The sequence below is a fragment of the Vibrio sp. Vb1166 genome, assembly GCF_033338695.1.
Taxonomy (GTDB): domain Bacteria; phylum Pseudomonadota; class Gammaproteobacteria; order Enterobacterales; family Vibrionaceae; genus Vibrio; species Vibrio alginolyticus.
This window is the reverse complement of sequence record NZ_JAWOTE010000003.1, coordinates 83,620-141,290: the sequence shown is the minus strand read 5'-3', so window position 1 is coordinate 141,290 and position 57,671 is coordinate 83,620. Positions and strand designations below refer to the sequence as shown.

Genomic DNA, 57,671 nt, shown 5'->3' with positions numbered 1-57,671 from the left:
CGAATTCGGTTTAGGCTATAGTGATAAAACCTATCAAAACTATCGTGACGGCTTGCCTGGGCGCCCAAACGCTAAAACTAAATACAACGATTTTCGAGCTCCCAATGCACATTTGGAGTTCTATTTAAGAGCGACGCCAAGAACCTATTGGTTAGTCGGAACAAACCAAATCGTAACCGAGTATCAGCACCGAAATTCTGCGCAGCCATCGAAAGATAACAACACCAGTTTCTATTACACCGGTGCCGAATGGGAAGTCACAGGAAAAACCAAAGGCATCGCTCGACTCGGTTATCAAATCAAAGATTTTGACAGCGCTCAACGAGAGACATTTAAAGGCTTTAGTTGGGATATCGGCTTTGAATGGTTGCCTCAAGAACAAACTCTAGTCAGCGTGAAAACCACTCAAGCGGCGGTTAACCCCGATCAAGATGGCGATTACAACCTACAAACTCGTTACCGACTGAACCTGAAGCACGATTGGAATAGTTACCTTGCAACTCGCTTAGGTGCTGTTTATCAACAAGATGATTACACGGGAATCTCCAGAAACGACGATCGGTACACTCTATCTTTTGGTATCGATTATCAGATCAAACGTTGGATACAGCTGCAAGCCGATTGGCAATACCAAGATAAAAACTCTAGCCGATCGGATTATAGCTTCGAACAAAATATTTGGACTTTAAGCGCACAGTTTTCTCTGTAAAAAGGATTATTAATGAAGGCATTCATCAAATTCATGAGTGTAGCGTTGTTGCTATTTAGCACTTTGGTCAACGCTGACTCAAACGAGGAAGATTACTTACTCGATACTGGCGATACCATTTCCGTGCAGGTCTATGGTGAAGAAGATCTTACGATTAAAAATATTCTAATAACGTCAGATGGCTACTTTGATTACCCCTACCTTGGCCGAATTAAAGCAATCAAAAAAACACCAAAACAACTCAAGTACGAAATAGAAACGGGCTTAAAAGGCGATTATCTCATCAATCCAAAAGTGATGGTCACCATCAATAATTTTCGTCTGTTTTACGTTAATGGCGAAGTCAGGAAGCCTGGTGGATTTGAGTACCGTCCAGGATTAACCATAGAGAAGGCCATCGCTCTAGCAGGCGGCTTGACCGACAGAGCCTCACGCAAAGGCATTAACCTCACCAAGCATAAAACGGGTCAAACGATGGAAGGGGTCAGTATGCACCGCAACGTTGAACCTGGTGACATTGTATTTATTGACCAGAGCTTCTTTTAAGTGACAGGGAATCAAATGAACGGGACTCATCCAAATAATCTCCAGATGAACAAAGTAGAACTGATTCGTTTTGGCCATCACTTCAAAGCGATTAAAAAGAATTGGCTAAGCATCGCAGCATTCACGCTTCTGTTCTCATTAACTTGTACTTGGTATATCTACTCCAAAGCATCGATATACCAAGCTACAGCTACGCTACTCATCCAAGAGGAGCAAAAAAGCGCACTTTCAATTGAGGAAGTATATGGCGTCGACACGACAAAAAAAGAGTACTTTCAAACGCAAATCGCCATTTTAAAATCGAATCATATTGCAGATAAGGTCATTAGAGAGCTGAACCTCACCCAATTACCTGAATTCACAAGCTCAGGGGGGTTAAATAAAAAAATCGACCAAATAAAGTCGATTCCTTTTGTTCAAGACCTACTGAATGTGGCACCAAGTCCAAAAGAAACCGCCCAGTTTTCAGAGTCCTATTATCAGGCACTTCAAGCTTTCAGAAGTAAACTCGATATTGAGCCAGTACGTAACACCCAATTAGTCAGAATTCGCTTTCGTTCTACCGATCCTAAGCTTGCGACGACAATCGCCAACGCGGTCGGCCAAGCCTACATTGACGCAAATTTTGAAGCCAAATTGGTCGTTACACAAAATGCGGCTACTTGGTTGACAAATAACTCTCAAAAATTGGAGGAGCGATTACGTAACTCGGAGCAAGCGCTGCAAGAATTCTTGTTAAAAGAAGGGTTGATCGATATAAACGGTATTGATGAAATTTACGCAAATGAGCTAGAAGAACTCACTCGCAAGCTGAATATCGCTGTTAATAAGCGTATTGAAGCGCAGACGTTAATCCAATTGTTACGACGTAAATCTTCGCAAAGTTTAGACAGCTTGTTGTCAATTGATGAATTCGCTAATCAAGCGCAAATCCGCGATCTAAAATTGTCGGAAGCACAGGCAGCCAAAAATCTCTCTGAACTGGCACAGCGCTACGGACCTAAACATGATCGAATGATTCAGGCGAAAGCGCAGCTTGCTGAAATTCAATCTAGAACCCAGCAACTCATCCGTGACATTTCCTTCAGTAAGCAACAAGACCTTCTTGCTGCAAAAGCGCAAGAGGACATGCTTCGCGCAGAACTCGATAACAAAAAGTCAGACTTCCAATCGTTAGGGTCACAAAAAGCGCGTTACGAACAGTTAAAACGCGAGGTTGAATCCAATAAGGCACTCTATGAAGCGTTCTTAAATCGTGAGAAAGAGACCAACGCCACCAGCGACTACAAGAATGTCACTGCTCGCTTTACTGATAAAGCCATCATTCCTCTATTCCCGGTGGCACCACAACGAATCAAACTGGTACTAATTGCCACCTTTTTTGGCTTTGCCATTGCTTGCGCTCTAGTCATCATCTTAGAAACGATGCGAGAAGTTATCCGAAGCACAGCCGATGTGCAAGAAAAACTTGGTGTTACGTGTTTAGGTGTGATTCCTATGGTCAAAAAACGCAATTTGCGTAAAAACGGCGTCAGTTATACCGCGTATTTAGATGATGAAGAAAAGCTATTTAGTGAAGCTTGCCGCTCCGTCAGAACCTCGCTTCTGCTCAGATTAACCAACACGAAGCAAAAGATATTGCCCTTTACCTCTGCTATTCCAGAAGAAGGAAAAACATCAACCAGTATCAATATGGCGGTGTCGTTTTCAAAAATGGAAAAGGTATTGATCATCGACTGCGATTTACGTCGACCTTCCATCGCAAAGCGATTCGGTATTGCTGAATCAAGCCCTGGCTTAACGCATATCCTGACGATGGATACGCCAATCAAAGATTGTGTTACACATATAAAAGAAGCCAACTTAGATGTATTACCGGCCGGCCTAATTCCGCCAAACCCACAGGAATTATTGGCTTCTGATCGCTTTAAAAAGTTGCTCGAACATTTTCAAAATAAGTATGACCGGATCATTATCGATACACCGCCCCTACTGTCAGTGAGTGACGCACTTATTCTTGGTCAGTATGCCAATGGTCTGATCACCGTCATTCGCTCAGAATCGACAAAATCATCACTGGTTAACCTTGCGTTATCTAAACAAATACAACACTCAGTTCCATCTCTTGGCGTCTTAATCACACAAGCCAAGGCCAAGGAAGGAGAGACGCTTTATGTCCAGAAATACGCCTACTAACGTAAACCTATCTTGGTACCAAACGTTGAAAAGCCAAGAACAGCCGGTATTGATCTATCAAATGGGCAAAGTAGGTTCGAGTGCATTAGAGCATTCCATTCCTGACTCGATTCACTTGCACGACCTTATGACCGTCGATGCGCAAAAACAAATATCCCCCGTTAGAGCGCAATTGCATAAGCCTCAGATCAATGCGTTAAAGCGACGACTAAAGCGCATAACGATGAGCCGCATGTTAAAGCGTAAGAAAAAAGTTCGAATTATCTCGCTGGTGCGTGAACCGATCGGACGAAATGTCTCAATGTTCTTTCAAGCACTTCCTTTTTGGATGGCGGACAAATATCTAAAGGATGACAGCGCAATACGTACCGAACGACCGCAATTACTCCAAGAAGCATTTGATAAGCACATGAATCATCAATATGCGCTGCAGTGGTTTGACAACGAGATCAAACAACTAACAGGGATTGATGTGTTTAACGAGTCTTTTAATCACGAAGTAGGCTATCAAACATACCATAACAATAACTTCTCACTGTTGGTCATTCGAAGTGACAAGCTAACGAAGGCTAACTCCGCAGTTGAAGACTTTTTAGGTTACCCCGTGGATGTTGTTTATGAAAATCAATCAGACAACAAATGGTACTCGCCACTAATGAAAGAATTCAAAACGCAATTTCAACCTACACCCGAGTACGTTGAAGAAATGCTGAATTCTAAATTGACGAAGCACTTTTTCTCAAATACAGAAATCACCGACCTTAAACAGCAATATCTGACCAATTAATCATGAAAACCAAGATTCTACATATTATCAATGATCTTTCTCAGAACGGCGGTGCTCAGAAGTTCTTAGTCGACCTTGTTTTAGAACATAAGCCTGAATACGAAATCAAAATTTTGGTCTTGTGTGATGAAAATGATTACTTACCAATGCTATCCGCCCAAGGGGTAGAGTGTTTTAACTGGCGCACATTGTCATTGAGTGAGAAATTCTCTTTGCTGCGTTGGCCGGATGTCGTTCACGGGCACCTCTACCCTTCCATTTACCTAGCGCTATTGGCGGTAGGTAAAAAACGAATCCAGACTGAGCACTGTTCTTATAACCGTCGACGTGACTATCCGCTGTTTAAGTTCATGGAATACGTCTTATATTGGGGCCACGACTTGACGGTCAGTATTAGTGAAAAAGTACAAGATGAACTGGTGAAGTTCATGCCTCGCTATCAACATAAATATCACGTGGTGCACAATGGCGTTGATTTAAAAAGGTTTTCTATGACGCCAAGATTCGCCAGCCACCTAATCGACAAACCAGTTATCAAGATTGGCATGGTGGGCCGACTTCACCAACATAAAGACCATGAAACGCTTATCCAAGCACTTATCCATTTACCAAGACTATACGAACTCCACCTTGCGGGAGATGGAGAAAAAAAATCGTCACTGCAAGCATTGGCAACAAAAATCAACGTCGCGCAACGTGTTCACTTTCATGGCGTAGTTTCTGACGTTCCAGCCTTTTTGAACGACATGGATATTTACGTGCAATCGTCGCACGTCGAAGGCTTTGGTTTGGCGGCGGTTGAGGCGATGGCAGCAGGCTTACCCGTACTATCGTCGGACGTACCTGGTTTGGATGACGTCACCGGACGTGCCGAATATTTATTTCAAGTTGGTAACGCCACTGAACTGAGCCAAAAAGTTCTCCAACTGTGTGAAAGTGTTGAGCGGTATGACGCTGCAAGTCAATACTCAGTCAATAGGGCCTCTCTTTACACCATCGATAAATTTCGTGAAGGTTACTATGGAATCTACCAGCAGCTTTGCGCCAACAAATAGTTCCGCGCCATCGAGCCATCGCGCCTCATTGCTTGCAGCATGCCTATTAGTATTGTTCTTTATTCCAATGAAGTTTCGTGCTGGAGGAATAGCGCTAGCCCCATCTGACATCGCAAGCCTTTTGTCTATTGGTTTTACTGCATTAGTGGTATTGGAAGGAAAAGCTGAAAAACTCATACATCCCTGTATGGGGTTCCTCGTATTGTTCACTGGGTATGTGTTCATAAATGGTCTGCTAAATCGCGTCCCTTTAATGCCGCTAGTTATAGAAACTGTGCAATGGTTAGCGATTTTGTGCCTACTGAGCCTAATGTACGCCTATGGCGTGTTTGATGACGAACGGGTAATGGTTTATTTCACGTATCTGTTGTTTTTCATCTGTTCGCTCGTTGCCTTATGGCACTTTGCTCAGGGCTATCAAAGTGGGTTTAAGTTACTCGGGGTAAGTAAATACGGGTTCGGTGTACTGTGCTCACTACTGTACCTTTATCGAGATAAAATTCGCGCTTTCCACCTTTTGATGCTCGTAGCTTTAGTATTACTGGTGTTGTCACAAGAAAGAAAAGCGCTACTTGGTTTTTGTCTGCTTTTCTTCTTTGACCAACTGCTCGTAAAAAACTTAATGAGAAAATCGCTCAGCGAAACGTACACGTGGACAATTTTATTAGCCTTGAGCTTCATTGTGTTTACTGCCGTCACAACCACACTCTACGTTGGGTTTGAAACGCTAGCAGACACATTGGAAATAACCCAAGAAGACGTCTTATTTGCCAACCAAAGTGAAGCGCGCTGGGTATCGAATCTTCATAGAAAACTTTTACTTGCCAATGGGCTAGATATTTTACTTCAACACCCAGTGTTAGGTGTCGGCGCGAAAATGTTACCCAACTTTATGATCAGTTACTTTAATTATGATGAGCTGGCGATCTACACCCACAACTTTGTGTTAGATACCGCAATTGAATACGGATTGTTTGGTATCGGTCTGCTGTTTGGTGGTTATTTTCTTTTTATTCGCTTTTGCTTCCGTAGTCTTAATGAAAACAGAAAAAGCCTATTACTTGCGATATACGCCCTCATCATGGTGTTTTTCGTTGCGGTAAACACCACCATAATTTTAATACTCTTATTACCCGTCATGATCAGCATGAGCAACGACTCAAGGGCCATTGCTCATACTTTTCCGGTAAACCATCACCACGAATATGAATAATCAAGGATAGGATAGATGAAGTATTCAATCTCTCGACAATTTGAAAAGAACCGAGAACTCCAAGCTGATAATTTTGTTTTAGTTTACCAAATGGGCAAAGTTGGCTCCTCATCAATTGAGCACACGCTAGGGGAGAAAAATATCCCGAGCTATCACATCCACACCTTTGATGATCACGAAGAATTTCACATGTATCACAATAAAAAAGACGTGAGTAAATTCTTCGACTTCCGAAACCGCGCACTCTATCGCTTAGTGCTCAAGCAGCGAAAACGTATCTTACAAAAACGCGAGCAGATTAAAATCGTTACGCTGGTCCGCGATCCAATCGCAACTGTCTTTTCTCGTTTCTTTCAAGACCTCCATTTGCAATTTATCGAAGGCAAAAAGAATGATGCAATTCACCGAGATATGGAAGTCACGTATCAGCACCTCGAGCATTGCTTTGATAACTATATCAATCTCAACTATTTTGCGGACTGGTTCGACAACGAGTTAAAGCGTAATTTCAATATCGATGTGATGCGCCAAGAGCTGGACAACACTCAACCTTTCTTCACATTCCAGAACGATCAGGCCAACGTCATGCTAATCAAATGCGAACAGCTCAGTTCTCTTGATAAAGAAATCGGTGAGTTTCTTGAGTTGCAAGACTTCGTACTGAAAAACAGCAACGAAGCGAAAAACAAGTGGTACTCCAATATCCACCAACACTTTAAGAATCACTACGACTTCTCAAAACTGTTCTATATGTACGATCTTCCCTTGTATCGCCACGTTTATTCAGAGCAAGAGCGTGATGCTTTTAAACACAAATGGATGCAAACACCAGGGACAAAATCATCATGAAGAAAGTACTCCATGTTACAGAAGCGTTTGGAGGTGGCGTTCAAACCGCCCTCTATAGTTATGTTCACTCATCCAGAGACGAGCCTTATCAACATTTCTTGCTAGCCAGAGCCCGAGAAAACGACTTGACCAATGAGAACAACCACCACATTTTCGTACAGACAAAGTGGGTAGAAGGCGGCTTGCTTCAATTTATTCGCGATGCAAACCACATGATTGCATCACTTGCTCCCGACGTCGTGCATTTGCACTCGAGTAAAGCGGGATTTCTCGGCCGATTTCTAAAGATTGGCAAGGCACGCTTGGTTTACACACCGCACTGTTATGCCTTCGAACGTGAAGATATCTCAGAGCTTGCACGCCAGATCTATAAAGCACTAGAGAAAGTAAAACTGAGCAAAATTGATGTGGTTGCAGGCTGTAGCCAACGAGAGTGTGACCTAGCCATTAGCATTGGTGCGAAACGTGCCGAACTGCTCAACAACTACGTGTCTTATCAAAGTGAAGATCGTATAGAGCGAAACAAGCAAGAAGCGCTGAAGCTCGTTGTACTTGGTCGTGTCGCGCCCCAAAAAGATCCTCAGTTTCTTATCAGCACATTGCAGTTCCTTAATCGGTATGCGCTTAACCGCCCGATAGAAATCACATGGATAGGTGGCGGTGACCACGTACTCGAACAGAAATTACGCACTGAAAATGTGGATGTAACGGGCATGCTGCCTCGCGATGAGGTAGTTGAAAAGCTCAAGGGTTCAGACCTTTATCTACATACTGCAGCATGGGAAGGGATGCCGTTAACCATTCTAGAAGCATCCAAGTTACATCTTCCTATGGTTATTCGGACCATCGGCGCAACCAAAGATCTCAACTACCCGTTTTTAGCGCTCACACCTGAAGAAATGGCCAAGCAGATCGCGCATTGTGTCAATCATTATGAAGAGATTGATTTTCGCCAATATACAGCAGAATTAAACGATGCCTTCAGTGAAGAAAAACAGCGCCTCGCACTCAATAAACTTTACGGTTAAATGCCCCTATGTTTCACACTGTTCAACAAAAATTACTGTTGATGCCCAGCGGTAAAAAAAGCTTGTTATCTACTGGATTAAAAACCGCAATCACGCGTGTGTTGAGTGCGCTATTTGCTTTTTTACTGACTCTGATTGTATCGAAGACCAGTGACGCTTCGACGGCCGGTCAATTTTTCTTTTTATTCAACCTAGTCTCGCTACTCGCTATCGTTTCTCAGCTAGGTTTTGATGTCTCGTTAGTTCGTTACAATGCGATCGCTTTTAATAACAAAGAGAAGCTTGAACAAAGCCAAAACTATAAAACCGCACTTTATCGAAGTATGGCATTTTGCTTGCTCGCCATAGGCGTTTTGTTAGCAGGGTTTAATCTGTTTCCAGAACAGCTAAACCAGACTCAATCACCAATGTATGCGATTACTTTATGCTTGCTTTGCATACCTTTCTTGGTGCTTGCGCAAACCAACAGTCGGGTGCTTCAAGCATGTAGAAAAGTCGTATCATCTCTGTTTGCGTTGCAGCTTGGGGTAAGCATGTTGATGGTCATTTTTGTCTTTGCCCTAGACTATATCGGTCAGCAAAATATCAACAATCTAATGACCGCACTGCTTTTAGCGAGCATAGGTGTCGCGGTCATATCTAGTGCCAATTGGCTTGGCTCAGATCAATATCAAACATCGGCTTTCGTACCAAACAAAAAAATGGTCTCTTCTGCCAAGCAAGTCTGGGTTGGCAGTATCTTCACGAATGTTCTTCAATGGGGAAGCCTTGTTATTACGGGCTTTTTTATCTCAACAGCGGAACTCGGTTTGTTAGCCGCAGCCCAACGTACATCACTACTGATTGGCTTCGTGCTGATTACCATTAACTTTGTGGTCGCCCCGATGTTTGCCTCTCTCTACAAAGAGCGTCAAATGCGTAAACTGCAGAACCTGAGCCGCTTGGCGTGCCGAGCCAATGTTGGTTTAGCGATTGTACCCGTAATTATTTGCACCCTCTTCCCCGAGTTTGTAATGCAGTTTTTTGGTGAGGAGTTTCTCGCCGCGGCGCCACTATTAGTCGTCCTTTCTCTGGGGCAGTTAGTCAATGTTGCGACTGGTTCAGTAGGTTTTTTATTATTAATGAGTGGTCATGAGAGAACCATGAAATACATTACAATTTCCTCCGGTACGGTGTCCATCTGCCTACTTGTTACGCTTTGCCAAATGTTTGGGGTGATTGGTGCAGCGTGGGCAATGGCAATTGGCATGGCTATCCAGAATTTAGCTGCACTGTACTTTGTAAAACGTTACTTAGGCTTCTTTCCAATAGGTTAATTATGGCTTTAATACTGGCACGCACGAGTTTTGTTTTAGTCCTGATGTTAACCGCTTCACTTTCTTTGTGGAAAAGCTCTGACCTACACCATACCACTTACCTGCAAATGGAAACCTACTTAGGCGGATCGAGTACGCTTCACTTTACTTTCAGTTTATTGATCGGCTTTTTATCGGTCTTCACGTTCCCTTCTCTGGTGAGCTCGAATAAAACCGACTTTTTTGGGATTCGTCTTTTGCTACTGCTGCTAGCTATCGTTTCAATGGAAGAAATAAGCCAACTTTTTATTCCAAATCGATCATTTAGTTTTGATGATCTCAGCACCAACTGGATAGGCGTTATCTCAGGTTACTTTAGTGCCAAGTTAATTCGCCTCATCCGCGCTCGATCGTTCTAGTAAGACAGGAATCTCTGGGGTATTTGGGTATATAATTACGCCAAACAACCAGACTAACGAGTACATCATGCCATCTCATCCAACCAAGATTACTTTTTTTGAATTCTTAACCCCGTTGATCACGTCAGGCAAAAAGACGATAACGATTCGAGATGAATCAGAAAGCCATTACGTACCCAATACAGAAGTCGAAGTTTTTACCTTAGAAACGGATCGTAAAGTCTGCGATATCAAGATACGTTCTGTAGAACCACTTCACTTTGAAGATATTAATGAGTTTCATGCAGAACAAGAAGCCATCGAACTACCAAAACTCAAGCAGTTAATTCGAGAAATCTACCCAAATACCGACACGCTCTTTGTTATTGAGTATGAGCTGATTAAATAACCCACAACAAATACTAGACGACTGGTCTAATTCATTCTATAGTACACTTCATGAACGCAAAGACGAATGACACACGCCAACATATTCTCGACGTCGGATACGAGTTGATCGTAAACCGAGGGTTCACGAGTGTTGGTCTTTCAGAGCTATTAAAAAAGGCCGCAGTGCCAAAAGGCTCGTTTTATCATTACTTCAAATCCAAAGAACAATTTGGTGAAGCGATGATTCAAGACTACTTTACTAAGTATTTTGAGCGTTTAAACGCACGCTTTACCAATACTGAACTGAGTGGCTACCAACGCCTAATGAGCTATTTCGAAGAAATGGTCAAAGTAGAAGACGACGTGTGTAATGCGAACAAATGTTTATTGGTTAAGTTAAGTGCAGAAGTCTCCGATCTCTCTGAGTCAATGCGCTTGGCATTACGCCAAGGAGCAGACAAAACCATTCAAGCGATAGCGGATTGCATTGACATCGGCATTCAAGATGGCTCAATCCCCAATGGTGACAGTGCGTTATTAGCAAGGCAGATATACTACCTTTGGAATGGCGCTAGCTTGCTGAACAAACTTTATCAAGATCAGGCAGCATTGACGCAAAGTCTGACCTATACTCAACACTTACTGCAGAATACGCGCACTTGCCCATAACGGGCGGCGTGGAAGCAGAATGAACACCCTACACACGTTTCACTGTCAGAAAAAGCGTCAGTGTTAACACAGTAAACCTTCCCGCTTTACATAAGCGGGATATTTTGAAATAAATACTAGACGACCGGTCTAATCAACAAGTGAGATAGATATGACTAACGCAACAAATCGCAGAATAGTACTCGCGTCACGTCCCCATGGTGCACCGACACAAGAAAACTTTCGTTTAGAAGAGGTAACGAAACCGACTCCGAAAGAGGGTGAAATGCTATTGAGAACGGTTTATTTATCTCTAGATCCATACATGCGTGGTCGCATGAGTGATGCCGAATCATACGCTGACCCTGTTGCAATTGATGACGTAATGGTCGGTGGTACAGTTTGTCAGGTAGAAGCATCAAACCACCCAGATTACGAAGCAGGTGAATGGGTTCTTGCCTACACTGTTGGCTGGCAAGACTACGCTATCTCAACTGGTGAGATGGTCATTAAACTTGGTAAAGAACCGCAAAACCCTTCTTACGCGTTAGGCGTTGCAGGTATGCCAGGATTTACCGCGTACATGGGTTTACTCGACATTGGTCAGCCAAAACCAGGGGAAACCATCGTGGTAGCAGCTGCTACGGGGCCTGTAGGCGCAACAGTTGGTCAAATTGGTAAAATCAAAGGTTGCCGAGTTGTTGGTATAGCAGGCGGAGAAGAAAAATGCCGTTACGCTAAAGAGGTGCTTGGTTTCGATGAGTGTATTGATCACAGAGCTGAAGACTTTGCAGAACAACTGAAAAATGCCTGTGACAAAGGTATCGATGTTTACTTCGAAAACGTAGGTGGCAAAGTATTCGAGGCTGTAATGCCACTTCTGAATACAAATGCGCGTATCCCACTTTGTGGTTTGATTTCTCAGTACAACGCGACAGAGCTGCCTGAAGGTACCGACCATCTTCCATTACTAATGGGTAAGCTCCTGACCAAACGAATCAAGGTGCAAGGCTTCATCATTTTTGATGATTACGGACATCGTTACGGTGAATTTGCGCAAGATATTAATCAATGGTTGGCAGAAGGAAAGATCCAATACCGCGAACATCTAGTACAAGGACTGGATAATGCGCCAGAAGCATTCATCGGTCTGTTGGAAGGTAAGAATTTCGGCAAGCTTGTAGTACAGATTAACGACCCATTGTAAAAAGGGATATGTAAATGATTAAACTTCACCACCTCAATCAGTCTCGTTCAAAGCGCATCATTTGGTTACTTGAAGAGCTAGATGTAAATTACGAGATTGTACCCTATGTCCGTGATTCCGTGACCTTCATGGCACCGCCAGAACTAAAAAGTGTTCACCCATTAGGAAAGTCACCTGTTCTTGAAGATAACGGCGAGATTATCATTGAGTCAGGTGCAATGACCGAATATTTGATTGAGAAATACAGTGACGGAGCCTTTGCTCCTGAGCGCGGTACAAAAGCACACACAGAATATTTGCAATGGATGCACTTTGCAGAAAGCTCCGCAATTTTACCTATGCTGCTAAAAATCTTCGTAAGCAAAGAGCCAAATGAAACTCAGTTTTTATCAGGCTATGCCGACAAGGAAGCAATGAATGTACTAGGCTACTTCGAGCAATCCTTAGAAGGCAAAACTTACCTAGTAGAAGAGCGTCTGACTGGCGCTGACATCATGATGTCTTTCATTGTCGAATTGGTTCAAAAGTTTGGTTTAGTTAATCACTTCCCTAATATTGAACGTTATGGGAAACAGCTCGCGACACACCCAGCATTTGCAAAAGCTGAACAACTTGAAGTGAAGTACTCTTAATTACTTCGCCCCTTTGATGACACGTAAAACTTCATTTAAGGGGCGATATTACTAGCATCGCAGACACGCTAACTGGATAGCGCTCCCCCCAGTCAATCGCATTCGAGAACGTCGATTGTTATGTCAATCAAGCTAATGTAGTAAATTTCTGATTCTAATATAGTTTCGACCATAGTCACCATCTATTGAATTGATAAGCAATATCAGTTTTCTCCCCCAGCTTTTCCGTAATAACCTCCTCTACAGTTTCTAAGGTATTGAGCCCTGGAGGGGGAAGAAAAATGACAAACAAGAAATTGACTACAGCAGCAGGTTGCCCTGTCGCACATAACCAAAACGTTATGACTGCAGGTCCTCGTGGCCCTCAACTATTACAAGACGTTTGGTTCCTTGAAAAATTGGCACACTTTGACCGCGAAGTGATCCCTGAGCGTCGTATGCACGCAAAAGGTTCTGGTGCTTACGGTACGTTCACAGTAACGCACGACATCACAAAATACACTCGCGCTAAGATCTTCTCTGACATCGGCAAAAAAACAGAACTATTCGCTCGCTTCACTACTGTAGCTGGTGAGCGCGGTGCAGCAGACGCAGAACGCGACATCCGTGGTTTCGCACTAAAATTCTACACTGAAGAAGGTAACTGGGACTTGGTTGGTAACAACACACCAGTATTCTTCCTACGTGACCCACTAAAATTCCCAGACCTAAACCACGCAGTAAAACGCGACCCTCGCACTAACATGCGTAGCTCTACCAACAACTGGGATTTCTGGACATCACTACCAGAAGCATTCCACCAAGTGACTATCGTAATGAGTGACCGTGGTATCCCAGCTTCTTACCGTCATATGCATGGTTTTGGTAGCCACACATTCAGCTTCATCAACGCAGAAAACGAACGTTACTGGGTGAAATTCCACTTCAAAACTCAACAAGGCATCAAGAACCTGACTGACCAAGAAGCAGAAGCCATCGTAGGTAAAGACCGCGAAAGCCATCACCGTGACCTTTACGAAGCGATTGAGCGTCAAGACTTCCCTAAATGGAAGATGTACGTACAGATCATGCCTGAGTTAGAAGCGGATGAAGTCAACTTCAACCCATTCGACCTAACACGTGTATGGTCTCAAAAAGACTACCCACTGATCCCAGTTGGTGAGTTCGAACTGAACCGTAACCCAGAAAACTTCTACGCAGAAGTTGAGCAATCAGCGTTCAACCCAGCTGCAGTAGTACCTGGTATCGGCTTCTCTCCAGATAAAATGCTACAAGGTCGTCTGTTCGCTTACGGCGATGCTCAGCGTTACCGTCTAGGTGTGAACCACCATCAAATCCCAGTGAACGCACCTCGTTGCCCTGTTCACAGCTACCACCGCGATGGCGCAATGCGCGTTGATGGCAACTTTGGTTCAACACTGGGTTACGAGCCAAACTACAAACAAGAATGGGCAGAGCAACCAGATTACTCTGAGCCACCTCTACGCATCAATGGCAACGCTGATCACTACGATCATCGTGTAGACGAAGACTACTTCAGCCAAGCGGGTGACCTATTCCGTCTGATGAGCGAAGAGCAACGTCAAACTCTGTTCGACAACACAGCTCGCGCAATGGACGGTGTACCAGAGTTCATCCAACAGCGCCACGTTCAACACGCATACCAAGCGGACGAAGCGTACGGCAAAGGTCTTGAAATTGCACTAGGCTTAAACAAGTAAGCGAACGCTGCAATCATTACACTGTGTGATTTAAAGACGAAAAAAAAGAGGTGCTCTACAGCACCTCCTGATTTCAAATCACTAATCCTTAATCAAAAGTCATAAACCATGCTCAAGGAGGTTCATTATGATTAACTTAGATTTCTTTAAGCTCTTTGATACCAAAGAACTGTTTATCTATTACTGATTCATCAACTACTGATTTTTAGCTACCGCTTTGATCAGTACTGATGTATCCATGCGACCTAAACCATCACGTTGAAGGTCTGCGTATTGCTCATCCACTTTCTTAGTCAGTGGAAGTTCTAGACCCACTCGCTCAGCTTCTTGCAGACAGAAACCTAAGTCTTTGCGCATCCAATCAATAGCGAAGCCAAAATCGAACTTGTCTTCAGCCATCGTATTTGCGCGGTTTTCCATCTGCCAAGAACCTGCAGCGCCATGCTTAAGCGTTTCTACAACTTGAGCGATGTCCAAGCCTGATTTTTGTGCCAGCAACAAAGCTTCACTCAGCCCTTGTAAAACGCCACCAATACAGATTTGGTTTACCATCTTACAGCGTTGACCCTGACCGTTTTCACCCAGTAGCGTCATCTGCTTCGCGTACACATCCATCGCCGGAGACACACGGTCAAAAATGCTTTGTTCACCACCACACATGATGGTTAGAACACCATTTTCTGCGCCTGCTTGACCACCAGAAACTGGCGCATCAATGAAGTGATTACCATACTTAGCACACGCTTCAGCCAGCTCAACCGCTAGGTCTGCAGAAGTCGTTGTGTGGTCCACTAGCACTGCATCCGCTTTCAAGCCAACCAGAATGCCTTCTTCACCGTAAACAACGCTACGAACGTCATCATCATTACCCACACAGGTAAAAACGATGTCACAGCCTTCTGCCGCTTCACGTGGTGTTTCACAAGCTACGCCTTGGTATTCTTCAGCCCATTTGTCGGCTTTTGCTTTTGTGCGGTTGTATACTTTGGTTTCAAAACCCGCTTTACTTAGATAACCAGCCATTGGGTATCCCATCACACCCAGACCAATAAATGCTACTCGTTGTTTTTCCATTGCACGCTTCCCTTAGTTCACCTGACTGAAATGTTTCGTAACATGCTACTAAAGAATTGATATCATTACTCGTGATTTCTCTTTCCACGGTCTCGATGATCCAGTATTTCAGTTCGTTTATTGCGCCTTCTACCCCCCTTTACTTGACGATTAGCATAACAGTCAAAGCACTTAAAAAGGTTTACTACTGCTTAGCATGGAACATCGCTTGCCCACTCTTATCTTTGTTCGACCAGAAATTGATGTTGAACTGAGCATCATCGCTCATCTCAATACGGTGCCAGTACTGCGGTGGGCTTGTAGCAAACTGGCCTGCATTAATCACCACCACCACTTCTGCTTCTGTGGCATTTTCATCAGCAAAGCCGTAGTAAGTCACTTGCCCTTCCATGACGCACAGCTGTCCAAACACTCCCTCAGCGGTATTATGATGAGTCAGTAGCGCTGGTGGCACATTGTCTTTAGTGAAGAAAGGCGTTGAACGTTGAACAGTCCAGTCTTTAGGAATTCTTAGATGCGACATAATGATACCCTCTCTAATTACAATTCTTTTCGTTTAAATCGGTTAAGCCTGACCGGCTTGAGACAACTCTCGAAGCAATGGAAATGCTTGCGTAACTTGTTCTCCCGTCACGACGAAGCCCATGAGTCGGCTATTTTCATCTTCTGCTTTCGCGGCAATGCCAGTTTGAGAAATCTGCACGCTCCAGTTCGTCACCGAACTAAAATCGCCTGCCAATTGAATTGGGTAGCTCGGCGTTTTCACCTTTACCATCATAGGCGGTAGTTTCAGCTCTGCTTCTTGCCCTAGTAGCTGTTTGCCCAAAGCATTGGCACTTAGCACGATCGGTTGGAGATACGGCATCATTCGACCTTGGATCTCGGCACAATCGCCTAATGCGAACACATTGGCTGCTGATGTCTGTAATCGAGCATCCACCTCAATGCCTTTATTCACGCTCACCCCACAAGCTTTCGCTAACCAAGTGTTAGCACGTAAACCCGCCGCTGAAATCACTACATCGGCTTGGATTGCTTTACCTTGGCTCAAGCTTGCCACCAGCGAATCATCTGAGTGATTGATCGCGACAACTCCAGTCTCCAAGGCAAGTTGAATACCTTGCTGCTTAAGTTGGTTCTCCAGCGGCAATGCAACGAATTCAGGAATCAAGTTAGCGAGCAAACGGGGATTTGGCTCAACCACCGTAACTGCTTTACCACTGGTTGCGAGATCCATGGCGATCTCGACGCCGATCAAACCACCACCCATTACTAGAATTCGTTTCGCACGACTGATTTGCTCTTCCGCAAATTGATATTCTTGTAGCGAGTTTAGCGTTATCACCTCAGGTGCTACATCACCAGATATTGGCGGCACAAAGGCTTTCGCGCCTGTCGCAAACACCAGTTTAGAGTAAGGATAGGTTTGGCCGTTGGCGACCACTTGCTGAGCTTGCACGTCGACATGCTCAATCATGGTATGGGCGAACAGTTCGATGTTGTGTTCCTGTGCAAACTCCTCACCACTTTTAACTACCAAATCTTGGGCAGTTTGCTTGTTACTGAATACATGACTCAAATCAGGCTTGTTGTATTCCGCGCCATCATCAGCAGTAAACACTTGCAGCGGAATATGTGCGTCCATTCGACGCACTGTTTTCACCAATTGGTAAGCCGCAAAGCCGCTACCAATAATCACAATAGGTGCTTGCATATTCGCCCCCTTACCCGTTGTATTCGACAAAGACGTCTTTACCCAAGTGACATTCTGGGCACAAGAAGTAATCCGGCACTTCAGACCATGCCGTACCCGGTTCAACGCCTTGATTAGGCTCGCCTTTAGCTGGGTCGTATACCCAATTACAAACGGCGCAAACCATGCATTGACAATCTGCGGGATGCGCCTCAGTACTAGGGTTGCTAGGAACAGCATCTACTACAGCTTGTGTTGCTACTTGTGCAACGGGTTGTGATTGAACTTGTGGTGCAGACGCAGCAATCGCCGGAGAAATAACAGGACTTGTCAGGTCATGCTTCGCCCACAACTTCGCGATGTTTTGACCATGTTCGCGACATTCACGCATCGCTTTACCATCTGGTCGCCATTTGGTTTTCAAACTCACCGCGGTTTCAAAGCCTGCGTCAGTCAATCGAGCATGGATACGATCCACCGCACCACCGTTCCAACCGTAGCTACCGAACGCAGCGGCTTTCTTCGCCTTAAAGCGCAGACCGGTAATTTCTTCTAGCATGCCTGCGATCTTCGGCATCATGACGTTATTCATGGTAGAAGAACCAACCAAGATGCCTTTTGAGCGGAATACATTGGCGAGAATTTCATTCTTATCATGCTTAGAGACATTAAAGACTTTGACCGCCACGCCAGGATCGACATCGTGAATGCCTTGCGCGATTGCATCGGCCATCATTCGAGTGTTGTTTGACATTGAATCGTAGAAAATCGTAATGCGATCTTCTTGATAATTGTCTGCCCATGCTAAGTATTGCTCGATGATTTGAACCGGATTATCGCGCCATACAATACCGTGTGACGTTGCGATCATGTCGACAGGCAAATTAAAGCTCAGCACTTCTTTGATTTTAGCGGTTACCAAGCTGCTGAATGGCGTTAGGATGTTTGAGTAGTAACGCAAACACTGTTCCATCAACTCATTTTGATCCACTTCATCATTGAACAGACGTTCATCACAGTAGTGCTGACCAAATGCGTCATTACTGAATAACACTGCATCGCCCGTTAGGTAGGTCATCATGCTGTCTGGCCAATGCAGCATCGGCGCTTCCACGAACACTAGTTGCTTGCCATTACCGATATCGATGCTGTCGCCCGTTTTTACGGTTTTGAAGTTCCACTCAGGATGGTGGTGATGACCCACAATCGAATCAATCGCCGCTTCTGTACAGTAAATTGGTGTGTTCGGAATTTTCTCCATCAATGCAGACAATGCGCCCGAGTGATCTTCTTCTGCATGGTTTACCACGATAAAGTCGATAGACTTAAGGTCGATTTCCATCTCTAAATTTTGGATGAATTGTTGACTGAATCGATGATCGACCGTATCAATCAATACGGTTTTCTCTTCACGAATTAGATAACTGTTGTAGCTGGTACCTTTTGTCATTTTGTATTCTGTACCGTGGAAGTCTTGAACTTCCCAATCGCGTTGACCTACCCAGTGGATGTTGTTTTTTACGTGAATTGTCATAATTACTACCTTGAATGACGGGATAAACAAAAAATAATTTCTTCTTGTATTGCACTGGGCGTGCCAACTTTTAATTACTATATATTTCAACACCTTAATTAAAATCCAACTTTAAAAACTGTCATTTAGACACAGTTGAAAATTGTCATTAAGACACTACAATAGTCATATTGACACAATCGGTATTGGCTATGACTTCTTTAATCGCGCAATGGCTACACATCACGCAAGACCTTAACTCGGCCCTCACTCAACAGGCTCGCTTCGATACGTTGTTAACCACGATTCGAGACGTATTGAAGTGTGACTCTTCTGCCCTTCTTTTGTATGAAGACCAGCACTTTAAACCTTTAGCGATCAATGGATTGGCGAAAGAAGTGCTTGGACGCCGTTTCTCCATTGAGCAGCACCCAAGATTAGAAGCCATTGCCCGAGCAGGCGATATCGTGCGCTTTCCCTCTGACAGCGACTTACCTGATCCATACGATGGTTTGATCCCTAACCACGATGACAAACTGCATGTCCATTCCTGCATTGGTTTACCTCTGCTGATCGACGATCAACTGATTGGTGCCATTACGATTGACGCCTTCGACCCCAACCAATTTGATGGGCTACGCAACCAAGAGTTACGTTTTGTCAGCGCATTGGCAGCAGGTGGCTTGCACACTGCACTCCTACTAGAACAGCTAGAGACACAAGCGAGCCTGCCACGCGACTCTTACGCCGAGAAACGCACCTTAAGTAATGAAATCATTGGCAACTCTCAGGGCATGCAAAATCTTCAAGAGCAGATTGATGCAGTCGCCGATACGGAGTTGTCTGTATTGGTCATGGGAGAAACGGGCGTGGGTAAAGAGTTGGTTGCGAGCGCTATTCACCATCGCTCTAGCCGCTCGAACAATACTTTGGTTTACCTCAACTGTGCGGCGCTGCCAGAATCAGTCGCGGAAAGCGAGTTGTTCGGCCATATCAAAGGCGCATTCACAGGCGCAATCAGCAATCGTAAGGGTAAGTTTGAACAAGCCGATGGCGGCACACTGTTTTTAGATGAAGTCGGCGAACTGTCGTTAGAACTGCAAGCTAAGTTACTTCGAGCTCTACAATACGGCGACATTCAACGTGTGGGTGATGACCGCCATATTCGAGTCAATACACGCATTGTCGCCGCCACCAACCGTATATTGCATGAAGAAGTGACTGCTGGTCGCTTCCGAGCCGACTTATATCACCGCCTAAGCGTCTTCCCGCTTCATGTTCCACCTCTTCGTGAACGTGAAGACGATGTGGTGTTACTCGCAGGCTTTTTTGCCGAACGTTTAAGAAGCAAATTGGGATTGAACAGCATTCGTTTGTCCCCCACTTTGGTGCAGGCACTCAAAGACTATTCATGGCCAGGCAACGTGCGAGAGCTTGAACATGTCATTAAACGTGCTGGTGTTTTGGCAAAAGCGCGTACCCACGCCATGGACATTGAGTTAGTTGAGCAAGATTTTGACATCCGAACGCCGCATCAGAACATCAAGAACGCTGAAGAAGGGGAACAAAACTCTCGGCTTGATCTACCAGAAGGCGGATTAAAACCAGCCACAGACGCCTTCCAAAAAGCGATGATTGTTCGAGCACTGGAAGAAAACCAAGGCAACTGGGCAGCAACGGCACGTCAGTTGGAACTGGACAACGGCAACTTACACCGCTTGGCAAAACGCCTAGGGATAAAATAAGGATTGGGTAAAAAGCGTGTGAGATGGTGGAATTCCGCAGGAAAAACGATGTTGCTTGTGTCAAAATGCGCCATCTCAATCGACAAATCATAAAGTAATGAATTATCAAGCAGCTATTTTCGACATGGATGGGTTACTCCTCGACACCGAACGCGTTTGTATGCGTATCTTCAAAGAGGCATGTGAAGCCCAGAACCTACCCTTCTATAAAGATGTTTACCTTTCAATCATTGGTCGCAATGCAGCGGGCATTGAAGTGATTTTTCGTAAAGCTTATGGGGATGATCTTGACCGCTTACACGAAGAGTGGCGCGACCGTTACGACGCTGTGGTTAAGCACCAAGCGATACCAGTAAAAGAAGGGGTGATTGAGCTGCTTGAGTGGTTGAAAAGCCAAGGGTTGCCAATTGCAGTCGCCACTTCTACAGCAAAAGAAGTGGCACAGAAGAAGTTGGAGTTAGCGGGCCTAAGCAAGTATTTCGACAACTTAACGACGGGCTGTGAAGTGTCACACGGCAAACCTGATCCAGAGATCTACCTGCTTGCAGCAAGTCGTCTAAGCGTAGATCCAACCAAATGTCTCGCCTTTGAAGATTCAAATAATGGCGTGCGTGCTGCGGTAGCAGCGAACATGATCACTTATCAAATTCCTGATTTGGTTGAGCCTTGTGACGAAATAAAGCAATTAGGCCATACTGTCGCACCTTCACTGCATGATGTGTTGCACACGTTAAAGCAAACTCGCTAGGCCTACTTGTCGTCTGTTCTCTAGAAGCTCAGCAATTTAGCTGAGCTTCTTTCTTGAAACCTCTCCAATACCGTAAAACCAAACAATTCTGCCACCCGTTTAGAGAGATTATTTTCACCTTAACTCTGGCTAATCACGACTTTTGATTTAACTCACGCAATCGCATGAAATAAGGCATTTGAGTGATCAAATAGCGGAACTGACCAGTACAAGCTTGCAACAAAACGTCAATATACCGATTGAAGCACGTTTTTGGAGTGAAAATTGGCTGATAATGAGAACTATTGGATAAGATCAATCCAAGTCAGCCTAAAATACAAAATGGAGAGTGTTATATGTCTTTACGTTTATTAGCAACAACCTTCGCATTAGTAGGAATGAGCTTTGGTGCCCAAGCCAGTGCCGAGTGTGAAGTGTCATTAGATGCTAACGATATGATGCAGTTTTCTACTAAAACATTGAGCGTACCAGCCACTTGTAAAGAGGTAAAACTAACGCTGAATCACACAGGTAAGATGCCAGCGCAATCGATGGGTCACAACGTGGTCATCTCTGACACAGCCAACCTACAAGCAGTCGGTACTGATGGCATGGCAGCTGGAGCAGAAAATAACTACGTAAAACCAAATGATGATCGCGTCTACGCTCACACAAAAGTAATTGGTGGCGGTGAAAGCACCAGCATTACGTTCAGTACTGAGAAAATGAAAGCCGGCGGTGACTATTCATTCTTCTGTTCGTTCCCGGGTCACTGGGCAATCATGCAGGGTAAATTTGAGCTAAAATAAAAGCTTTAGCCAAGCCAAAAGAAGACTCATTATAGGGAAGCCAAGGCTTCCCTTTTTGATAGATAAAATAGCAATTGAGAAAGGTCTAACACGTCTGGAAACGTGACCAAGAAACATAGCAAGTATGAAACCCTTGCTCCATTGAGATTAAGTTCTTTTGCGAAAAGTTATGGTTAAAAATCAGATTTTTATTTTGCCTTTCCGAAACACAACTAAATGATAAAAGTCATTCAATACCATGTAACTCTTTCCAGTTTCCTGGATGAACCACATAGCCGAACAGAGCATGCCCACCATAAACCAATTCAGTCCCTTCCGGTATCCACAGCATCTGACCTGGGTGCACAAAATGTGTTTCACCATTTGCGGTCAGCTCGAAACAGCCTTCAATCACGAAAATAACCTCATCATAAAGCACTGTCCAAGCCACTTTAGCGCCTTCCCATTTAGCAAAGCCTACGCCTATGTTTGGTGAAATTTCTGGGCTTAACGCCCTGGCAACATACGCCATTCCTGGCGTATCACCACGAACATTGAAATCTAGACTTTTACTATCAACAAGTTTGACTGGCTTCATAATTCACTCCGGCTTTGCCATTTTGCTAATTGGATACGCGTTTTTACTCCCAAACCTAAAAAAGGCTCTGGCGGATTCAAACAAGGCATTCCTGTCACTTGCTGTATGTCATCCAATGATTTAGATGTCGCACCAACGACATAGTCAGCTAACAGTGTTCCAGAAATGGTTCCCCACGCAGCACCAACACCATTGTCACAAGCGCTGGCATAAACACCTTCATCTAATTGACCGAAAAAGTTAGTAAAGTTACGAGAGATTGCATACACCCCACCCCATGTGTGAGTAAATGGTACGTCGGCCAGCTCGGGATAACGCGCCAGAAAGACCTGACGATGATCGTCGCGAATTTGTTCTCTGACTTTATCGTTCATGCTTGAGCCATATTTCGGCACGTGTTTGTAAGTATTGCGGATCAAAATACGTCGATCGGCGGTCATACGTAACGTCGTTCCCGCATGATCAGCTGGAGTTAACCCCCAATTCAGCTCACCTCCGTATCGTTGCATTTCTGCGTCGGTTAATGGACGCGTCCAGCTTGCAAACGTCATCACTGGAAGTAGTCTGTTTTTAAGATAACCAAACTCCCGAGTAAAAATGCTGGTCCCAAGCAGCAGTTCAGGGGTTTCAACAGAGCCACTATCTCCATGTAATACCCAGCAACCGTTTTCTTTACTGAGCTTGCGGATTGGCGAGTTCTCTAACACCTCGACGTTCTCTGGAAGGCTTTCCCCTAGCCCACGCACCAAAGCAGCAGGTTGCATTAAATAACCACCTGGCGTGTAAATTGCGCGGCTGTAGTAGTTGGTTCCCAAGACTTTCGCCAGCTCACTGCCATTAACATGGAAGTATGGTTCGCCAAGGTCTTTCATTAGGTGCTCAAAGTGATCGAGATACGCTTCACCGCGCGCCCCTACGGCTCCTTGATATTTGCCCTTTGCTGACCACTGACAAGAAATACTGTGCTTCGACACTAAAGTGTTTAGCTGAGCAATCGCAGAACGGTTGAGCGACAATAACTTTTGTTTGTGCTCAGGGTCGGGATGCTCAAGTGAAAACTTATGAGGCAAATCGATAACAAAGCCCGAATTTCTTCCTGAAGCCCCTTGGCCGATACGTTGCGCATCAATCAGTATAATTCGTGCATTAGGCATAAGTTCAGCTAAACGTCTTGCCATAGCTAGGCCTGCGAAACCGGCACCTAACACGGCATAGTCAGCACTTTGTTTACCTTTTAACGCCGATTTTTCTGGAATACTTGGCAACGCATGGTACCAACCACACGTCACGTCATCATTGGGTAAATGAATCATCTTTTTTCTCCGCTACGCTGCTGACAGTTTCAATGACAATTGATCTAGCCAAGGGCCGCGTAATGACTGTACTTTTCTTCCTAGCAACGCAAAACCGAGCATTGCTCCTTCTGGTGAATAAAACGCAGCGGTCAATTCATCTGCTTGGGTCTCGATGTACCATTGTCCCTGTTCTTCAGCGGCTACCGGGAAAATCGTGAGTGGAAGAATCGGCGTTTTTACAATCACTGGAGTTGGTGTTAACGAGATAGGGGCGACATCGCCTAGCAAGCTTTTCGCTACAGAAGGGATCATTTGATTAATCGGTGCAATATAGGGCTGCCAACCTTGCTCAGTTTCAACACAGTCACCTAGCGAGTAAATATTCTCATCACTCGTCTGGCCGAATTGATTCACTTTAATGCCCCGGCCAACTTCAAGCCCCGCGCGCTCAGCCAGAGAAACATTTGGCTTGAGTCCAACCGCGCTCAGCACTAGATCTGCTTCAATCTGCTTGCCACTGTTTAGATGTAAAACCGCACTAGATTCCGACCTTGGTTCGATTCTGGTGATACTGTCTTGTAGAGCCCATTGCACGCCTCGATCGGCAAGTGCGCTTTGTAATGATTCACCCAACTGTTGCGGGATCAAACGCTCCATTGGCCATTGACCCAACCCGATAACTGTTACTTCATAACCGCTTTCGATCAGATCATTTGCGAACTCACAGCCAATTAAGCCATCACCTAGGATCGCGATGCGCTTTTTGTCTTGCAGCTCCGCTCTGAAACGGCGGTAATCAACTAAGTCGTTCACACTCATAACCCAAGAGCGATCGCCCTCAATTGGGATTTCAATCGGTGATGCACCTGTTGCCAGTACCAAGCGGCTGTAGGCGTATTTACCGATGGAGGTATGTAACGTTGAATTGGCACGATCGATCTGTTCAACACGGGTATGCGGGTAAACTCGGATATTGAGACGGCTTTCCCACTCCAACGCGCTCTCACTTTGTAGCGCGTCGCCGTCTTTATTCATGACCAGTGCATTAGACAATGCTGGTTTGCTGTACAAAGCGCCATCATCAGCGGTAAAGACAGTGATCGGAACCTTCTCAGATTGCGCTCTAAGTGCCGCCGCCAACTGGTAACCACTGTGGCCACTACCGATGATAACGATAGGGTCATTTGAGAATACAGGTTGAGTAACTTCAGATGGAAGAGGCTGAGCAGTATTTGGCTGAACAGACGCTTCTACCGACACCGAAGACACCGCTGCAACCTCTTCTAGTGGCGCGTCGTCGGTAATTTCGATCATTTCAAAATCGGCCTTACCCACTAAACAGTCAGGACATAACCAGTCATCCGGTACATCTTCCCATACTGTTCCTGGTGCAATGCCATCGGATGGCCAACCTTGTGCTTCATCATAGATTAAGCCGCAAATAATACAGAGCCACTTTCTCATCACTTATACTCCAACTACCTTGTTCAGAATTTCCGTGTTTACAAACCGCTGTCAGATTTGTTGTGATTCCATCAACCTCGCCCTAGCTTGTGGTCTGAAATCCAAGCCGGTACGAGGTGATGAAAATACAGTTACACGGTAGCTATACGTTGCTGTCTTGCTGCAAACGAATGGCAATATTGCGTGTCTGGACGTAGCTATAAATCGCTTCTTGTCCTTTTTCTCGCCCAAACCCGGACAAGCCCACGCCACCAAATGGTGTTTCGATGCCACCAGCAAACCATTCATTGATGAACACTTGTCCACCACGCAGTTGCTGTGCCACACGCAATGTTTGGTTTAGGCTTTCACCAAAGACACCAGCGACCAGGCCAAAATCGGTGCCATTCGCGATTTCAACGGCCTCTTGCTCGGTTTCAAACGGTGTAATTACCAGTACAGGACCAAACACTTCTTCTTGAGCAATACGCATATCTGGTGAGGCTTCAATCACCGTAGGTGCCACAAAGTAACCCGACAAATCAGGGGCGTATCCACCCGTTAGGATTTTCGCGCCGTCGGCTTTTGCTTGTTCTATCATTTCAAGCACGCGCGCTTGTTGATCAGCCGATACCAACGGTGTTATATCCGGCTGGCTTTCGCCTTGGCCAATGGTTAGGCTTTTTGCCATTTCCACAACCGCCGCTTTTACTTCTTCATAACGCTCTTTTTGAATCAGCAAACGAGACATTGCCGAACAAACTTGACCAGCGTTAAAGAAAATACCGACTTGAACGCTTTGTAAAAGCGTTTCGAGACTCACATCTTTCAGTGCGATAGCGGCCGATTTACCACCCAGCTCCATCACAGATGGTGTGGCGCGTTGCGCTGAATCTTTCAGTATGCGTTGGCCGGTCGGCACAGAACCTGTAAAGACAATTTGATCAACGTCTTGATGCTGCACCAAGTGGCTGCCAACGACTGAGCCTTTGCCACATAGCAAGTTAATCGTGCCTTTTGGGAAGCCCGCTTTTTCAATCGCTTTAATCAACAACGTCATAGCGAGTGGGGAAATCTCTGGCGATTTGATCACCACTGCGTTACCAGCAGCTAATGCAGGAGCTAATGAGCGTGCACAAATAGAAACTGGGAAATTCCACGGCACAATCTGCACTGACACACCAAACGGCACATATTGGGTGAAATCGACATAATCTTTACCCAACGGAATTGACGAGCCTTCCAGCTTGTCGGCCATGCCAGCGTAGTATTCGAAGTAACGTGCCGATTCTAAAAACTCATCTTTGGCATCTTGCAAAGATTTCCCATTTTCACGGCAGGCAACTAACCCACCTTCATCAACCATTTCACGAATAGCCGCGGCGGCTTTTAACATCCACTCGGTTCTGACGGCTGGACGAACGTCCGAAAGAAGACCTTGATTGACCACTCGACGTGCCGCTGCCATTGCGCGATCTGCATCGGTGATAGTGGATTCTGCAATCGTCGCATACGCTTCGGCTGTGCCAGGGTTCATGACGGTCAGCGCTTGCTCTGAATCGCACCACTCACCATCAATATAATTAAGGTAATGCATCATATTACTGCTCCAGTGCCGCTTTCACTTGCTTTGCCAACCAGGTTTGGAAGAAATGCGTCGGAACATCCATTTCTGGTGAGAACACACCACCACCAAAGCCAGGTGAGTAACGACCTTCCTGCATACCTTCGACCGCTCCAATATCTTCGCCGAATACGACTCGCCATGACTCAACGGTAGCAGTACGGCACGCAGCGAACTCATCTTTCGTTGCTTCATCACCCACATAGAAAACACGTAGGTGCTCAACACTCTTATTCGCAGTGATTGGTTCAATCATCATCGCAAAGGCATGATCGGCTTGAATACCAAGCAACACGTTTGGAAAGAGTGCAACATATTCTGCATGACGCAGTTTATCTTCTGGCCAGCTTGGAAATTTAGGTAAGTGTGTTCCTGCAGTATCAGAGAGGTTGTATGCGAGACTACCTTGGCCAGCAAAACGCTCTGCAAACATGATGTTGTAGTGATCCTCTAGGCGAGAATAACTGTTCAAACTCGGATGCACCCAAGGTAAGTGGTAAGCTTCACAGTAGTTTTCTACGGCAAGCTTCCAGTTACTTTTCACTTCTATCTCTAAGTTGCCACCCATGTTCACGCGGCGAAGAAGCCCTAATCCTTCTTCACCTAAGAATTGCTGCCAACGTTGCTCTAGCGGCGCGATATGCTCTTCAAAGCTTTCTGCTTTGCCCGATAAGTTGACGAATACCATGTCCATCCAAACGGCTGAACGAAGTGGCTTAAGGCCATGCTTTTCACACTTAAATCGGTCATCTTTGTGTTTTGCGATACCACCGATGTGTGGTGTGCCTTTTAGATTGCCGTCAAGATCGTACGTCCATGAATGGTAAGGACAGCGAATCATGCCTTGAACTTCGCCTGCCTCATGAACCAGCTTCATACCTCGGTGGCTACACACGTTGTGGAAGACTTGGACTTCACCTTGACGATTTCTCATCATGAGTAGTGGAAGATTCATGAAATCAAGTGGCATTACATAACCATTTTTAAGCAGGTCTGATGCAAAACCAATGCATACCCAAGTGTTACCAAACACCTGATCACGCTCAAAAGTAAAATACTCTTCGCTGGTGTAGGCCTGATTCGGCATTCCTGTTGCTTCACTGATTGGGTTCAGTACATTATCAACAAGTTCAACAGGAATAATGGTTTGGTTGACATTGCTCATATTCTTATCTCCGAGAGTCGAGTTGCATCCAGTGCGTACAACATCGTGTTGTGTTAGTGGAGATGATTTTGATTAACAACCCGGCAACAAACAAACGACTTTTTCGCCGGGCTTGGATGAGTTTTTGTCATTCATGCATTGATCTTGAACAAAAAACAACCTTTTAATTAACAATGATCTTCTTGTCATGATTAATACTCATTAACCGATGAGTATTAATCAGTTGAAACACAAAAGCCCTCTCTCTACTCTCTTTCAAAAATTAACAATAACGCAACAAACAATAACGCTAAAACAAACGCACTGTGAGGGATGCCTATGAGAGCAACATCTGGGATATTGAAAGGACTCAATCCGACTGTGACTATCGCATCAAAGATCGTCGTTATCGGTTTTGTACTTTTCTGCGCCATTCTCGCCAACCAAGCGGGCCAATACTTCGAAACGATTTCCGGCATTTTGCTGCAGAATATGAAGTGGTTTTACATCGGACTTGTTTCACTCGTTGTCGGTTTTCTTCTTTACCTTATGGTTAGTCGATATGGACATATTCGTTTGAGTAAAGATGACGAAAAACCAGAGTTTAGTTATTTGTCTTGGGTATCCATGCTTTTTTCCGGAGGCATGGGGATAGGCTTGATTTTCTGGTCGGTCGCCGAACCGATGTGGCATTACGCTGACAACCCATTTACTCAAGGCCTGACCAATGAAGCCGCAACAACATCAATGAAACTGACATTCTTTCACTGGGGTCTACATCCTTGGTCTGTCTTTATCATTGTTGCACTCGCATTAGCTTACTTTTCCTACCGTAAAGATCTGCCTTTTACCCTACGCTCTATCTTGTACCCTTTGATTGGTGATCGTATTTATGGGCCTATCGGACACACGGTTGATATCCTAACCGTCGCGGTGACTGCTTTCGGTATCTCTCAAACCTTGGGGATGGGAGTTATCCAAATAAACTCTGGTTTGAATCAAGCCTTTGGTCTAGATATTAGTTTGGGGATTCAACTCTTTATTATCGTTTCCCTTTGTACTTGTGCGGTTGCGTCGGTGCTATCTGGTGTAGGAAAAGGTATTCGCCGTTTATCAGAATGGAACATGCTGCTCTCACTCGCACTCGTGCTAGTCGTACTTTACATTGGTCCAACTCGCTATATCTTAAATACGCTACTCGAAAGCACGGGGCTTTATGCACAAAACATTGTCGGTATGAGCTTATGGAGCGATGCACAGAATGACTCTGGCTGGCAAAACTGGTGGACGGCTTATTACTGGCCTTGGTGGATGACTTGGGCACCTTTCGTTGGCATGTTTGTGGCTCGTATCTCTAAAGGGCGCACAATACGTGAGCTTATCGGTGGTGCTCTCATCGTACCTACGCTGATCACGTTTTTATGGATTTCAGTATTTGGTGGCGCAGCGTTAAAGGTAGAGCAAGACGCTCGTGTTGCTCATCAAGAGCAAGTCACTGCGGCACAAGAAGCCAAACAAACACCACCTGCGGATTTTTCTGGCGGCCCGATTCTTGAAGCGACTAAAGCCGATACGACACGCGCTTTGTTTACGCTATTCGACAATCTAGATACAGGTATGTTTGGTAAACTACTTAGCGTACTTGCGTGTTTATTACTCGGTACTTATTTCATTACCTCCGCAGACTCGGGTACCTTGGTTCTATGTACCCTCGATGCCGCTGGGCACAGTGAGCCTCCTACCTCTATACGCGTATTGTGGGGGTTCATGATCGCCGCCATTGCGGGAGTGCTTCTATACGCCGGAGGGTTAAAAGCAATGCAAACGGCCTCCATTATTGCCGGCTTCCCTATCGCGATTTTTATCGCGGTGATGAGCTTAACGCTGTTCCATAGTATTCGACGCGAACCTAAGCCATGGGCAATGCTTCCTGAGCATGTTCACCCAGAGCAAGAGAAACTTGATGGTCCTGTTGAACCGCTTGTTGAAAGCAAAACAGTGGCTTCCCAGCCTATCGCTTCAACATCCTCACTAAAAGATGATTCCACACTCAATCAGGGACCAGTACTAAGTTAGTGCGTCGTTTCATCCAATCAATTAGAACAAAGCGGGAACTGGTACTCCCGCTTTTTAACATGACCAAACTCTGTTATTTTCTCTGCTTATTGATTTAGGCTAAACCTCGATCACCCACCTCATCTGGCAACTGATGCAAAAGCCATTCTCTAAAACGTTTGACGCTGGCTGGGATTAAACCTCTATTTTTAGGTTCAAGCATAGAGAAATTGGAAGGTGTTGAAAGCACGTGTTCGACTGGCCTAACTAAAGCACCGCTTTGTAAATAGTCGTCCACTAATGACCCCCAGGCTAACGCGATTCCCTGACCATTAATTGCCGCTTGTAACAGCATTGGATAGTTATTGATGTTCATGCGATTACGAGGCGAAATATTTGGCAATCCTACACTCGCAAACCACTGCTCCCAGTTCACCCAATCTCTTTGAGACTCTTCCAGATAGAGTAACGTTTTATTGAAGATTTCTTCTGGCTCATTAGGCTGGCCGATTTTCTCTAAATAAAGCGGACTACACACAGGGAATACTTCTTCAGAAAATAGCGTTGTCACGTCCATTTCTGCAGGTGGAGTGCGACAATAAAACAAGGCGATATCGCAATCTAATCGGCGTAAGTCCAACACATTATCTGAGGCCAATATCCTTATATCGATGTCATCATGTTCATTTTGAAATTGAGCAACCTTAGGCAACAACCACAAGGCTGCCATTGCATTTGTCGTCGCAACCGTGATCTTTTGTTCGCCCTGCCACTTCTTCACTTCACCCGTGATTTGAGCAATATCGAGCAAAGATTGGCTGACAGCTTGATAATATTGAAGACCTGTAGGCGTTAAATTAATGCTTCGATTGGCTCGCGTGAACATAGCCTTGCCTAAGTATTCTTCTAATTGTCTAATTTGGCGACTGATAGCACCTTGGGTCACGTTTAGCTCGTCAGCGGCTAATGTAAAACTCAAGTGCCGCGCCGACGCTTCAAACGCAACGAGGCTATTTAAAGGTGGGAGGGGTTTGATTTTCATGTATCTTCCAGTAAGGCAGTATTGTAATTATTTTTATTCCCGGCAATCTTATGTTGCACGTGGATAATGCCATTCTGGACAACACCCCAAAAACGACAATTTATAAATGATAAAAAATAGAGATGAATCATAAATTGTTGTGAGAGAGACTGCCGTATACAGTTTCGTGGCTACAACGAGCACAAAAAGAGGAGCAGTTACTCCTCTTTTGCCTAGCCTTTTGCTCACTTTCTTCGAGTTAGCCCATTTACCCTATTGCCAATTTAGTGCTCGCGTAACGCGCTTTTTTCTTTCTTGGACTGGCTAAGAAGTACGCCAAAGTAAGGGGGCCTAATCGTCCCATAAACATCATGAAGATGATCACTAACTCACCCGGTTCGGACAAACTGCCCGTTAAGCCTCGCGACAAACCAACCGTACCCAGTGCCGAGACCGCTTCGAACATAATATCTAACATAGACGCTTTCTCTGTCAGTAACAGCGTGAATATGGCAAACCAAGTCACGCCCACCGAGATCAGAGTCAGCGCCAATGCCTTGCTGATGGTCTCTTTGGGAATCTTGCGTTGAAAGGCATAGGTTGCTTCATCGCGACGCAAATAGCTGTAAGTCGCCAAGACTAACACTATAAATGTCACAACTTTAATGCCACTTGCCGTACTCAATGAACCACCGCCGATAAACATCAACACCAGAATGATCGCCGTTGTGGCATCTTCCAACTGATCGATAGCTAAAGTGTTGAACCCTGCCGTTCTTGGCGTCACCGCTTGAAACCACGATGCCCACCATTTCCCTGCTTCGCTCAACGGGGCAAGCGTGTTGGGGTTGTCATATTCAATCAGATAAATCGCGATAAGTGCCACCACGTTAATGATCATCGTGCCTAAGATCATCATTCGACTGTAAACGGTGAGTCGATGCCAACGGCGATTGCGTTTTAAGTCAATCCAAACCGAGAAGCCTAAACCACCAATAATGAACAAACTGGTAATGGTGAAGTTAACGACCGGGTCGTCCACGTAAGGCATTAAGCTATCGGCACTCAACGCAAAACCTGCATTGTTAAACGCACTGATGGTGTAGAAGAAACCATGGAACAAACTGGTTTCCCAGCCCAGCTCTTCACTCCAATAAACGCTCAAAATAGTGAAACCAATAAGTTCAACGAGCAGAGCGAACATCAATACAGATTTAGCAGTGGCAATGAGTGTCGACGAGTCAGTTTGGTTGAACGCCTCTCTCGCGACTGCTCGCTCCAAAAAGCCAATTTTTCCGCCCAGAGCCAGCAAGGTCACGATGGCAAACGTCATTAAACCTAGGCCACCACATTGAATCAGGAAAGCAATAACCACTTGCCCAAAAGGCGTAAACGCCGTGCCCGTGTCCACCACAACTAATCCCGTCACCGTAATGGCCGATGTCGCAGTAAACAGGCTTTGAATCCAAGTGATGGGCTCTGTGGTGGCAATCGGCAGTTTGAGTAAGATCGTGCCGAGCATGATCAAGCACGCAAAGCTGAGGCTAAGTATCAGCGGCGGTGCGCCCAACAATTTTTTGCCCGCTTTGGGTTTTCGCTCGATCGGGATAATAGAGGGATGCCACAAAACCATGTTACACCAACCTTGGAGCGACGTATTTCAGCTCAGCGCGACTACCACAAAGCAACAGCGTGTCGAACTCATTAAGCACAAACTCATCATTGATATTGGTGTAGACGGCTTCTTCGCGCTTCACCAAGATAGGCTGAATGTTGTAACTGCCTCGGCTGATCAACTTAGAAAGCGGTGTATCGTGCAGATTGGATTTAACGTGGATTTCCACCACATACAAACCATGACCCATTTCCAAATAGTTGTTCACCATCGGATAGTTGAGTGCCTGCGCGACTCTTACGCCCATCTCCTCTTCCGGATGAATAATGCGTTGTACACCAAGCTTAGACACGATGGTGTGGTGCGCTTTGGTGCTCGCTTTGACCCAAATGGATTTCACACCCAGATTTTTCAGCGCCAGCGTACACAACAAACTGGCTTGCATGTCTTCGCCAATCGCCACCAACACCACATCACTGTTCGCTAACGCTAATTCTCTGAGTGCACCTTCGTCTGTTGCGTCACATATGACCGCTTGCGTTAACTCCTCGACGTATTTTTCGACGATTTTCGGGTCGCTATCCACCCCCGTTACGGTGTGTCCAAGATGAATAAGTTCTAAGCTGGCGGCAACGCCAAATCGCCCTAGACCAATTACTGTAAAGTGAGCCATATCAATACCTAACTGTGTTTTATGTATAGAAAATGCTAATGCGTTAAGGGCTAGACTGATTTTCCGTCACGGAAAATAGGCAACACGAATCCTGTTCGAGTGCCGATAACCAGCACTAAACCTTGGCATTAACGTTGATTAAATTTGGAATTTAGTGGTGCTTGGACGCCTCTAGCACTAAACGATAACCCAGCCCCGGCTCGGTTTTTAAGAGCCGCTGTTCGTCAGCACTATCGTTCAGTTTTTTGCGTAGTTGACTCACTAGCACGCGTAAGTAGTGAGTATCTTCGACATGACTTTTTCCCCAAATCACCGCTAGCAAATGAGTTTGCTCAATGAGTTTTCCCGGCTTGAGAATCAATTGTTCAATGAAAGAAAACTCTTTCTTGGTGAGTGGAATTTCCCTCTGATCCAACCAAAATTGGTGAGTGCTTTTGATGATTTTGACTCGGCCAGCCACCAGCTCATCAGCGATGGATTGCTCATCCACCAAATCTCGAACCAGCACTTTGATTCGCGCGATGAGCTCTTTTACGCCAAAAGGCTTGCTCAAGTAATCATTCGCGCCCGCTTCTAAAAGGCGGATTTTTTCCTCTTCTTGATCGCGAGCCGTCAGCACTAGCACTGGCGTTTTATACGTCTGACGAAGCGTAGTGAGAAACTCCTTCCCATCGCCGTCGGGCAAGCCTAAATCTAGCAGAATGACGTGCGGCGAATGTGCTTCGAAACACGCTTTGGCTTCTGCAATGGTACTCGCGCCAATGTAATCAAACCCTTCAGCAGACAGCGAAATTCGAATAAAGGTATGAATGCGAGGCTCATCGTCCACGACTAAAACTTTGTAACTCACGCCTGCTCTGCTCCTGGATTGAGTGGAAGTCGAATGCGGATCAGCGTCCCTTCTGATACTGGCATAGATTGAATCTCTCCTTGGTGTGCGATGATGATGCCTTTGGCAACCGCGAGTCCCATTCCGGTGCCTGAATCGGCCGATTTGTTGTTCACACCGGAATAGAAAAGGTTGAATATTTTTTCCGCATCTTCAGCTTTGATGCCAATCCCCATGTCCCGAACATCAATCACGCACGACGAACCCTGCTTAGAAAGTGAAACCTCGACAGATTCATTCTCTGGTGAAAATCGCATGGCATTATCCAGCACATTAAAAATCGCTTGTTCGATGAGCGAACGACTTACTGACAAATAGCCAACGGCATCATCCATATTCATGGATACTTTCTCGGTGTAATTCGGCAAACGAGAAACCGCATCCCGCACAATATTCGCAATAGGCTCATCTTTTTTGGTAATTTTTAATGTGCCGTGCTGGAGCTTAGTCGCCTGTAAGAGGTTCTCGATATATTGATGCAAGCGATGGCTTTCTGAAGTCGCACTGTCGAGCAATTCTTTACGCTCTAAGTCATCGAGCTTGGGCATGTACTCGTTGAGTGTGGTCAGTGTTCCAATAATGGTTGCTAGCGGCGTGCGTAGGTCATGGGACACCGATAGCAGCATGCTGTTTTGCAGCTTGGTTTGTTTTAACTCTCCCTGCTGCCGACGATAAAGATCCGCAAAGGTGCTGGTGATAAAAGCCACCACCATAAACACGACTAAATTAAAAATGTCTTCCGGACGAAACATCTGCAAAGAGTAACGAGGCGTCGTGAAAAAGAAGTTGAAGCTCAACGCTTCGACCACCGCCGCCGCATAAGCGAATCGCGAGTTGCATTGAAACGCCACTACCACGACCGCTAACTGTAAAATCAGCAGGACTGCGGCTGTAGAGCCAAACAGTTGGTCTAACAGCCATGAGACGACAACCGCACCAACAATCACGGTAGTAGAAAAGAGAAAGGTGTTATCTCGCCATTGAACAAACATAAAATACATCAACCAAAATTCGATGTAGAAAACTTTAGCAAAAGCCCATTCGGAGTTCGCGTAAAAAAAGCGTAAAAAATTCAATAACGATAGTGAGTTATAAACATAATCATCATTAAGTTGGCCTAACTCAATGAATAATCACAAGTTAACGTTGCCCATTAACGCCTACTTACTCGGTATAAACGACAGACACAAAAAAGAGGAGCATTTGCTCCTCTTTCGTGTAGCGTCATATTAGATGACTTGCAGTTGAGCATCACCTTGCTCAGACAAAAATCCGCCGGTTTGATGCTTCCACAACTGAGCGTAAACACCACCCAATTGCAGCAGCTCGTAATGCGAGCCTTGCTCAATGATTTTGCCGTCATCCATTACAATCAAACGATCCATCGCGGCAATCGTTGATAAACGGTGAGCAATCGCAATCACTGTTTTTCCTTCCATCAGAACTTCAAGGTTTTCTTGAATTGCCGATTCTACTTCTGAATCAAGTGCAGACGTTGCTTCATCCATGATCAAAATTGGCGCGTTTTTCAGCAGAACGCGAGCAATCGCCACACGTTGACGCTGACCACCAGACAGCTTCACACCGCGTTCACCCACTTCAACGTCATAGCCAACGTTACCTTGCTCGTCTCGTAGAGATTGAATGAAATCATGAGCATGTGCTTTCTCAGCAGCTGCGATAACGGCATCCATTGAAGCATCTGGATCACCGTAAAGAATGTTCTCTTTAATTGAACGATGCAGCAAAGAGGTGTCTTGCGTGATCATACCGATGTGTTGGCGAAGCGACTCTTGTTCGACTTGAGAAATGTCCTGTCCATCAATACAAATCTTACCGGTATTTACGTCGTAAAAACGCAGCAACAAGTTGACCAACGTGGATTTACCTGCCCCAGAGCGACCGACAATGCCGACTTTTTCGCCCGGTTTGATAGTCAGGTTCAAGTTCTCAAATACCGCCTTCTCGTCACTGTAGTTAAAACCTACGTGATCAAAGCAGATCTCACCTTGGGAGATTTGCAAAGGCTTAGCATTTGGTACGTCTTTCACTTCAACATCGTTTGAAATCGTATTAATACCGTCTACTACTGTACCGATGTTTTCAAACAGTGCGCTAACTTCCCACATGATCCACTTCGACATACCTTGTACGCGCAATGCAATACTGATGGCAATCGCAATAGCACCAATTGTTACAGCGTGATCTAGCCATAGATAAACCGAAATGGCACTAATAGACATCAGCAGCAAATAGTTGATGGCATCCACACTAAACAGTAAACAAGTCACCATGCGCATTTGGCGGTAAACCGTCACCAAAAATTGCTTCATGCTGCTTTCTGCGTATTCCAACTCTCGTTGCGAGTGCGCGAATAGCTTTACGGTAGATATGTTGGTGTAAGAATCGACAATGCGCCCAGTCATTACAGAACGAGCATCCGCTTGCTCTGTCGCTACTTGTTTCATTTTAGGGATAAAGTAGAACTGGATAACCGCGTACATTCCTATCCAAATCACAATAGGTAGCATTAGCAAACCATCGGCTTCGCCCATCATCCAAAGCATCGAAAGAAAATAAACGCTGATATAAACCAGTACATCCACCAGCTTCATGACCGTTTCTCGTACCGCTAACGCACTTTGCATCACTTTGGTCGCAACTCGGCCTGCAAAGTCACGCTGGAAAAATCCAACCGCTTGTTTTAGCAAGTAACGGTGAATCAACCAACGGATAGACATCGGGTAGTTACCCAATAACGTTTGGTGCATCACCATTGAGTGGACAAAACCGAGAGCTGGCATCACAACCACCACTAAGAACAGCATCATTAGCATGCGATCACCCTGGTCTTGCCAGAATGTTGCGCGATCTTGATTAGAGAGAATATCGACGAGCTCGCCCATATAACGCAACAGCGTCACCTCAGTAATGGCAATAAGCGCACTGAACACAGCCATAACGAGTAAAGGGGCTTCAAAGCCACGAGTGTAAAAACGACAAAAGCCAAATAGCGTCTTCGGTGGCTTTTCGGTTTCCATCTGGGGAAAGGGTTGGGTCAGCTTTTCAAACCAATTGAACATAACAATGACTTTAGGTACCGCGAATGAATTTGCGAACGTTTTACTATCTTTTGATACAAAAGTCAGTAAAATACCGAAACAAAAGCTCAAATGATAATAATTACAATTAAGCTTAGCGTTAATCATAATTATCGGGAATAGATTTATGCAAAAGAATAACTCACTGACCATCGCTATCCGCAACGCGTTGGTTTGTGCTTTAGCACCTACAGCAGTGGTTGCATTCACAGCACAAGCTCAAGAAGACGTCGTACAAGATGACGTGATTGCCATGGAGACCATAACGGTCACCGCGCAAGCACTTAAAGTAGAAACCCCGGCAGCAGAAACGCCGCGCAGCGTATCTATCATTTCTGAAGATGAACTTCGTGTTCGTGCACCGAAAAAGCTAGATGAAGCATTACGCTACACGTCTGGTGTAACCGCTCAGCCTTATGGCGCAGACAACGACACTGATTGGTTCAAAGTTCGTGGATTTGATGCAGCGACTTACCTAAACGGCAACCGCCTATTCCGCGATGGTTACTACACATGGTTGGTCGAACCTTACGGCCTAGAAAGTGTAGAAGTCGTTAAAGGTCCATCGGCTATTCTGTTTGGTGAATCGGCACCAGGCGGTATCGTGAATGCTGTTCAGAAAAAACCAACGTTTACGCCTCAAGGCGAAGTAAAAGTCGAAGTTGGCAACAACCAACACCAATCCGTAGGTTTTGACATTGCTGACGAAGCAAACGACGCAGGCACTGTGCGCTATCGTTTGGTTGGCTTGATGACAAGCCAAGATGGTGAACTGGACGGCACAAATAACGAGCGTTTCTACCTAGCGCCAAGTGTCGAGTTCGACATTTCTGACCGTACAATGCTGACCGTTTTGGCAACTTACCTTCATGATGACGGTGTACCAACTAACCCATTCTTCCCAGCAGCAGGTACTCTGATTGGTTCTAACTTTGGCAAAATCGATCCTTCGACTAACCTTGGTCAGCCAAACTACGATAAATACGAACGCACGCAGTTTTCTCTAGGTTACTTACTAGAGCACGACATCAATGACACGTGGTCACTCTCGCAAAACCTCAACTACGGTTCGAATGAGTTGTACTTGCGCAGCTCTTACGCGTTCTCAAACAACGATCCAGCGAAAGAAGAGTTAACGCAAGGCATCGTATTCCGTGACGGAAAAAACCAGAGCATCACGTTCGATAACAATGCTGTCGGCAACTGGATGACAGACAACGCAGAGCACACAGTGCTTATCGGTATGGATCTGCAATTCCACAAAACCGATGGCGACGAGCAAGACAACTATGCATTTGGCACTATCAACCCGTGGAACCTAGTTTACGGCAACTTCACCCCTCTTGATCCTGCCAACAACGTGAAACGTGAGATTGAGAAATCTCAAGCAAGTCTCTATTCACAATACCAATTGAAACTGCATGAACAGTGGATTGGTAACATAGGTGCTCGTTACGACTGGGTGAAAACAGAAAACTCTGGCAAAGGCGCTACCGTTGATCAAAGTGAATCTCGTGATGATGGTCAGCTCTCTCTAAGTGCGGGTGTGATGTACCTTGCAAACAATGGCCTGTCACCTTACGTAAACTACTCTCAGTCGTTTGAAGTGATCAGCACTATTGATGCGGCAACCAATGAACTTTACAAACCGCTGGAAGGCGAGCAAGTAGAAGTGGGTGTAAAGTATGAGCCAAGCTTTATGGATGGCTTTATCAACCTTGCATGGTTCGACATCACGCAAAAGAACGCGTTGGTCACTAACCCATCAACATGGATTGCGACACAAACAGGTGAAGTGACATCTCAAGGTGTTGAGCTAGAAAGCACGGCGCAGCTAACCGACGATCTAAAACTGATGGCAAGCTACACCTACACTAAAGCGAAAACAGATGAGAGCTTTGGCCAAGGTAAAAAACAAGCCGCACTTATTCCTGAGCACCAAGCTTCTGCATGGGTAGACTACAGCGCCTACAGCCTGATTCCAGGCCTCAATATCGGTACTGGTGTGCGCTACGTAGGTGAGTCAAAAGATAACCCTAAGAGCTCGAACCTAACGGTTCCTTCAGTCACTCTTTGGGATGCGTCAGTCACTTACGACATCACTTCACAGTGGCAAGCACAGCTAAACGTGAACAACATCCTAGATAAAGAGTTTGTTTCAGGTTGCGATTACTGGTGTTACTACGGCCAGTCTCGCTCTGTTATGCTAAACGCAAACTACCGCTGGTAATTGTACTTCTACTCCCCTCTATTGAGGGGAGTTTTCTCCTAAGAGCCATCCATGTTTCAACTGTCTAATATTGAGATCGTGCGAGGTGGACGTCAGATCCTCGGCATCGAACAACTTAACATCCCAACAAATGAGCTAACGGTCGTTTTAGGCCATAACGGTTCAGGTAAGTCGACACTGGTGAACCTGCTTTCTGGTCAAATGTCGCCAGATAAAGGCACGGTAACACTAAACGATACTTCCCTTTCATCACTTAAAACCAAAGAGTTGGCAAAACAGATCGCCTATTTGCCACAAAAGCTGCCCTCTTCGGCTGGTTTAACGGTAGAAGAGCTAGTGCGCTTAGGTCGCTTTCCGTGGCGTGGGGCACTTGGTCGTTGGAAAACCGAAGACAAACAGATCATCACGCAGGCTATGGAACGAACAGGAGTTACACCTTTTGCTCAAGCTTTGGCGGATGACTTATCGGGCGGCGAGCGCCAACGCGCTTGGGTGTCTATGCTACTGGCTCAACAATCGCCAATTTTAATTCTCGATGAGCCAACCTCGGCGCTCGATGTTCACCATCAGTTTCAACTAATGGCGCTGCTGGCAGAACTGAATCGAACCGAGAATGTAGGCATTATCGTGATCCTGCACGATCTGAACTTAGCACTGCGCTACGCCACCCACATTGTTGCGCTCAAAAAAGGTAAGATTGCCTTTGAAGGCAACGCCGACATGTTGTTAGACGAGGCACGCCTTTCTAAACTATATGAGTCACCAATTAAGCTGATTGAGCACCCAAGCCCGGCTAACACATTAGCGAGCCAAAAGGTGGCTGTTGTATGCGCATAATGGCTCGTTTACTTACCGTGGTTACACAATCTGCTTTTCTCCTCGCATTTTTTATGACCAATGCACATGCAGTCATCACCGTTACCGATGAATATGGTGAGCATAGTTTTGAGCAAGCGCCTCAACGCGTTGTTGCCTTAAACTGGGACATCTTAGAACAAGTTTTGGCGCTAAACGTAGAACCAATCGCAGCCCCAAATTTACCAGGCTACCGCCAATGGGTCGTCAATCCAACTGCACCAGAGTCAATTGAAGATATTGGAACCCGAGCAGAGCCCAACTTAGAAAAAATAGCCAGTTTGAAACCAGATGTCATCCTTGCTGCGTCTCCACAGCAAGACTTGATTCCGTTACTCAAACAAATTGCTCCGGTAATCTATTTACCTAATTTTTCTGAAAATGAGGCCGCAGCTGAAACGGCCATTCGTCACTTTCGTACGCTCGGCAAGCTATTCAATAAAGAGGCACTTGCTGAACAGAAATTGGCAGAATTAGATGCTTCATTTGCGCAGATGCGCCAGCGAATTCGCCACTATTACTCTGCTCCACTCAGCGTTCTTGTGATGCGATTTTCAACTCCGAATACTGTATTACTTGCAACCGAAAACTCCACCACTGACTACGTGGTTAGAAAACTGGGATTACAGGCTCCAATTAAAGAGGACCCACGTGCGTGGGGAGTAAAGCAAGATCGAATCAATCGGCTTCAGAGCCTTCAAAACAGCTACGTTCTCTACGTACAACCTTTCCCAGAAGAACGAAAACTGAAAGAGTCGCCACTTTGGCAAGCGATGCCGTTTGTGAAAAAGCAGCGGGTAAATTCAGTCAGAGCAGTGTGGGCGTATGGCGGTGCCATGTCTTTGCAATACACCGCAGAAGCGATTACCGACAGTCTAATAGAGTTGGCACCAGAACAATGAGAACGAAACATTATATTGGTTATCTGGCGCTGATTACATTACTTAGCGTCTTTAGCCTACAAATTGATACTAATTTATCACTTTTCGAACAATGGCAATTATTAACAAAACCAGAGGTAGCAACCGAGTTTCGTGACGTATTCTTTACGCAAGCGCAGCTTCCTAGGTTAAGTATGACCCTGCTTGTTGGTGCCATGCTTGGTCTCACCGGCAGCTTAATGCAGCAATTAACGCAGAATAACCTCACCTCGCCGTTGACTCTTGGCACCTCTTCTGGTGCTTGGCTTGCATTAGTCGTGGTAAATATTTGGTTCGTCGATTGGGTAGCCGATTACTCTGCATTAGCCGCAATGGTGGGGGCTTTAGTGGCGTTTGGCCTGATCGTATCAATTGCAGGCGTGCGTAATATGACAGGTTTGCCGTTGGTCGTTTCGGGGATGGTGATCAATATCTTGCTCGGTTCTATCGCCACAGCCATTATTATTTTAAACGCCCAGTTCGCACAGAATATTTTTATGTGGGGAGCAGGAGACCTTTCTCAATACAGCTGGGATTGGTTTGAGTGGTTATTGCCTCGCTGCGCTATCGCAATCGTAATTTTGATCGTCGCACCACGTATTCTGACCTTAATGAAACTGGGACAAGAAGGCGCAGCAGCCCGAGGCTTAGCGGTATTACCCGCGTTTGGTGCATTAATGGTGATGGGTATTTGGCTGGTATCTGCCTCAATCACCGCAGTTGGTATTATCAGCTTCATCGGATTACTGACACCCAATATTGCCAGAGCGATGGGGGCAAGAACACCGCGCGACGAATTGATCAGCAGCATGCTTTTGGGCGCAATGCTACTAATCATCACAGACTCTGCCGCTATCTCGCTGAGCTTATGGTTAGAGGAAACCATTCCTAGCGGCGTAGCGGCTGCAGCTATTGGCGCTCCCGCTTTAATTTGGTTTACTCGTAAAAAGCTGACGGCAACCGATCAACTTAACCTTTCAATGAGCCAAGGAAAAACGGCGCTTTCTAAACGCGCGGTATGCAGCATTGCGCTATTCAGTATGGTTGGGATTCTAGCTTACTCATTCGTTACCCATGGTATAAACGGAATTCAATGGTCTGTGCCAGGTGAGTTCCAATGGCAATTGCGTTGGCCGCGAATGTTAACCGCACTTTCTGTCGGTATTGCGCTATCCGTTGCCGGAATCATTTTGCAACGCATTGTTTATAACCCTCTGGCAAGTCCCGATATTCTCGGTGTGTCTTCCGGAGCCACGTTTGCCATTATAACGACAGGAGTCATCGCTGGGTCGCTTCTCTCCGCATTTAGCTGGGGTATCGCTTTTTTCGGAAGTATGTCCGTATTGATGTTATTGCTGATTATCGGTAAACGAAGCCATTTTAATCCATCTAACTTCGTGTTGTCCGGCATCGCACTAACGGCACTATTAGAAGCCCTCGTTCAATTTTCGCTAGCTCAAGGTTCTGGTGACAGTTACAAAATTTTATTGTGGCTAACTGGTTCTATTTATCGAGTCACAGCCGACACCGCACTGATGCTATGTTTGGCCATAATAGTTCTGCTTGCCGCTGTATTCTCGATTTCTCGTTGGCTAACACTAATTTCCATCGGGCGACAATTCTCAAATGCACGAGGGCTTAACCCTACCGTAGCCAATACGCTTATGCTCACCATCGTTGCTTTGTTATGCGCCTTTTCTACCGCTACAGTTGGTCCAATATCTTTTGTTGGCTTGGTCGCTCCCCATATGGCGATGATGTTAGGAGCAAGAAAAGTGAAAGAGCAACTGTGTGTCGGTGCCTTAATTGGCGCAACCCTAATGTTGTGGGCAGATTGGCTAGGACAAATCGCTATTTATCCAAGTCAGGTCGCAGCTGGCACGTTGGTCGCTATTATAGGCAGCACTTACTTCCTATTTTTAATGCTGAAGAGTAAATTCAGCTAAGTTGGGAATATTGTTACAGCCTAAAAATACGCTAAGAAAAACAAACCCCGCTATTTTGATAGCGGGGTTTGAAATTAAAGGCGAAGTACGATGCTCTATTCTTCTCGCACTACAGGAAAACGTTGCTCATAAAGTTCCATAAAGTCCTTACGTATTAAGTGCTCTAAGTGGTTCGCTTTATCGGTTGGGCAGAAAATCATCACGTGCAGAATTTGTTCACCATTAATGTTACTAGAAATATGCATATGTGGCTCAGAACCAGGAAGGTCAACACCGGCATGTTTTTCAATCATCGCATTGTAACGATGTGCAACATCAGCAAAGTAACTGCAATGTTCTTCAATTTTATCAGTTAAAATCGGTAGCAGTGGATACAAATTGACGAAGTCTTTCACCACTACAGAAAAGTTGTGGTAAACGTACCGCTTCATGAAGTTGAGGTTCTTTACTGGATAGGTAAAGAACATACTATTAGGCAATGTCGCTGTTTTGCCGGTGTAATGATATTGCCCATGATGCAGGTCGATCTCTTGAATCACCGTCGCCATCATATTGTGCTCAATCACTTCACCGCATAACTTCCCGACCTCAATCCAGTCCCCAACGCGAAAAGAACGTGAACTTGCTCTTTGAATCGAACCCGTAAAACACAAAATGATTTCTTTGGATGCCACTACAATGGCAACGGCAATCGCCGTTACACTCAGAGCAAACTCGTTAATTTCTGATTGCCATAAAATAAATAAAATCAGTAATGTAACAGCAAAGGTGCCATTTTTAGTTCTGGACATCCAACTACGCTGATCTTCTGAGAGAAAAGCGTGATCACCACGAATCATCGATAAAATTGCACGACGAATTAACCACATAATCGCAAAGATCAGTGCGGTAAAAATCAATTTATGAGTGAGAAGAAAATCGACAACTAACTGCACTTTCTCCATTCCACGGCTCCCTCGAATAAAAATACGGCCCAGTAACAGCTAACGATAACAAATTATTTTGTCTGTTGTCCGTGCTCACTCAAGTCTTTTTGAAATTACTCCTCTCTGAAGGCGCGATTCATGCTTTCTGTAATTGGCTTTATTAGGTAGCTCAATGGCGTTCGTGGCTCAGATAAAATAAGCACTTCGGCATTCATACCTGAGGTTAAACGATGTTTTGTCACATCTTCCGGTGAAATTGCAATTCTAGCGAGATAAAAATCTTCTTGGTTTTCTTGCGAGAGCTTATCGGCAGAAATCGTCAGCACTGTACCGTCTAAAGGTGCCAACGTCCGTGCATTCAGAGCGGTCAGACGAACATGCGCTTGCTGGCCTGGATTCACTAAATCAATATCCTGAGGATTAACACGAGCCTCGACTAACAACTTATCGTCTTGCGGGACCAGTTCTAGTAACGTTTCACCCGAGCCAATCACACCTTTTTCGGTAAACACTTGCATGTTGACTACGCGACCAGAAATAGGTGCGTTGATCGTTGTTCTTGCGACAATATCTTGAGCGGAGCGATATTCTTCCCGAATTGCGACAATTTCCGTTTTGGTGTTTCGTAGTTCCTCGACAATCTCATTCAGCCTTTCAAGCTTCAACTCTTCAATTTGCGCTAGGTTCTCATCCAACCTTTTTCTAACGGTGAGCGATTGCCTGTCTAACTGGCTTAAGGTACTTCTCACCTCCGCTGCTAAGCGCTTGAGTTGAAGTAAAGTAGATTTTCCCGAGAAACCTTTTTGCACCAAGGCTTGGTTGCTGTCTATTTCTTCAGCAATAAAGTTGAGCCGTTCCGTCTCAATCACTTTGGTTTGCTGAAGGTTTTCAAGCTCTAAATTTGCTCCAGAAATACTCTGCTCAATGATACTCAGTTTACTATCAAAGAATCGCTTTCTCGCTTCAAAGATCTTGTTTTGAACCAGTTGTGCTTCTTGGACGATATCGACACGGGGAATGCTTTCAAGATCATCAGACCATACAATCGTTGGAAGCTCATCAAGCTCCGCACTTAAACGGTTTTCCTTTGCTAGAGTATGGATAAAACGACCACTTAACGAATCCAACTTAGCCATAGCTTGACGCTTAGAAAGTTGAATTAATAACTGACCTTTTTCGACTAAATCCCCTTCCTGTACATATAGCTTTTCAATAATACCGCCTTCTAAATGCTGAATTTCTTGTCGCTTAGTGAGAACTGACAAATCACCATAAGCAATCGCTGCACTTTCTAATTTGGCTGTTGCAGCCCAGTAGCCAAGACCTCCAAGAAAAACACTTAAGGTCACCACACCGAGTAAAATTGGTTTTCGAAAGCTTAGTCTCGCTTTGGGGCTAAAACGATATACGATCTCGGTAGAACTCTGATTAACGGTTGGCAGTTGATTGCTCATTTCTTACCCTTGGGATATCTGTTCTTTCTTCGCCCATCAAACGTTTTAATACTTCATCTTTAGCGCCGTATAACTTGACTCGGCCGTCAGCCAAATACAACAGCCTATCCATTTGTCGCAACGTACTCGGATTGTGGGCAATGACGATAATCGTTGTACTCTGTGCTTTTAAATGGGCAATCAAACGTTGATACGCAGCCTCTCCCTCACCATCGAGGTTGGCATTCGCTTCATCGAAAATCACAATAGATGGGTCGCCATAAACGGCTCTTGCAAGAGCGATTCTCTGCCTTTCCCCCCCAGATAAACCACGGCCATTTTCACCAATAATGCAATCATAGCCTTTGTTTTTCTTGAGTATTAATTCATGACATCCTGCTAGTTGCGCCGCCTTGATGACTTTAGCGGGGTCTTCTTCTTTAAAGCGTGCGATGTTCTCTCGAATTGTGCCAGGAAATAACTCCACCTCTTGAGCGAGATACCCAAAATGTACGCCGCGATCTTCAGATGCCCATACGGAGACTTCCATACCGTCAAGAGTCACTTTACCCGCTAATGGCTTAACCGTACCTAATAACAGCCGAGCAAACGTCGATTTACCCGTACCAGAAGGGCCAATCACCCCAACAGCAACACCCGGAGGAATCGATAAGCTGAGCGATGAGAGCACTGGTTCGGTTGCTCCAGGATGGCGATAGGCCAGTCCGGTAAGCTCATAGTGTCCTTTTGGTTTAGGTAGTGGCATATCTGATTCATCTTGGCGCACGATCGCATCGATTTCTTTCAACCTTTTATAGGCGCCTTTAGCAGACATCGCACTTCGCCACGTGCCTATCGCCTGCTCCATCGGCGATAATGCCCGACTCATTAATATGGAGCTCGCGATCATCGCCCCTGCCGTTATCTCATGTTGGATTACTAACCATGCACCACCTCCCAGCAAAAAAATCTGTAGTGATCCACGCACAAACTTAGAAAAGTTAGCCATGTAGATAGACTTACCTGCAACTCGCTCTTCAAGCACATTCACTTCACTCACGCGCGACTGCCACTTCTCTAAAAATGCATTCATCATCCCCATTGCGAGAATTGAATTGGAGTTTTGCGTGGCTAATTCAGCGTTGTTGATATGAGAAATCGCTCTGACTTCGCTCTCTTGCATTGTTTTACGCGTCATCAGCTCATTGAGTAGACCTAGGCTAAACAATACGATAGATCCAAGTAACGCGATGTGACCTAGTATCGGGTGCAATAAATACACAAATAAAATAAACAGCGGTGTCCAGGGCGCATCCAACAGTGGATAAGGTGCTTGACTGCTCAAAAAGCTTTTGATGTTCTGAATGTCTCTCAGAGTTTGCGAGGTATAACTCTTCCCAGTATGTGATTGATATTGAATCGTGCGCTTGAGCATGAAAGCGGAGAGTTTTGTGTCCATCCAATAACCAAAAGATTTACTCATTTGTGCTCGTGCAATGTCGATGATAGACATGGTTAACAGCGCGACAATTACGATGACAGTGAGCAAGAATAAAGTATCGGTTGAGTAGGAGGATATCACTCGGTTGTACACTTGAAGCATGTACAGCGGAATCGAGAGAACCAATAAGTTGATAAAAAGGCTAAAAACGATCAGCAAGCCCGCAAGCGTGCATAGTTTTTGTTTCACTTCTTTGAAAACCGTTTTTTGCACGACTACTTCCGTTTAACGTGAAAATTGTAGGCGCCAGAAATACTAGCGCCTAGCTTAAGGTAACCTCAAATCGCTCTAGAGTGTCCGATTAGTGCACCTCAGCATGGCAGAGCCACGCAAACTAATTCCCATCCAGAGTTATTTTCAGTCGTTTAGATTACGAACAGATCTGCACCATAGGTGTTGATGTCAGTTTCAGTCACGCCAATAAGTTTCACTGTTAGATCAGCCCCATCGGTAAACACTGCATTCCCAACTGCATCGTAGCTAAAGCTTAAATCACCAAAGTCAGTGACAGAGTCGCTAATGATGTGCAAAGAGTCTTCACCAATGGTGAAATCAACAACTTTGGCTTCGCCATGGCCACCAAACTTATCCGTGAACACAAACTTATCGCCATTGCTGCCGCCAACTAAAACGTTGTCACCAGAACCAGCAACAAGAATATCTTCACCGACACCACCATTTAATTTATTGTCACCCAGCAAACCCAACAGCAAGTCATTACCGGTACCACCGCCGAGGTAGTCGTTTCCTGTACCAGCCCTAAGGATGTCATCTCCAGCACCACCAGTTAGGCGATCGTCGCCGTCGCCGCCGATCACATAATCATTACCGCCACCGCCAACAAACGAGTCATTACCACCAAAACCGATAAACAAATCATCGCCGCCATCGAAATCAGCAAATTGGTTATTTACACCTGCATCGCCTAAATACGTGTCATTGTCACTTGCGCTCATTTTTATTCCCTCTTAGCTTATTAATTGAATAGACCTTCTGTCTGTTCCACGTCTGACTAGATTCGTCACGACATGAGAAGTCTAATAGTCAACTGAATAGGAATAAGTTTGAATATGGCATGATATTTCAGACTGACATTTTAATAATAAATATAAAATTTAGTACTTTATAGAGTATTTTCTTTTTATTACAGCAAGTTAATACTAGTACTACAGGTTTCTCTTAGCCCAACTTGTAGCTTGCGTACGGTTCTTTACTTCTAACTTTCTAAAAATATTGTATAGATGTGATTTAATAGTATGCTCGCTGATAAATAAAGAATCAGCGATTTCCATATTTGAACCACCTTCTTTCAACATTTTTAAAACCTGAACTTCACGCCGAGTAAGCTCAACCTCAATAGCAGGTTCGATAATGCTATTTACTTCTCTGCCTCGATAATAATTTACTAGCTGATCAAGTAATCTTCGAGACAGCCAATTATCCCCTTTTATTATTGCTTTTAATCCCTGACAAACCTTGTCCATTGAATCTCCTGGACCAAATATACCTTTTACATGAGGCCAAGAAGCGAGTTCTTCTGTGTCTAAGTCATAACCTAGATTAAGCATTATAGTTCCTAGCACTTTATTACTATCTTTTAAATAAACTAAAGTTTCGGAAGGAATCTCAACTGAAAAATCAACAAGCAAAAAGTAGCGTTCCGGAATGAGTTCATGATAACTAGGGTTTTTAGTATCAATGATCGTTATTTTAGTTTCTGTATTTTTAGAAAGCATTTCCTTAAAGTTTTCACTCTGTAAACTTTGTTGAGTGAGCATTAGGATTTCAGGCTTTTCCATATACTGTTCCATAATGTTTCTCATACTTTCAGTGACTTAACACTCTTAAATTAGTAGTTAATCGTCAGCACTTAGTTTGATATGTAAGTGCTAGTTCACAGAGTAAAGTTATTTGCTACTTTTTTAAATTCTAAAGTTATTAAAAAGAGAACCAAAAAAAGTGTTTCTCATAAAAGAAACACTTTTAACACATTCAGGTCACAGAAATTATTAAGAGTTTACTAAATTAGGCAACCTAATATTGCAATAGCATTACACCGTTAACGAGTTGTCTGAAATATTTTCCTTTGCCCAAATAAGTGCTTGAACTCTATTTTTCACATCAATCTTCTTGAAAATATTATGTAAATGCGTTTTTACCGTATTCTCGCTGACAAATAATTGTTCGGCGATTTGTTGATTGGACGCCCCCATGGAAAGAAAGGTAATTATTTGTTGCTCTCGTTTGGTCAGAATAGCGGAAACATTCTTATTTATAGGTTTGCAATGTCGACGAAGGTAAGTAATGTACTGCTGAGAAAACTTACGGCTGAACCACATATCTCCTTGAAGCACCTTACCAATACCAACTTGCAACGTTTTTATATCATCAGAGGTATAGAAAATACCGGCCAAAGTACGCCAAGCAAAGAGATCTTCTGTCGATATGGATTGCTCACAATTAATTAAGATTTCAAGCGTGTCTTTCTGCTTGGCCGCTTTAAACTCCGCATAACGGCGAAAAATTTCATCCGTGATCACGCTGCAATCAACAATAATGGCTGATGCAAGAGATTCATGTAACACTCCGTGAATCAGATTATCTGGCGTGATTAGAGCAACACTAATACCGAGTTTGGTCTCCAATACATCTTTCAACAGAGATGACTGTAGACTTCCCTCCGTGATTAAAATAACGTTTCTTTTTTTTTGCTGCTCCATCCTGATCGCATTCCCTTGGTCGTTTCTATTGAAATACGCAATAGATTTAGATAGAGCGGTAGTATTGTCAAGTATGAAAATCACTAGTACTAATTAATAACTCATTGAAGTGTCAATAATTTTTAAGTGGCAAGTATGTGAGAGGTATTAGCATTTTTCAGACATTAAAAAAGGGAGTATAAACTCCCTTTTTGTGTTTGAGCAGGTGATTTAATCACGCACGTTAGAGGCAAAACACCACCTAACTTAGTGGATTGGAACTGCGTTTTTTTGGTTAAACTTACCAAAGTGTTGTTCTAACACTTCTGGCGTCAGCTTACCTTCCGCTTCCAGCTTTTTCAGCTCAGCGACGATCGCTTTTTGCTCTTCTAGCGACGGCAGTTTTACTTCTGGCTCCTGAGCGGTTTCTTGAGAAATTTGCTCTAGTTCTTTTTCGAAGTCATTCATAGTACTTACCTAAAATTAATGATTGAACTTTTAAACTTCGCCTATTCTATCCAACTCTATAACTTGAAGCTACCAACCATCTTGTCTAAACGAGAAGAGAGCGCTTGAAGATCGCGACTTGCATCCGCCAACTCTTCTGCTGTCGCGGTTGTCATTTCATTTATCGCGTTGATTTCTTCGATATTTTGATTAATGGTATGCACCACCGTGGATTGCTCTTCCGTCGCCGTTGCAACTTGTGTATTACGATCAGAGATGTCGGTGATTCGTTCAGAAATACTGATTAATACCTCGACTGCTTCATCGGTAGAAGTAACCCCTTCTATGGTGACCGCTTTGCCCGCTTCCATAGCATTTACCGCGTCTTGTGCGTCACTTTGAAGCTGATTGATCATGCGCTGAATCTCTTCTGTAGAATCAGCCGTGCGTGAAGCTAGGTTTCTTACCTCATCAGCAACAACCGCAAAACCACGGCCCTGCTCACCAGCACGAGCAGCTTCAATTGCAGCGTTTAGCGCAAGTAAATTCGTTTGCTCAGAGATGTCACGAATTACACCCAGAATCGAGCCAATATCTTTGGTTGTCGATGCCAACTGCGTAACAACAATATTGGTTGTTTCAACATCATCGGCTAGGCGGCTGATCACCTCTTTTGCTTTCATCACAACTTCTCGACCAGTTTGAGTGTTATCTGAAGCCTGATTTGCCGTATCAGCAGCGGTAGCAGCGTTCGATGCAATTTCACTGATGGTCGCCCCCATTTGGTTGATAGCTGCAACTACTTGAATGGTTTGATCACGCTGCTCTTGGCTGTTGTCGTGTGTGGATGTTGCTTTCGTTGACACACTTTCTGCCGCTTGACTTAATGAGCCACTGGTTAAAGCAACCTCTTTCATCGTGGCATGAATCTTCTCAATAAATCCATTAAAGCCTTTTGAAAGCTGAGCAATTTCATCATTACCCTTAATTTCAATACGCTGCGCCAAATCGCCTTCACCTTGCCCAAGGTCGGTAAAACGATCGGCAATCAGCCGGATTGGTTTCGTAATGCTGTTTGCTAACCATACGCCCATGAGGATGAATACAACGGCAACAATGATGGTCGTAAACAGCATTTTTTTAGCTGTCGCATTCAGGTCTGCGAATACTTCATCAACGGGAACCACGCCAATAACAAACCAGTTCATTGAAGGAACATACAAACTAGAAACAAAAGTATCCTGCCCTTCAAACTCCACATTAATTAGGTTGAAGCTATTTTTGTTCAACAGCGCACTTGCGTCACTACCAAATAGTTTAGTGATAGAAGTTTGGTTCTTACCTTGTTGGCGGTGTATTTGAATCTGGCCTTGTTCATTAGTGAGGAACACGTAACCCGTATCTTCAATTTTAAACCCATTGAGCAAAGCAACCATGTCTCCCATAGATTTAGAGAGACCTGACATTGATGTACCATTAAGATCTTGGAAATTGGCAAACATTTTCACTTCGCCATTTGCCTCTTGGAACACACTCACGGACGTTTCTTGACCAGACGACGTAAATCCAAAGAACCAAGCATCTTGCGTTCGGTTAAGTTGACGTAAGAATCCGTTTTGATTCCAGTAATATGCCGTTTGACGATTCGCTACCGACGCATCATTAAGACCATACTGTGATTTAACGTTATTGAGCTGCTGAACCAACTGAACTTCTACTGACGGATCACGGTCTGTATTAGATAGGGCTTCAACAATAAATTCGTTTGTAGCCAGCTGTTTTGCCGCTTGTTGCATTTCGACAACTTCGCGGTCAATTTCGGTATTGATTTGCTGCAACATCGCAGGTAGCTCGATGTCAATAAGACGATGGCTCAATACATCTCTCGCATGACGCTGAGCCATAACACCAACAATGATTGTTGATGCTAGAACAGCAAACGTAATGCCAAGTACAACCTTCTGTTTGATGCTCAAGGAATGAAGTTTCAACATATTCGGACCTTTTAAAAGAATCACTTGTTATTGGCCCCACAAGGGGAATCAGGTGCATATCTCATGACACGCACACCACGGAATCTTTATCGGCTCATATGTACAAAACTAGAGGCATTTCTCATTATATTATGAAAAATAAATGTAACACACTGTCAAATAAGCACTTTCAGAGATAGCACGTACTTGTAATTCTCTGTAGCGTCCCAATATTGAAAAGATAAATTGCAATAGAGCATTGGAACTTTTTTCACATGGAAAATGACCAATACTCAACACGAAAATCACATGGATACCGAGAGTCCAAAGCATGCATAAATCTAACTTCGAAACTCTTCAGCAATACTTAGAGTCGCAGATCATCGGACAGCAAGATCTGGTAAAGCAACTGCTTGTTGCGCTTCTTGCGGATGGGCATATTTTAGTTGAAGGCCCTCCTGGGTTAGCAAAAACCCGTGCAGTAAAATCACTCTCAGACTGTGTTGAAGGTGACTTCCACCGAATTCAGTTCACCCCTGACTTGCTGCCAGCCGATTTAACCGGCACCGATATCTTCCGTCCAGAAACCGGAGAATTCACTTTCCAGTCAGGTCCTATCTTCAACTCGCTTATTCTTGCGGATGAGATAAACCGTGCACCGGCCAAAGTACAAGCGGCAATGCTTGAAGCAATGGCAGAGAAACAAGTCACAGCAGGTCGTCATACCTACCCGCTGCCAGAGTTGTTTTTGGTTATGGCAACTCAAAACCCGATAGAGCAAGAAGGGACCTACCCCCTTCCTGAAGCGCAGCTAGACCGCTTTTTATTGCATTTAGAAGTGGAATACCCAGATGCGGAGCATGAGCTATCTATCTTGCGTATTAACCGCGGAGAAGCAAAAGGCGAAGCAAAGGTTGAACGCCCAATGTTAAGCCAACAAGATATATTCACCGCACGTAAAGAAGTGTTGGATATTCATATGGCGGAAACGATAGAGCAGTACATCGTCCGTTTAGTTATGGCGACACGTCAAGCCAACGAATATGACACTGAGTTGGACAAGTGGTTGTCAATGGGTGTGAGTCCGCGTGCCACCATCGCTCTTGATCGCTGTGCACGTGCGCACGCTTGGCTTGCTGGTCGTGATTTTGTCTCTCCGGAAGATGTTCAAACCATGGCTTATCCGGTACTGCGCCACCGTTTATTGTTGAGTTACCACGCTCAAGCGGAAGGCATTACGGCAAACCAGGTCATCGATAAACTGCTAAACCTTGTTGGCAGTGCATAAACAGGTGAGTGATATGTCCGCTACACATTCATTACCACCTCATGCGAATGGGGTAACATTAACCCTTGAAGAGCTGCTCCAATATCGCACTCAATCTGTACGTTGGTTACCACCAGCACAGAGTCTCTGGTCGCAGATGAGTGGTAACCATACCAGTCGCCAAAAAGGGCGAGGTATGGATTTTATGGAGGTGCGCCAATATCAACCTGGCGACGATATTCGCAGCATTGATTGGCGAGTCACCGCTAGGACCGGTAAAGCACATACGAAGTTGTTTGCAGAAGATAAAGAGCAAGCGGTCATTCTTTATCTTGATCTAAGTTCTAGTCTACATTTTGGATCTAAGTATGTACTCAAATCCGTTCAATTGGCCCACTTTGCCAGTGTTCTAATTTGGCTAACTCTAGCTAAAAAAGATCGCATCGGCGCAGTGATTGATGACGGACATCAATGTCTTGAATTTCGCCCCTCTTCTTTACAAAGACAAGGGCTGCGGATTCTTAACGCCATAGTCGACATACATAATGCGCAAGTAACTCGTACTGCAAGCAACGACACTCGTACACTGCCGTATGCACAAGTATTGGAGACACTTCATACGCTCACCCCAAAAGGTAGCGAATTGATTATGCTCAGTGATTTTGCCCACGTAATACCAACGGAACTGGCACAACTACGTCGACTCAAACAACACAATAGCGTAAGGGCTGTTCAATTTTATGATCCGTTAGAAAGAGGCGAAACAGACTTTAGAGGTCAAGTGAAAGCTTCGGATGGGCTGCATAGTCAATGGTTTAACTTTGGCTCTAAAGGACAACGAAGAGAACTCGAAAACCACTTTACCCAACATCAAGAAACCATTAAGCAGCAGTGCCATTCGATAGCAATTCCATTTAACACGCTATCAAGTGGCTGGCCCTTAATTTCACAATTAAGCTAACAAACTGACAAGCAGTATTTATTAAGCAGTAATAATAATGACAACAAACAACCAAAGCCTAGACCTTGAACCTTTGATTTTGCCAAACGCACCGGATTGGTTTCCGCTCGCTTGGGGATGGTGGGTGGTGCTTGCAGCCACCTTGCTCTTCGTTTTCGGCATTTGTCTTTATGTGAGATGGCGTAAAAAACACTTACGCGCAAAAAAGACAGCATTAACACTTTTAACTCAACCTACCGCGCCTCATACCCCCTCTTCTGCTCTGGAAATATTGCGCCAGGCAGCATTGAGTTACTTTCCGCGTGAAAAGATCGCACCATTAACCGGAATCGCTTGGTATGAATTTCTCGATAGCCATACCAAAGAAAGTCGATTCGTAGACAAACAACATCAGTGGCAAGAAGCGTTGTATCAGAATTCTTCCCAAGGGCAGCATCAAAGCTTGGTAGACGATTGTGTCTTTTGGATAACCTACGCTTTACCACCAAAGAAAAAGGCAAATAACCGTGACTGAGCAAACACTCATAACCGATCTTGCCCAATGGCTAAACATTGAATTTGTCTGGTGGTGGGCACTGTTTTTGTTGCCCATCCCCTGGCTTGTATACAAGTTCCTGCCACAAGAATCTCAACAAGCCGAGATCAAATTGGCGTACTTACCAACTAATGAGAATCGCAGCAAGCCTAAGCAAGCGCTGCAAAAAACGCTTTCAATCGCGATCTGGGGCCTTCTTGTCGTCGCTTGTGCGCGTCCAGTTTGGTTTGGCGATCCCGTTGAATTCCAACCCAAATATCGGGACTTGATGTTAGTCGTCGATCTGTCCGGTTCGATGCAGCAGGAAGACATGGAACTCAACGGCGAATATATCGATCGCCTCACAGCAGTCAAACAAGTTCTGTCTGATTTCGTAGCAAAGAGAAAAGGTGACCGTCTCGGAGTTGTTTTGTTTGGCGACCATGCTTATTTGCAAACACCACTCACTGCAGACCGCAAAAGCGTCATGCAACAGATTAATCAAACCGTCATCGGCTTGGTTGGTCAACGAACCGCCATTGGTGATGGTATTGGTTTAGGCACAAAAACCTTTGTAGACAGTGATGCTCCGCAACGAGTCATGATTTTGCTTAGTGACGGCAGCAATACTGCAGGGGTTCTCGAGCCGCTAGAAGCAGCGGAAATTGCGAAAAAATACAACGCCACTATTTACACCGTGGGCGTGGGCGCTGGTGAAATGATGGTGAAGGAGTTTTTCATGACTCGCAAAGTCAACACCGCAGCCGATTTAGATGAACAAACACTGACTAAAGTGGCAGAGGTGACAGGTGGACAATATTTTCGAGCGCGAGATACAGAAGAGCTCGAAAATATTTATGACACCATCAACCAGCTAGAACCCGTATCTAGCGACACACAAACTTGGCGCCCACAGTCTGAATGGTTTCCATATCCATTAAGCGCTGCATTTGTATTATCGGTATTGTTATTCCTGTTAAGGAGAAAACATGGCTGAGTTTATTTTCCTCAATCCTTATTGGCTTTTGGGGCTCATCGTGATCCCTATCGCACTCTTGCTTAATCACAAATTTAGAGCCCAAAAATCCACACTGATTGCCCCTCACCTAGCGCGGATGCTCGGACAAAACACGCAGTCTAAGCATTACTTCACTCTATGGGGTTTAGCTTGGGCAATAACTTGCATTTCATTAGCGGGGCCAAGCTGGCAGTCCAATGCTCGACCAAGCTTTGAGTTAAACCAAAACCGTATCTTGGTGCTTGATATGTCTCGCTCTATGTTTGCTACAGACATCAAACCCAATCGGCTAGCACAAACACGTTATAAGGCGCTCGATTTGCTGCCTAAATGGAAAGAGGGAGCCACTGGACTTATTGCTTACGCTGGTGATGCCTATAACTTAAGTCCACTGACAACTGATTCCAGTACGCTTGCGGGCATTATCGAAAATTTGTCGCCAGAGCTGATGCCTTTTCAAGGGGCAAACCTGCCTGCCGCGATTGAACTTGCGATCAACCAGTTTTCTCAAGCCGGCACGCAACAAGGCGATATCATCGTGTTAGCGGATGATCTTGATACGTCAGAGCTGTCTCGCGCGTTAGATTTAGTCCAAGGTACAAAGTTTCGCATTTCTGTTCTTGCCGTCGGGACTCCTAACGGTGCGCCTATCGCGCTGCCCGATGGCTCTCTGCTAAAAACTGCACAAGGCACAACCGTCGTAGCGAAAACAAATCTGAAAAATCTACAAACGCTAGCGAATAAGACTGGTGGCCTATTTGTTCCTATTCAACACACCAACCGTGATGTTGAAAACATCGCGGCCTTTACTAATAACATTGGTAGCCAGCTTTCTGCGACCCAAAGCGAAGAAGTTAAAACTGATTCTCGTCTCAACAGTGGCTTTTGGTTACTGCCGTTGTTACTTCTTCCTGCGGCTTTACTGTTTCGACGTGGCCTGATTTGGATGGTAGTTGCGACTGTAGTCCCAGTAACGTGGACACCGCATGCAGAAGCTAATCCGTTCTTAAATGCCGACCAACAAGGAGCGGAACTCTACAAGCAAGGTGAGTATGAACAGGCGCAAAACCTATTTACAAACCCAAGCTGGAAAGGAGCCGCCAGTTATCAAAAAGGTGACTACGAAGCCGCTATCGAAGCATTTTCTCATGATGCCTCCCTTAACGGCCGCTATAACCTCGCCAACTCGCTCGCTCAAAATGGTCAATTAGAAGATGCGGCTGATTTGTATAAAAAACTGCTAGAGGAAAAGCCTAACTTTGAAGCCGCGAAGAAAAACCTATCGGTTGTAGAAGAAAAGCTAAAACAG

Annotated in this window: 51 protein-coding genes (1 of these 51 running past the window's edge); 28 read left to right on the top strand and 23 right to left on the bottom strand. The window is 44.9% G+C overall.

What is annotated here, in order from left to right; genetic code table 11:
- The 15 genes from R7E51_RS05030 to R7E51_RS04960 all read left to right on the top strand — a co-directional run.
- Positions 1–709 carry the 3' portion of an outer membrane beta-barrel protein gene (locus R7E51_RS05030; protein ID WP_206957822.1) on the top strand. 497 nt of this gene lie to the left of the window's left edge, so only the last 709 of its 1,206 coding nucleotides appear in the window; its start codon lies beyond the left edge, outside the window; it ends in the stop codon at positions 707–709.
- 12 nt (positions 710–721) lie between these two features.
- Positions 722–1,255, top strand: coding sequence for a polysaccharide biosynthesis/export family protein (locus R7E51_RS05025; protein WP_005375265.1), 534 nt, complete (start codon positions 722–724; stop codon positions 1,253–1,255).
- A gap of 15 nt (positions 1,256–1,270) precedes the next feature.
- A complete protein-coding gene (locus R7E51_RS05020) occupies positions 1,271–3,451 on the top strand; it encodes a GumC family protein (protein ID WP_171342490.1) in 2,181 nt (726 codons plus the stop codon).
- Positions 3,429–4,238, top strand: coding sequence for a putative capsular polysaccharide synthesis family protein (locus R7E51_RS05015; protein ID WP_053303826.1), 810 nt, complete (start codon positions 3,429–3,431; stop codon positions 4,236–4,238). Before R7E51_RS05020 ends, R7E51_RS05015 begins: the two co-directional genes overlap by 23 nt.
- 2 nt (positions 4,239–4,240) lie before the next feature.
- The gene (locus R7E51_RS05010) at positions 4,241–5,293 is read left to right on the top strand and encodes a glycosyltransferase (RefSeq protein WP_182016446.1); all 1,053 of its coding nucleotides are present in this window, start codon (positions 4,241–4,243) and stop codon (positions 5,291–5,293) included.
- Entirely contained in the window at positions 5,259–6,506 is a 1,248-nt protein-coding gene (locus R7E51_RS05005) for an O-antigen ligase family protein (protein WP_053303828.1), read from the top strand. Before R7E51_RS05010 ends, R7E51_RS05005 begins: the two co-directional genes overlap by 35 nt.
- A 15-nt stretch (positions 6,507–6,521) precedes the next feature.
- Complete coding sequence (locus R7E51_RS05000; RefSeq protein ID WP_005375258.1) at positions 6,522–7,355, top strand: putative capsular polysaccharide synthesis family protein; 834 nt, start codon at positions 6,522–6,524, stop codon at positions 7,353–7,355.
- On the top strand, positions 7,352–8,383 hold the full coding sequence (locus tag R7E51_RS04995; protein ID WP_206957823.1) for a glycosyltransferase family 4 protein: 1,032 nt from the start codon (positions 7,352–7,354) through the stop codon (positions 8,381–8,383). The genes R7E51_RS05000 and R7E51_RS04995 overlap by 4 nt, the downstream gene beginning before the upstream one ends.
- A gap of 8 nt (positions 8,384–8,391) precedes the next feature.
- Positions 8,392–9,699, top strand: coding sequence for an oligosaccharide flippase family protein (locus R7E51_RS04990; RefSeq protein ID WP_021707644.1), 1,308 nt, complete (start codon positions 8,392–8,394; stop codon positions 9,697–9,699).
- A 2-nt stretch (positions 9,700–9,701) separates the two neighbouring features.
- Positions 9,702–10,097 carry a VanZ family protein gene (locus R7E51_RS04985; RefSeq protein ID WP_206957825.1) on the top strand — a complete coding sequence of 132 codons (396 nt, stop codon included), beginning with the start codon at positions 9,702–9,704 and terminating at the stop codon, positions 10,095–10,097.
- A 67-nt stretch (positions 10,098–10,164) separates the two neighbouring features.
- Complete coding sequence (gene yqfB / locus R7E51_RS04980) at positions 10,165–10,485, top strand: N(4)-acetylcytidine aminohydrolase (RefSeq protein WP_005385855.1); 321 nt, start codon at positions 10,165–10,167, stop codon at positions 10,483–10,485.
- A gap of 50 nt (positions 10,486–10,535) precedes the next feature.
- Positions 10,536–11,135: a TetR/AcrR family transcriptional regulator gene (locus R7E51_RS04975; RefSeq protein ID WP_005385858.1), complete on the top strand. Its 600-nt coding sequence runs from the start codon at positions 10,536–10,538 to the stop codon at positions 11,133–11,135.
- A gap of 151 nt (positions 11,136–11,286) precedes the next feature.
- Positions 11,287–12,321, top strand: a complete 1,035-nt coding sequence (locus tag R7E51_RS04970; protein ID WP_017821259.1) for an NADP-dependent oxidoreductase — start codon at positions 11,287–11,289, stop codon at positions 12,319–12,321.
- 14 nt (positions 12,322–12,335) lie between these two features.
- Positions 12,336–12,953 (top strand): glutathione S-transferase family protein, encoded by a 618-nt coding sequence (locus tag R7E51_RS04965; protein ID WP_005375238.1) that lies wholly within the window; start codon positions 12,336–12,338, stop codon positions 12,951–12,953.
- 281 nt (positions 12,954–13,234) lie between these two features.
- Positions 13,235–14,674, top strand: coding sequence for a catalase (locus R7E51_RS04960; RefSeq protein WP_017821260.1), 1,440 nt, complete (start codon positions 13,235–13,237; stop codon positions 14,672–14,674).
- A gap of 195 nt (positions 14,675–14,869) precedes the next feature.
- Here R7E51_RS04960 and R7E51_RS04955 read toward each other — a convergent pair whose 3' ends face one another.
- The 4 genes from R7E51_RS04955 to norV form a co-directional block, all read right to left on the bottom strand.
- Positions 14,870–15,748 (bottom strand): NAD(P)-dependent oxidoreductase, encoded by an 879-nt coding sequence (locus tag R7E51_RS04955; RefSeq protein ID WP_005375233.1) that lies wholly within the window; start codon positions 15,746–15,748, stop codon positions 14,870–14,872.
- 184 nt (positions 15,749–15,932) lie between these two features.
- Complete coding sequence (locus R7E51_RS04950) at positions 15,933–16,271, bottom strand: DUF1971 domain-containing protein (RefSeq protein WP_005375231.1); 339 nt, start codon at positions 16,269–16,271, stop codon at positions 15,933–15,935.
- Positions 16,272–16,313: 42 nt separating this feature from the next.
- Positions 16,314–17,462, bottom strand: a complete 1,149-nt coding sequence (gene norW / locus R7E51_RS04945; RefSeq protein WP_206957827.1) for an NADH:flavorubredoxin reductase NorW — start codon at positions 17,460–17,462, stop codon at positions 16,314–16,316.
- Positions 17,463–17,472: 10 nt separating this feature from the next.
- Positions 17,473–18,975 carry an anaerobic nitric oxide reductase flavorubredoxin gene (gene norV / locus R7E51_RS04940; RefSeq protein WP_104980119.1) on the bottom strand — a complete coding sequence of 501 codons (1,503 nt, stop codon included), beginning with the start codon at positions 18,973–18,975 and terminating at the stop codon, positions 17,473–17,475.
- 191 nt (positions 18,976–19,166) lie between these two features.
- Between norV and norR the strand changes: the two genes are divergently transcribed.
- From norR to azu, 3 genes are all read left to right on the top strand, one after another.
- Positions 19,167–20,699, top strand: a complete 1,533-nt coding sequence (norR, locus tag R7E51_RS04935) for a nitric oxide reductase transcriptional regulator NorR (RefSeq protein WP_206957829.1) — start codon at positions 19,167–19,169, stop codon at positions 20,697–20,699.
- A 97-nt stretch (positions 20,700–20,796) separates the two neighbouring features.
- Positions 20,797–21,447 (top strand): HAD family hydrolase, encoded by a 651-nt coding sequence (locus R7E51_RS04930; RefSeq protein WP_047102577.1) that lies wholly within the window; start codon positions 20,797–20,799, stop codon positions 21,445–21,447.
- Positions 21,448–21,782: 335 nt separating this feature from the next.
- Positions 21,783–22,235: an azurin gene (gene azu / locus R7E51_RS04925; protein ID WP_005375211.1), complete on the top strand. Its 453-nt coding sequence runs from the start codon at positions 21,783–21,785 to the stop codon at positions 22,233–22,235.
- Between the two features lie 226 nt (positions 22,236–22,461).
- On the opposite strand, the gene R7E51_RS04920 is transcribed toward azu, so the two are convergent.
- The 5 genes from R7E51_RS04920 to R7E51_RS04895 all read right to left on the bottom strand — a co-directional run bounded on the left by R7E51_RS04920 (position 22,462) and on the right by R7E51_RS04895 (position 28,339).
- Positions 22,462–22,812: an ethanolamine utilization protein EutQ gene (locus R7E51_RS04920; protein ID WP_017635301.1), complete on the bottom strand. Its 351-nt coding sequence runs from the start codon at positions 22,810–22,812 to the stop codon at positions 22,462–22,464.
- Positions 22,809–24,125, bottom strand: a complete 1,317-nt coding sequence (locus R7E51_RS04915) for an NAD(P)/FAD-dependent oxidoreductase (RefSeq protein WP_005385877.1) — start codon at positions 24,123–24,125, stop codon at positions 22,809–22,811. Before R7E51_RS04915 ends, R7E51_RS04920 begins: the two co-directional genes overlap by 4 nt.
- Before the next feature lie 12 nt (positions 24,126–24,137).
- On the bottom strand, positions 24,138–25,571 hold the full coding sequence (locus R7E51_RS04910; protein ID WP_206957832.1) for an FAD-dependent oxidoreductase: 1,434 nt from the start codon (positions 25,569–25,571) through the stop codon (positions 24,138–24,140).
- 142 nt (positions 25,572–25,713) lie between these two features.
- Positions 25,714–27,150 carry an aldehyde dehydrogenase family protein gene (locus tag R7E51_RS04900; protein ID WP_017821268.1) on the bottom strand — a complete coding sequence of 479 codons (1,437 nt, stop codon included), beginning with the start codon at positions 27,148–27,150 and terminating at the stop codon, positions 25,714–25,716.
- Position 27,151: 1 nt separating this feature from the next.
- Positions 27,152–28,339: an aromatic ring-hydroxylating oxygenase subunit alpha gene (locus R7E51_RS04895; protein WP_017635305.1), complete on the bottom strand. Its 1,188-nt coding sequence runs from the start codon at positions 28,337–28,339 to the stop codon at positions 27,152–27,154.
- Positions 28,340–28,657: 318 nt separating this feature from the next.
- Here R7E51_RS04895 and R7E51_RS04890 point away from each other — a divergent pair, with 318 nt between their 5' ends.
- Positions 28,658–30,394, top strand: a complete 1,737-nt coding sequence (locus tag R7E51_RS04890) for a BCCT family transporter (protein WP_238762408.1) — start codon at positions 28,658–28,660, stop codon at positions 30,392–30,394.
- A gap of 94 nt (positions 30,395–30,488) precedes the next feature.
- Here R7E51_RS04890 and gcvA read toward each other — a convergent pair whose 3' ends face one another.
- From gcvA to R7E51_RS04860, 6 genes are all read right to left on the bottom strand, one after another.
- Entirely contained in the window at positions 30,489–31,415 is a 927-nt protein-coding gene (gene gcvA, locus R7E51_RS04885) for a transcriptional regulator GcvA (protein ID WP_137283051.1), read from the bottom strand.
- A 247-nt stretch (positions 31,416–31,662) separates the two neighbouring features.
- A complete protein-coding gene (locus R7E51_RS04880; RefSeq protein WP_206957833.1) occupies positions 31,663–33,027 on the bottom strand; it encodes a TrkH family potassium uptake protein in 1,365 nt (454 codons plus the stop codon).
- 1 nt (position 33,028) lies between these two features.
- Positions 33,029–33,682 (bottom strand): potassium channel family protein, encoded by a 654-nt coding sequence (locus R7E51_RS04875; protein WP_005375180.1) that lies wholly within the window; start codon positions 33,680–33,682, stop codon positions 33,029–33,031.
- 151 nt (positions 33,683–33,833) lie between these two features.
- Complete coding sequence (locus R7E51_RS04870; RefSeq protein ID WP_017635309.1) at positions 33,834–34,532, bottom strand: response regulator transcription factor; 699 nt, start codon at positions 34,530–34,532, stop codon at positions 33,834–33,836.
- Positions 34,529–35,563: a sensor histidine kinase gene (locus R7E51_RS04865; RefSeq protein ID WP_206957835.1), complete on the bottom strand. Its 1,035-nt coding sequence runs from the start codon at positions 35,561–35,563 to the stop codon at positions 34,529–34,531. The genes R7E51_RS04870 and R7E51_RS04865 overlap by 4 nt, the downstream gene beginning before the upstream one ends.
- A 237-nt stretch (positions 35,564–35,800) precedes the next feature.
- Positions 35,801–37,654: an ABC transporter ATP-binding protein gene (locus tag R7E51_RS04860; RefSeq protein WP_206957837.1), complete on the bottom strand. Its 1,854-nt coding sequence runs from the start codon at positions 37,652–37,654 to the stop codon at positions 35,801–35,803.
- Between the two features lie 145 nt (positions 37,655–37,799).
- On the opposite strand from R7E51_RS04860, the gene R7E51_RS04855 reads away from it, so the two are divergent.
- From R7E51_RS04855 to fhuB, 4 genes are read left to right on the top strand one after another with little or no spacing between them, the layout of a single operon-like run.
- Positions 37,800–39,902, top strand: a complete 2,103-nt coding sequence (locus tag R7E51_RS04855; protein WP_206957839.1) for a TonB-dependent siderophore receptor — start codon at positions 37,800–37,802, stop codon at positions 39,900–39,902.
- Positions 39,903–39,953: 51 nt separating this feature from the next.
- Positions 39,954–40,739: an ABC transporter ATP-binding protein gene (locus tag R7E51_RS04850; RefSeq protein ID WP_005375174.1), complete on the top strand. Its 786-nt coding sequence runs from the start codon at positions 39,954–39,956 to the stop codon at positions 40,737–40,739.
- Positions 40,730–41,659 (top strand): iron-siderophore ABC transporter substrate-binding protein, encoded by a 930-nt coding sequence (locus R7E51_RS04845; protein ID WP_206957841.1) that lies wholly within the window; start codon positions 40,730–40,732, stop codon positions 41,657–41,659. The genes R7E51_RS04850 and R7E51_RS04845 overlap by 10 nt, the downstream gene beginning before the upstream one ends.
- On the top strand, positions 41,656–43,623 hold the full coding sequence (fhuB, locus tag R7E51_RS04840) for a Fe(3+)-hydroxamate ABC transporter permease FhuB (protein WP_170893378.1): 1,968 nt from the start codon (positions 41,656–41,658) through the stop codon (positions 43,621–43,623). Before R7E51_RS04845 ends, fhuB begins: the two co-directional genes overlap by 4 nt.
- A 95-nt stretch (positions 43,624–43,718) precedes the next feature.
- Here the strand turns inward: fhuB and R7E51_RS04835 are convergent, their stop codons facing one another.
- The 8 genes from R7E51_RS04835 to R7E51_RS04800 form a co-directional block, all read right to left on the bottom strand.
- Positions 43,719–44,567, bottom strand: a complete 849-nt coding sequence (locus tag R7E51_RS04835; RefSeq protein WP_005375171.1) for a mechanosensitive ion channel family protein — start codon at positions 44,565–44,567, stop codon at positions 43,719–43,721.
- Positions 44,568–44,662: 95 nt separating this feature from the next.
- Positions 44,663–46,003 carry an HlyD family type I secretion periplasmic adaptor subunit gene (locus tag R7E51_RS04830; RefSeq protein ID WP_005383906.1) on the bottom strand — a complete coding sequence of 447 codons (1,341 nt, stop codon included), beginning with the start codon at positions 46,001–46,003 and terminating at the stop codon, positions 44,663–44,665.
- The gene (locus R7E51_RS04825; RefSeq protein ID WP_042521608.1) at positions 45,978–47,696 is read right to left on the bottom strand and encodes a type I secretion system permease/ATPase; all 1,719 of its coding nucleotides are present in this window, start codon (positions 47,694–47,696) and stop codon (positions 45,978–45,980) included. Before R7E51_RS04825 ends, R7E51_RS04830 begins: the two co-directional genes overlap by 26 nt.
- A gap of 152 nt (positions 47,697–47,848) precedes the next feature.
- Positions 47,849–48,439, bottom strand: coding sequence for a calcium-binding protein (locus R7E51_RS04820; RefSeq protein ID WP_005375168.1), 591 nt, complete (start codon positions 48,437–48,439; stop codon positions 47,849–47,851).
- A 210-nt stretch (positions 48,440–48,649) separates the two neighbouring features.
- Entirely contained in the window at positions 48,650–49,306 is a 657-nt protein-coding gene (locus tag R7E51_RS04815) for a LuxR C-terminal-related transcriptional regulator (RefSeq protein WP_031777174.1), read from the bottom strand.
- Between the two features lie 228 nt (positions 49,307–49,534).
- Positions 49,535–50,203, bottom strand: a complete 669-nt coding sequence (locus R7E51_RS04810) for a LuxR C-terminal-related transcriptional regulator (protein WP_021707603.1) — start codon at positions 50,201–50,203, stop codon at positions 49,535–49,537.
- A 246-nt stretch (positions 50,204–50,449) separates the two neighbouring features.
- Positions 50,450–50,650, bottom strand: a complete 201-nt coding sequence (locus tag R7E51_RS04805) for a restriction endonuclease subunit S (RefSeq protein ID WP_005375165.1) — start codon at positions 50,648–50,650, stop codon at positions 50,450–50,452.
- A gap of 56 nt (positions 50,651–50,706) precedes the next feature.
- Positions 50,707–52,623: a methyl-accepting chemotaxis protein gene (locus R7E51_RS04800; RefSeq protein WP_053303850.1), complete on the bottom strand. Its 1,917-nt coding sequence runs from the start codon at positions 52,621–52,623 to the stop codon at positions 50,707–50,709.
- Positions 52,624–52,933: 310 nt separating this feature from the next.
- Here R7E51_RS04800 and R7E51_RS04795 point away from each other — a divergent pair, with 310 nt between their 5' ends.
- From R7E51_RS04795 to R7E51_RS04775, 5 genes are all read left to right on the top strand, one after another.
- Complete coding sequence (locus tag R7E51_RS04795; protein WP_025768547.1) at positions 52,934–53,890, top strand: AAA family ATPase; 957 nt, start codon at positions 52,934–52,936, stop codon at positions 53,888–53,890.
- 13 nt (positions 53,891–53,903) lie between these two features.
- Positions 53,904–54,830, top strand: a complete 927-nt coding sequence (locus tag R7E51_RS04790) for a DUF58 domain-containing protein (RefSeq protein ID WP_154203995.1) — start codon at positions 53,904–53,906, stop codon at positions 54,828–54,830.
- Between the two features lie 37 nt (positions 54,831–54,867).
- Complete coding sequence (locus tag R7E51_RS04785) at positions 54,868–55,344, top strand: DUF4381 domain-containing protein (protein ID WP_206957843.1); 477 nt, start codon at positions 54,868–54,870, stop codon at positions 55,342–55,344.
- Complete coding sequence (locus R7E51_RS04780) at positions 55,337–56,341, top strand: vWA domain-containing protein (RefSeq protein WP_054578629.1); 1,005 nt, start codon at positions 55,337–55,339, stop codon at positions 56,339–56,341. Before R7E51_RS04785 ends, R7E51_RS04780 begins: the two co-directional genes overlap by 8 nt.
- Positions 56,334–57,671: VWA domain-containing protein (locus tag R7E51_RS04775; protein ID WP_318095498.1), on the top strand; the 1,338-nt coding region annotated here is incomplete at its 3' end. The genes R7E51_RS04780 and R7E51_RS04775, both read left to right, overlap by 8 nt.

Excerpts from the sequence above, each read along its gene's own strand:
- R7E51_RS05025 (WP_005375265.1), top strand. The coding sequence starts at position 722 with ATGAAGGCATTCATCAAATTCATGAGTGTAGCGTTGTTGCTATTTAGC.
- R7E51_RS05020 (WP_171342490.1), top strand. The coding sequence starts at position 1,271 with ATGAACGGGACTCATCCAAATAATCTCCAGATGAACAAAGTAGAACTG.
- R7E51_RS05015 (WP_053303826.1), top strand. The coding sequence starts at position 3,429 with ATGTCCAGAAATACGCCTACTAACGTAAACCTATCTTGGTACCAAACG.
- R7E51_RS05010 (WP_182016446.1), top strand. The coding sequence starts at position 4,241 with ATGAAAACCAAGATTCTACATATTATCAATGATCTTTCTCAGAACGGC.
- R7E51_RS05005 (WP_053303828.1), top strand. The coding sequence starts at position 5,259 with ATGGAATCTACCAGCAGCTTTGCGCCAACAAATAGTTCCGCGCCATCG.
- R7E51_RS05000 (WP_005375258.1), top strand. The coding sequence starts at position 6,522 with ATGAAGTATTCAATCTCTCGACAATTTGAAAAGAACCGAGAACTCCAA.
- R7E51_RS04995 (WP_206957823.1), top strand. The coding sequence starts at position 7,352 with ATGAAGAAAGTACTCCATGTTACAGAAGCGTTTGGAGGTGGCGTTCAA.
- R7E51_RS04990 (WP_021707644.1), top strand. The coding sequence starts at position 8,392 with ATGTTTCACACTGTTCAACAAAAATTACTGTTGATGCCCAGCGGTAAA.
- R7E51_RS04985 (WP_206957825.1), top strand. The coding sequence starts at position 9,702 with ATGGCTTTAATACTGGCACGCACGAGTTTTGTTTTAGTCCTGATGTTA.
- yqfB (WP_005385855.1), top strand. The coding sequence starts at position 10,165 with ATGCCATCTCATCCAACCAAGATTACTTTTTTTGAATTCTTAACCCCG.
- R7E51_RS04975 (WP_005385858.1), top strand. The coding sequence starts at position 10,536 with ATGAACGCAAAGACGAATGACACACGCCAACATATTCTCGACGTCGGA.
- R7E51_RS04970 (WP_017821259.1), top strand. The coding sequence starts at position 11,287 with ATGACTAACGCAACAAATCGCAGAATAGTACTCGCGTCACGTCCCCAT.
- R7E51_RS04965 (WP_005375238.1), top strand. The coding sequence starts at position 12,336 with ATGATTAAACTTCACCACCTCAATCAGTCTCGTTCAAAGCGCATCATT.
- R7E51_RS04960 (WP_017821260.1), top strand. The coding sequence starts at position 13,235 with ATGACAAACAAGAAATTGACTACAGCAGCAGGTTGCCCTGTCGCACAT.
- R7E51_RS04955 (WP_005375233.1), bottom strand. The coding sequence starts at position 15,748 with ATGGAAAAACAACGAGTAGCATTTATTGGTCTGGGTGTGATGGGATAC.
- R7E51_RS04950 (WP_005375231.1), bottom strand. The coding sequence starts at position 16,271 with ATGTCGCATCTAAGAATTCCTAAAGACTGGACTGTTCAACGTTCAACG.
- norW (WP_206957827.1), bottom strand. The coding sequence starts at position 17,462 with ATGCAAGCACCTATTGTGATTATTGGTAGCGGCTTTGCGGCTTACCAA.
- norV (WP_104980119.1), bottom strand. The coding sequence starts at position 18,975 with ATGACAATTCACGTAAAAAACAACATCCACTGGGTAGGTCAACGCGAT.
- norR (WP_206957829.1), top strand. The coding sequence starts at position 19,167 with ATGACTTCTTTAATCGCGCAATGGCTACACATCACGCAAGACCTTAAC.
- R7E51_RS04930 (WP_047102577.1), top strand. The coding sequence starts at position 20,797 with ATGAATTATCAAGCAGCTATTTTCGACATGGATGGGTTACTCCTCGAC.
- azu (WP_005375211.1), top strand. The coding sequence starts at position 21,783 with ATGTCTTTACGTTTATTAGCAACAACCTTCGCATTAGTAGGAATGAGC.
- R7E51_RS04920 (WP_017635301.1), bottom strand. The coding sequence starts at position 22,812 with ATGAAGCCAGTCAAACTTGTTGATAGTAAAAGTCTAGATTTCAATGTT.
- R7E51_RS04915 (WP_005385877.1), bottom strand. The coding sequence starts at position 24,125 with ATGATTCATTTACCCAATGATGACGTGACGTGTGGTTGGTACCATGCG.
- R7E51_RS04910 (WP_206957832.1), bottom strand. The coding sequence starts at position 25,571 with ATGAGAAAGTGGCTCTGTATTATTTGCGGCTTAATCTATGATGAAGCA.
- R7E51_RS04900 (WP_017821268.1), bottom strand. The coding sequence starts at position 27,150 with ATGATGCATTACCTTAATTATATTGATGGTGAGTGGTGCGATTCAGAG.
- R7E51_RS04895 (WP_017635305.1), bottom strand. The coding sequence starts at position 28,339 with ATGAGCAATGTCAACCAAACCATTATTCCTGTTGAACTTGTTGATAAT.
- R7E51_RS04890 (WP_238762408.1), top strand. The coding sequence starts at position 28,658 with ATGAGAGCAACATCTGGGATATTGAAAGGACTCAATCCGACTGTGACT.
- gcvA (WP_137283051.1), bottom strand. The coding sequence starts at position 31,415 with ATGAAAATCAAACCCCTCCCACCTTTAAATAGCCTCGTTGCGTTTGAA.
- R7E51_RS04880 (WP_206957833.1), bottom strand. The coding sequence starts at position 33,027 with ATGGTTTTGTGGCATCCCTCTATTATCCCGATCGAGCGAAAACCCAAA.
- R7E51_RS04875 (WP_005375180.1), bottom strand. The coding sequence starts at position 33,682 with ATGGCTCACTTTACAGTAATTGGTCTAGGGCGATTTGGCGTTGCCGCC.
- R7E51_RS04865 (WP_206957835.1), bottom strand. The coding sequence starts at position 35,563 with ATGTTTGTTCAATGGCGAGATAACACCTTTCTCTTTTCTACTACCGTG.
- R7E51_RS04860 (WP_206957837.1), bottom strand. The coding sequence starts at position 37,654 with ATGTTCAATTGGTTTGAAAAGCTGACCCAACCCTTTCCCCAGATGGAA.
- R7E51_RS04855 (WP_206957839.1), top strand. The coding sequence starts at position 37,800 with ATGCAAAAGAATAACTCACTGACCATCGCTATCCGCAACGCGTTGGTT.
- R7E51_RS04850 (WP_005375174.1), top strand. The coding sequence starts at position 39,954 with ATGTTTCAACTGTCTAATATTGAGATCGTGCGAGGTGGACGTCAGATC.
- R7E51_RS04845 (WP_206957841.1), top strand. The coding sequence starts at position 40,730 with ATGCGCATAATGGCTCGTTTACTTACCGTGGTTACACAATCTGCTTTT.
- fhuB (WP_170893378.1), top strand. The coding sequence starts at position 41,656 with ATGAGAACGAAACATTATATTGGTTATCTGGCGCTGATTACATTACTT.
- R7E51_RS04835 (WP_005375171.1), bottom strand. The coding sequence starts at position 44,567 with ATGGAGAAAGTGCAGTTAGTTGTCGATTTTCTTCTCACTCATAAATTG.
- R7E51_RS04830 (WP_005383906.1), bottom strand. The coding sequence starts at position 46,003 with ATGAGCAATCAACTGCCAACCGTTAATCAGAGTTCTACCGAGATCGTA.
- R7E51_RS04820 (WP_005375168.1), bottom strand. The coding sequence starts at position 48,439 with ATGAGCGCAAGTGACAATGACACGTATTTAGGCGATGCAGGTGTAAAT.
- R7E51_RS04815 (WP_031777174.1), bottom strand. The coding sequence starts at position 49,306 with ATGAGAAACATTATGGAACAGTATATGGAAAAGCCTGAAATCCTAATG.
- R7E51_RS04810 (WP_021707603.1), bottom strand. The coding sequence starts at position 50,203 with ATGGAGCAGCAAAAAAAAAGAAACGTTATTTTAATCACGGAGGGAAGT.
- R7E51_RS04805 (WP_005375165.1), bottom strand. The coding sequence starts at position 50,650 with ATGAATGACTTCGAAAAAGAACTAGAGCAAATTTCTCAAGAAACCGCT.
- R7E51_RS04800 (WP_053303850.1), bottom strand. The coding sequence starts at position 52,623 with ATGTTGAAACTTCATTCCTTGAGCATCAAACAGAAGGTTGTACTTGGC.
- R7E51_RS04795 (WP_025768547.1), top strand. The coding sequence starts at position 52,934 with ATGCATAAATCTAACTTCGAAACTCTTCAGCAATACTTAGAGTCGCAG.
- R7E51_RS04790 (WP_154203995.1), top strand. The coding sequence starts at position 53,904 with ATGTCCGCTACACATTCATTACCACCTCATGCGAATGGGGTAACATTA.
- R7E51_RS04785 (WP_206957843.1), top strand. The coding sequence starts at position 54,868 with ATGACAACAAACAACCAAAGCCTAGACCTTGAACCTTTGATTTTGCCA.